The 57671-nt window shown below is 65.8% G+C and carries 39 protein-coding genes and 3 riboswitches (1 of these 42 running past the window's edge); of the genes, 25 read left to right on the forward strand and 14 right to left on the reverse strand.

All coding sequences use genetic code 11. From position 1 onward, the window contains the following. Positions 1-171: 171 nt before the first annotated feature. Together ABIB99_RS21025 and ABIB99_RS21030 are read right to left on the reverse strand one after the other, a co-directional pair. On the reverse strand, positions 172-492 hold the full coding sequence (locus ABIB99_RS21025; protein WP_354177414.1) for a hypothetical protein: 321 nt from the start codon (positions 490-492) through the stop codon (positions 172-174). Between the two features lie 19 nt (positions 493-511). Further along, complete coding sequence (locus ABIB99_RS21030; protein WP_354177415.1) at positions 512-1135, reverse strand: glycosyltransferase family 2 protein; 624 nt, start codon at positions 1133-1135, stop codon at positions 512-514. Positions 1136-1499: 364 nt separating this feature from the next. Here ABIB99_RS21030 and ABIB99_RS21035 point away from each other — a divergent pair, with 364 nt between their 5' ends. Continuing rightward, entirely contained in the window at positions 1500-2798 is a 1299-nt protein-coding gene (locus tag ABIB99_RS21035) for a glycosyltransferase (RefSeq protein WP_354177417.1), read from the forward strand. A gap of 54 nt (positions 2799-2852) precedes the next feature. Here the strand turns inward: ABIB99_RS21035 and ABIB99_RS21040 are convergent, their stop codons facing one another. Together ABIB99_RS21040 and ABIB99_RS21045 are read right to left on the reverse strand one after the other, a co-directional pair. Next, the gene (locus ABIB99_RS21040) at positions 2853-3479 is read right to left on the reverse strand and encodes an alpha/beta hydrolase (RefSeq protein WP_354177419.1); all 627 of its coding nucleotides are present in this window, start codon (positions 3477-3479) and stop codon (positions 2853-2855) included. After that, on the reverse strand, positions 3476-4414 hold the full coding sequence (locus ABIB99_RS21045) for a ring-cleaving dioxygenase (protein ID WP_354177421.1): 939 nt from the start codon (positions 4412-4414) through the stop codon (positions 3476-3478). Before ABIB99_RS21045 ends, ABIB99_RS21040 begins: the two co-directional genes overlap by 4 nt. A 129-nt stretch (positions 4415-4543) precedes the next feature. On the opposite strand from ABIB99_RS21045, the gene ABIB99_RS21050 reads away from it, so the two are divergent. Beyond that, positions 4544-5455 (forward strand): LysR family transcriptional regulator, encoded by a 912-nt coding sequence (locus tag ABIB99_RS21050; RefSeq protein WP_354177422.1) that lies wholly within the window; start codon positions 4544-4546, stop codon positions 5453-5455. 88 nt (positions 5456-5543) lie between these two features. Here ABIB99_RS21050 and ABIB99_RS21055 read toward each other — a convergent pair whose 3' ends face one another. From ABIB99_RS21055 to ABIB99_RS21065, 3 genes are all read right to left on the reverse strand, one after another. After that, complete coding sequence (locus tag ABIB99_RS21055; protein ID WP_354177424.1) at positions 5544-6092, reverse strand: DUF4760 domain-containing protein; 549 nt, start codon at positions 6090-6092, stop codon at positions 5544-5546. Between the two features lie 214 nt (positions 6093-6306). Continuing rightward, the gene (locus ABIB99_RS21060) at positions 6307-8997 is read right to left on the reverse strand and encodes a hybrid sensor histidine kinase/response regulator (RefSeq protein WP_354177426.1); all 2691 of its coding nucleotides are present in this window, start codon (positions 8995-8997) and stop codon (positions 6307-6309) included. After that, complete coding sequence (locus ABIB99_RS21065; protein WP_247308722.1) at positions 8994-10025, reverse strand: ABC transporter substrate-binding protein; 1032 nt, start codon at positions 10023-10025, stop codon at positions 8994-8996. The genes ABIB99_RS21060 and ABIB99_RS21065 overlap by 4 nt, the downstream gene beginning before the upstream one ends. Positions 10026-10320: 295 nt before the next feature. Between ABIB99_RS21065 and ABIB99_RS21070 the strand changes: the two genes are divergently transcribed. The 3 genes from ABIB99_RS21070 (at position 10321) to ABIB99_RS21080 (ending at position 29881) form a co-directional block, all read left to right on the forward strand. Further along, positions 10321-11076, forward strand: coding sequence for a hypothetical protein (locus ABIB99_RS21070; RefSeq protein ID WP_071915470.1), 756 nt, complete (start codon positions 10321-10323; stop codon positions 11074-11076). Positions 11077-11147: 71 nt separating this feature from the next. Beyond that, positions 11148-28175, forward strand: coding sequence for a leukotoxin LktA family filamentous adhesin (locus ABIB99_RS21075; protein ID WP_354177427.1), 17028 nt, complete (start codon positions 11148-11150; stop codon positions 28173-28175). 11 nt (positions 28176-28186) lie between these two features. Beyond that, positions 28187-29881 carry a ShlB/FhaC/HecB family hemolysin secretion/activation protein gene (locus tag ABIB99_RS21080; RefSeq protein ID WP_354177429.1) on the forward strand — a complete coding sequence of 565 codons (1695 nt, stop codon included), beginning with the start codon at positions 28187-28189 and terminating at the stop codon, positions 29879-29881. A gap of 160 nt (positions 29882-30041) precedes the next feature. Here the strand turns inward: ABIB99_RS21080 and bluB are convergent, their stop codons facing one another. The 3 genes from bluB to cobU are packed head-to-tail and all read right to left on the reverse strand — an operon-like array spanning position 30042 to position 31964. Next, the gene (bluB, locus tag ABIB99_RS21085; RefSeq protein WP_071915467.1) at positions 30042-30674 is read right to left on the reverse strand and encodes a 5,6-dimethylbenzimidazole synthase; all 633 of its coding nucleotides are present in this window, start codon (positions 30672-30674) and stop codon (positions 30042-30044) included. Positions 30675-30678: 4 nt separating this feature from the next. Beyond that, positions 30679-31461: an adenosylcobinamide-GDP ribazoletransferase gene (gene cobS / locus ABIB99_RS21090; RefSeq protein ID WP_354177431.1), complete on the reverse strand. Its 783-nt coding sequence runs from the start codon at positions 31459-31461 to the stop codon at positions 30679-30681. Continuing rightward, the gene (gene cobU / locus ABIB99_RS21095) at positions 31458-31964 is read right to left on the reverse strand and encodes a bifunctional adenosylcobinamide kinase/adenosylcobinamide-phosphate guanylyltransferase (RefSeq protein ID WP_166097946.1); all 507 of its coding nucleotides are present in this window, start codon (positions 31962-31964) and stop codon (positions 31458-31460) included. Before cobU ends, cobS begins: the two co-directional genes overlap by 4 nt. Positions 31965-32103: 139 nt before the next feature. Between cobU and cbiB the strand changes: the two genes are divergently transcribed. Continuing rightward, the gene (cbiB, locus tag ABIB99_RS21100; RefSeq protein ID WP_354177433.1) at positions 32104-33027 is read left to right on the forward strand and encodes an adenosylcobinamide-phosphate synthase CbiB; all 924 of its coding nucleotides are present in this window, start codon (positions 32104-32106) and stop codon (positions 33025-33027) included. 11 nt (positions 33028-33038) lie between these two features. Then, complete coding sequence (gene cobD, locus ABIB99_RS21105) at positions 33039-34004, forward strand: threonine-phosphate decarboxylase CobD (protein WP_354177434.1); 966 nt, start codon at positions 33039-33041, stop codon at positions 34002-34004. On the opposite strand, the gene ABIB99_RS21110 is transcribed toward cobD, so the two are convergent. Together ABIB99_RS21110 and cobO are read right to left on the reverse strand one after the other, a co-directional pair. Continuing rightward, a complete protein-coding gene (locus ABIB99_RS21110) occupies positions 33993-35441 on the reverse strand; it encodes a cobyric acid synthase (RefSeq protein ID WP_354177435.1) in 1449 nt (482 codons plus the stop codon). The genes cobD and ABIB99_RS21110 overlap by 12 nt on opposite strands. A 26-nt stretch (positions 35442-35467) precedes the next feature. Further along, positions 35468-36103 carry a cob(I)yrinic acid a,c-diamide adenosyltransferase gene (gene cobO / locus ABIB99_RS21115; RefSeq protein ID WP_208072288.1) on the reverse strand — a complete coding sequence of 212 codons (636 nt, stop codon included), beginning with the start codon at positions 36101-36103 and terminating at the stop codon, positions 35468-35470. 40 nt (positions 36104-36143) lie between these two features. Further along, positions 36144-36365: riboswitch (cobalamin riboswitch) on the forward strand. 96 nt (positions 36366-36461) lie between these two features. Between cobO and ABIB99_RS21120 the strand changes: the two genes are divergently transcribed. The 7 genes from ABIB99_RS21120 to cobJ are packed head-to-tail and all read left to right on the forward strand — an operon-like array spanning position 36462 to position 44384. Beyond that, the gene (locus ABIB99_RS21120; RefSeq protein ID WP_028148471.1) at positions 36462-36836 is read left to right on the forward strand and encodes a DUF1636 family protein; all 375 of its coding nucleotides are present in this window, start codon (positions 36462-36464) and stop codon (positions 36834-36836) included. Next, positions 36833-37882: a cobalamin biosynthesis protein CobW gene (cobW, locus tag ABIB99_RS21125; protein ID WP_354177436.1), complete on the forward strand. Its 1050-nt coding sequence runs from the start codon at positions 36833-36835 to the stop codon at positions 37880-37882. Before ABIB99_RS21120 ends, cobW begins: the two co-directional genes overlap by 4 nt. Continuing rightward, on the forward strand, positions 37882-41130 hold the full coding sequence (gene cobN, locus ABIB99_RS21130; protein WP_354177437.1) for a cobaltochelatase subunit CobN: 3249 nt from the start codon (positions 37882-37884) through the stop codon (positions 41128-41130). Before cobW ends, cobN begins: the two co-directional genes overlap by 1 nt. Beyond that, positions 41127-42290, forward strand: coding sequence for a precorrin-3B synthase (gene cobG, locus ABIB99_RS21135; RefSeq protein ID WP_166097912.1), 1164 nt, complete (start codon positions 41127-41129; stop codon positions 42288-42290). Before cobN ends, cobG begins: the two co-directional genes overlap by 4 nt. Next, positions 42290-42919 carry a precorrin-8X methylmutase gene (locus tag ABIB99_RS21140; RefSeq protein WP_354177438.1) on the forward strand — a complete coding sequence of 210 codons (630 nt, stop codon included), beginning with the start codon at positions 42290-42292 and terminating at the stop codon, positions 42917-42919. Before cobG ends, ABIB99_RS21140 begins: the two co-directional genes overlap by 1 nt. 2 nt (positions 42920-42921) lie before the next feature. Next, complete coding sequence (locus ABIB99_RS21145; protein WP_354177439.1) at positions 42922-43653, forward strand: precorrin-2 C(20)-methyltransferase; 732 nt, start codon at positions 42922-42924, stop codon at positions 43651-43653. Next, entirely contained in the window at positions 43650-44384 is a 735-nt protein-coding gene (gene cobJ / locus ABIB99_RS21150; RefSeq protein WP_354177440.1) for a precorrin-3B C(17)-methyltransferase, read from the forward strand. Before ABIB99_RS21145 ends, cobJ begins: the two co-directional genes overlap by 4 nt. Here the strand turns inward: cobJ and ABIB99_RS21155 are convergent. Next, a complete protein-coding gene (locus tag ABIB99_RS21155) occupies positions 44360-45106 on the reverse strand; it encodes a cobalt-precorrin-6A reductase (RefSeq protein ID WP_354177441.1) in 747 nt (248 codons plus the stop codon). The genes cobJ and ABIB99_RS21155 overlap by 25 nt on opposite strands. On the opposite strand from ABIB99_RS21155, the gene cbiE reads away from it, so the two are divergent. From cbiE to cobT, 8 genes are all read left to right on the forward strand, one after another. Next, positions 45105-46286, forward strand: coding sequence for a precorrin-6y C5,15-methyltransferase (decarboxylating) subunit CbiE (gene cbiE / locus ABIB99_RS21160; protein ID WP_354177442.1), 1182 nt, complete (start codon positions 45105-45107; stop codon positions 46284-46286). The two genes, ABIB99_RS21155 and cbiE, sit on opposite strands and share 2 nt — an antisense overlap. Beyond that, the gene (locus ABIB99_RS21165; RefSeq protein ID WP_166097885.1) at positions 46283-46651 is read left to right on the forward strand and encodes a cobalamin biosynthesis protein; all 369 of its coding nucleotides are present in this window, start codon (positions 46283-46285) and stop codon (positions 46649-46651) included. Before cbiE ends, ABIB99_RS21165 begins: the two co-directional genes overlap by 4 nt. Then, positions 46648-47430 (forward strand): precorrin-4 C(11)-methyltransferase, encoded by a 783-nt coding sequence (gene cobM / locus ABIB99_RS21170; protein ID WP_354177443.1) that lies wholly within the window; start codon positions 46648-46650, stop codon positions 47428-47430. The genes ABIB99_RS21165 and cobM overlap by 4 nt, the downstream gene beginning before the upstream one ends. Beyond that, the gene (locus tag ABIB99_RS21175; protein WP_354177444.1) at positions 47430-48740 is read left to right on the forward strand and encodes a cobyrinic acid a,c-diamide synthase CobB; all 1311 of its coding nucleotides are present in this window, start codon (positions 47430-47432) and stop codon (positions 48738-48740) included. The genes cobM and ABIB99_RS21175 overlap by 1 nt, the downstream gene beginning before the upstream one ends. Then, positions 48737-49468 (forward strand): uroporphyrinogen-III C-methyltransferase, encoded by a 732-nt coding sequence (cobA, locus tag ABIB99_RS21180; RefSeq protein ID WP_354177445.1) that lies wholly within the window; start codon positions 48737-48739, stop codon positions 49466-49468. The genes ABIB99_RS21175 and cobA overlap by 4 nt, the downstream gene beginning before the upstream one ends. Before the next feature lie 45 nt (positions 49469-49513). Then, a riboswitch (cobalamin riboswitch) is annotated at positions 49514-49731 on the forward strand. Between the two features lie 37 nt (positions 49732-49768). After that, positions 49769-50446, forward strand: a complete 678-nt coding sequence (locus ABIB99_RS21185) for an energy-coupling factor ABC transporter permease (RefSeq protein WP_166351655.1) — start codon at positions 49769-49771, stop codon at positions 50444-50446. Between the two features lie 41 nt (positions 50447-50487). Next, complete coding sequence (cobF, locus tag ABIB99_RS21190; protein ID WP_354177561.1) at positions 50488-51237, forward strand: precorrin-6A synthase (deacetylating); 750 nt, start codon at positions 50488-50490, stop codon at positions 51235-51237. A 10-nt stretch (positions 51238-51247) separates the two neighbouring features. After that, positions 51248-52300: a nicotinate-nucleotide--dimethylbenzimidazole phosphoribosyltransferase gene (cobT, locus tag ABIB99_RS21195; protein ID WP_354177446.1), complete on the forward strand. Its 1053-nt coding sequence runs from the start codon at positions 51248-51250 to the stop codon at positions 52298-52300. A 6-nt stretch (positions 52301-52306) separates the two neighbouring features. Here the strand turns inward: cobT and ABIB99_RS21200 are convergent, their stop codons facing one another. After that, the gene (locus ABIB99_RS21200; protein WP_354177447.1) at positions 52307-52879 is read right to left on the reverse strand and encodes a histidine phosphatase family protein; all 573 of its coding nucleotides are present in this window, start codon (positions 52877-52879) and stop codon (positions 52307-52309) included. A 71-nt stretch (positions 52880-52950) separates the two neighbouring features. Beyond that, positions 52951-53152: riboswitch (cobalamin riboswitch) on the forward strand. Between the two features lie 115 nt (positions 53153-53267). Here ABIB99_RS21200 and ABIB99_RS21205 point away from each other — a divergent pair. The 3 genes from ABIB99_RS21205 to ABIB99_RS21215 form a co-directional block, all read left to right on the forward strand. After that, positions 53268-55640 carry a TonB-dependent receptor gene (locus ABIB99_RS21205; RefSeq protein WP_354177448.1) on the forward strand — a complete coding sequence of 791 codons (2373 nt, stop codon included), beginning with the start codon at positions 53268-53270 and terminating at the stop codon, positions 55638-55640. 12 nt (positions 55641-55652) lie between these two features. Continuing rightward, complete coding sequence (locus ABIB99_RS21210) at positions 55653-57074, forward strand: PepSY domain-containing protein (protein WP_354177449.1); 1422 nt, start codon at positions 55653-55655, stop codon at positions 57072-57074. Positions 57075-57196: 122 nt separating this feature from the next. After that, positions 57197-57671, forward strand: partial view of a maleate cis-trans isomerase family protein gene (locus ABIB99_RS21215; RefSeq protein WP_354177450.1) — the 5' portion only. 266 nt of this gene lie beyond the right edge of the window; only the first 475 of its 741 coding nucleotides appear in the window; it begins with the start codon at positions 57197-57199; its stop codon lies off the right edge, out of view.

Genomic DNA, 57671 nt, shown 5'->3' on the forward strand with positions numbered 1-57671 from the left:
CGGCTAATCGCTGCGATCGCGGCCTGAAACGTCCTCGGCACCTAACTCTCAGAACCGACCTCCCGTGAAACTGCTTTTTACACGGCCAAGACCCATAGCGGACCTTGCCATTTCGAGCGGCGGTCAGTTAGCTGCGCTATCAGATCAGAGCGTTCCCGCAGAAAGGATGAATTAAATTGCACCCGGCGCGCGCGCCCGAGCACGGATGATCTTGTTGAGAGCCATCAGGACCGAGGGGCGCAGGATTTGGATTGCGTCACGGATCGTTGCGCCGAGTGGCTGCCGGCCGATCCGTCCGCGTAGTCGAGCAACCCGCAACGCACGCACGACCGTTTCAGGATCGGGAAGTTCTCCTTTATCTTCCAAAAGGCTCCAAGTGAGGCGTTTGAGATCGACTGTCTCTTGGTCAATGTGAGTGAACGACCCGTCTGCCGTGATGCAGGGGTGGTTGGTCATGTCGTAAAAGATAAGACCATCGTCTATTGCTACCATGTCACCATGGCAGGCCAGATCAATGAAGAACAGTTGGTCGACCCCCCCAACTTATCGACTTGTAGTTTCGCATCAGGCAGCCGGCTTTGACGACGTTGCTATTGACCAACAGCGTCGATGGGACAATTCCGAGCGACCGCGTTTTGCCCACCAAATAGAGATCAGTCAGGCACTGTTGGCCCGAATACACGTAAATCTCACCCCCTTGCCGGTACTTTATGCCTTTGTCTTGCACCAGATGGCTTGTGGAGGTGATGACTGCCGCGGCGGGGTAGGCCAACGCAAGTCTCGCGAAAGACGTAAGCGCCCCTGGCGCGAGCCAGTCGTCGTCATGCAACAATTTGATCCAGGGACCGCGACACGCAAGCATCGCATTGTTCGTGTTCTCGACCTGACCACGGCCTCTGCGGTTCTCGACGACTCGGATGCGCGGTTCTGTGCTGACATATTCGGACAAGAGGCGACAACTCTCGCCCACTAACCCTTCGTCGTCGCTGATCACCATTTCCCAATCGGAGAAGTCCTGCTGCAGCACGCTTTCGATCGCGCGTTGCAGCCCAAAAGGACGTCGAAAGGTTGGGATCGCGACCGAAATGAACGACCGGAGTTCCGCCTCGCTGCTCGACAGTTCTGCTGGAGACACAATCATCATCCCCTAGACGCAAGACCGCTCAACAATAACAGTTCTCGGGGAGCGGCAACATCCTAGATGTCCGGATGTGGCCCTTAGCGGACAAATCCGCGTCCTGAACTGTTGGACCGCTTTTGCCGCTTAGCGAACCTGGCCATCAGCTCAAATGTCCGCTTGGCCCATAAGCGGCCTTCCTCTCCTTACAGCTGTAACCGTCTCCCTCTGGGGAGACATCGTCCGGTAGCGCGCGCGGCTTCATTCTTGGCGTGGCTCGCGCGGACACAAGCGCGGCCACGCGTCCGTCAGGAAGCCTGCATTGGGTTGCCCAGGATGGATTGCGACAGCGCATTCGCAACCGTGACGAAAGGGTTCTACGATGTCCTATAATTTTCTGCTGGCGTCATGGGGGACCCTCGGGAATTTGAGCCCGCTGCTGACTGCGGCGCGGAGGCTGCACCGGAATGGACATCATATCCGGGTGATGGCGGATCCGGCGATGCGCTCTGAAGTCGAGGCCTCCGGCTTTGCATTTGTAGCATGGCGCCGCGCCCCGACCGGAAGGGCTGCGGATCCGGTGGACGTCTCGGATGTGAAAGATTTTCTACGCCAGGCCGTCTTTGATCCTGCTGCGCTCTATGCGGCCGATGTCCGGGATGAGATCGGGCGTATGCCGACGGATGCCGTTCTCGTGCTTGACGTGCTGTTTGGTGCTGCGCTCGGGGCGGAGGCGTCAGGCGTGCCTTTCGCGCTTCTGTCCCCTCATGTCAGCATTCGGCCCCTGCCGGGAATGCCGCCGGCTGTCAGCGGGTTGAGCCAACCGAAAACGCCGGAAGAGCGCGCCGAGGTCGACGCCGCCAATGCCAAGCTTACCGAAACACTCAATGTGTTTCTGCCTGGTCTCAACCGCGCGCGTGCCGATCTGGGTCTTCCGCTTCTGGCAGATGTCTTCGATCTGTTCGATCGGGCCAACCGGCTTTTGCTCGCGACCAGTCGAGCGTTCGACTTTCAAGCTGACTCGCTGCCCGACAATTTCCGCTACGTCGGACCGCTGCTCGATGTGCCGAACTGGTCCAAATCTCGGCAGACTGAGGCATGGCGAGCGCCATGGTCGGCTCAGTCGGGTCGTCCTCGCGGGCTGATCGCATGCAGCACGGGCGCGCAAGGTCAGCGCGAACTGTTTCAGCGCATTATCACAGCGATGGAAGCGGTCGAGATCGATGCCCTTGCAACAGCCGGTCCCAATGTCGACGTCGCCGATCTCAGGGCTCCGAACAATGTGCATTTGGTCCGCGGCGCTCCCCATGACCTCGTCATGAAGGATGTTTCCGTGGTGATCTCGCAAGGCGGCCACGGAACGACCACGCGTTCACTCATCAACGGGCTGCCGCAGCTCATCCTGCCGATGGGGCGGGACCAGGCCGCCAACGCCGCGCGCGTCGAAGCAAAAGGGGCAGGGCTTCAATTGCCTCCAACCGCCTCCGAAGCGGAAATTGCCGCGGCGGTGAACCGATTGATTGCAGAGCCGCAATTCAGGATGGCGGCCCGTCTGCTCGGCGAGGCCATGAAAGTCGATATCGATCGGTCCGGCCTCGTCGACGAGATGGAGGCGATCGCCGCCATTGGCCGCGCGGCGAGACCGCAACCGAAGAAACAACCGCTTCGAAAATCTGCCTGACATTTCGCAAGACGGGTCGGCGCATCGTTCGTGAACGATGCGCCGCTCGTTGGTTCATGCCGCTTTGGCGTCGACGCTGCCGATCCAGTTGCGGGCCAGCGTGACGTCGGCCTGCGACAATTGATGGCCCGCCGGCAGGACCTTGTGGTCGACACGCGCGCCGGCTTCCGACAACAGCGCCGCAAGCTTTGCCGAGTTGCTCGCCGGCACGATCGGATCGGACTGCCCGGACAGCAGCAGAATCGGCTTGCCACCAAGCTCCGCCTTCGGCGGAGCCGACAGCGGCACCATGGCACGCAGCAGGACCGCGCCGGCCAGGACGTCCGGCTTCAGCAGCAACAGCGCGGCTGCGATGTTGGCGCCGTTGGAGAAGCCGACCGCAACAGGCGCGGCGATGCCGTGTTGCTGCCGCGCATCCGCGACGAAGTCGCCGAGCTCCAGCGCGCGCCGGCGCACGTCGTCCTCGTCGAACACGCCTTCGGCGAGGCGACGGAAGAAGCGCGGCATGCCGTGCTCGAGCACGCGGCCGCGCGGCGAGAGCAGCGCTGAGCCGGGCGAGATCATCTTGCCGAGCCCGAGCAGGTCGTTCTCGTCACCGCCCGTGCCGTGCAACAGCAGCAGCGGAGGGGAGCCCGCGCTTGTCCCGGGCTCGAAACGATGGATGAATGTGCTCTCGGTCATGACGCGCTTTCTTCCAGGCTCGGCAGAACATTTTCGATCTGCTTGCGCTGCGCTTCGAGGAAACTCGGCAGCTTCAGATCACGTCCCAGCGTTGCGACCGGTTCATCGACGGCGAAGCCGGGGATGTCGGTCGCGATCTCGAACAGCACGCCGCCGGGCTCGCGGAAGTAGATCGAGCGGAAGTAGTTGCGGTCCCTCTGCTCGGTCGGATGCAGGCCGTGATTGCTCACGAGCTTTTGCGCCATCCGGCCCTGCTCGGCGTCATCGGCCGCGCGGAAGGCGATGTGGTGGACGGAGCCGCCGCCCTGATGTCCGCGCAAGAAGCCCTTGGCTTCGTAGATGTCGACGACGCTGCCTTCGGCATCGCCCGGCGCCTTTAAGCGGATCACCGAGCCCTCGCGTCCGGTCTCCTTGAAGCCGAACACGTCGGTGAGCACGGAAGCTGTCTTCGCGGCGCTGTCGAGCAGCAAGGTTACGCCATGGAAGCCGCGGATCGCGTGCTCGGCCGGGACGTCGCCATTGCTCCAGCCGGGCTCGTTCTCGGCACCGGGGACACCCACAAGCGCGAGCGCCATGCCGTCAGGGTCGGTGAACGGCAGGACGGACTCGCCAAAACGCTTCTCCAGCGCCTCGTAGGCGATGCCCTTCTCGGTGAAGCGCTGCGTCCAGTAACCGAGCGAGCGCTGCGGCACGCGGAAGGCGGTCTGATGGGTCTCGCCGACGCCGCGACGCCCGGCCGGCACGCCGGCCCAGGGGAAGAAAGTCAGGATGGTGCCGGGGCGGCCGGTCTCGTCGCCGTAATAGAAGTGATAGGTGCCGGGATCGTCGAAATTGACCGTCTTCTTGACGAAGCGCAGGCCGAGATCCCGGGTGTAGAAGCCGAAATTGCGGATGGGGTCGCCGGCGATCGCGGTGACGTGGTGCAGTCCAGACATTGTCGTCCTCCAGAATTCGGGGAGCGGTCTTGCTCTGGCTCGAAATATCGTTCCGCTTTGGATTGGAGACAATCCATGCAAATATGACGTCTATGTCTACGATTTGGAAACAATCGCCGGGGCCGGCCCTTGGATAAGGTCGCCAGCCTCCGGGCCTTCGTGAAGGTGGTCGAAAGCGGCAGTTTTGCCGAGGCGGGCCGGCAGCTCCGGCTGTCGCGCTCGGCGATCAGCAAATACATCGCCGACCTCGAAGAGAGCCTCGGCGTCCAGCTTCTGAATCGGACGACGCGCCACGCCAGCCCGACCGAGAACGGCCAGCGCTACTTCGAGCGCGCGGTCGTGATCCTCTCGGAGATCGAGGCCGCCGACCAGGCGGTGGCGCAGGCCCAGTCGGCGCCGCGCGGCCTGTTGCGGGTCAACGCGCCGATGTCGTTCGGCACCATGCGGCTTGGACCGGTGCTCGCCGATTTCATGGCGCGCTATGGCGAGCTTCAGCTTCAGATCGTGCTCAGCGACGATCTGCTCGATCCCGTCCAGGACGGCTTTGACGTGACGCTGCGGATCGCGGAATTGGAATCGTCGAGTTTGATCGCGCGAAAAATCATGCCGGTGGCGCGCATGATCTGCGCTTCGCCCGATTATCTCGCGCGTCACGGCACGCCAAAGCATCCGCAGGATCTGCGCGAGCACGCCTCGCTGACCTACGGCTTCCTGCTGACCGGCAATCAGTGGAAGCTCACCGGCACGGATGGCGATCACTGGATCCAGCCAGCCTGGTCGCTCTGCGTCAACAACGCCGAAGTGCTGCGCGACGTCGCGATCAAGGGCAGGGGGCTCGCGCTGCTTCCGGAGTTCATTGCTGCCGATGCGTTGAAGAAGGGCGAGCTGCGGACGGTGCTGGACGACTATTCTGCACCGCCGCTCGCGCTCTATGCGGTCTATCCGCCGACGCGGCACCTCTCGGTGAAGGTGCGGCTGTTTATTGATTTTCTGGTTGAGCGGTTTGGGCGCGAGGAGGAGGCGGGCGCGCGGACGCGCTGAGGTAGGCGCGGGCTCATCAGGCGACCGATGTCTGCTTGGCCCCCAAGCAGCGACCCAGAAAGAGGCGCGTTCGGCGATCTTGCTTCGTTCAGGGCGAGAGGGGGGTGTGGGCTCTTTCAATCCTGCGTTGCTTTGCTCTTTTTTCGTATTTTGCTTTTACGACCGGGTCTTGCCATCGAGTACTCAGAGTCTCTAAGTCAAAATACATCAGAGGCTCCTTGTCATTTTCTCGACGCCATTTGATGAGCTCTGCACATTGATCGTGGCACCATGGCAGTAAGCCGGACCAGGAGTCGAACGCCAGGCGGTCGTCAAAAACTTTACGATTTATCCCGATCGCTATTAGCTCACAGATATTAAGCCATGTACGAACGGCGTTGTGTTCAGTTGTCGGAACGTAGGCGCCGAAGTCGAAATTCGACTGTTTGAACTTCTCGATCTCGACTTTGAAGGCTGCGTAGGTGGACAAGCATTCCTTGTCCATTGACGATTTCAAGAAGAAATCGATTGTCGCACGCTTACGAGCGATGTCTCGCTGAACGCCAATCGAATGGATTGCGATTGCAGAGGCTCCTAGGGCAATGCACGCCGTTGCCCATTGTGGAACGGAGCCCCAATCGGTCAAGTCATCACCCATTTAACTGCATGGTCGAGATATCTAAGCGCAAGGTCGAAAGACTGCATTGCAAATTGTTCCTGTCGCCGCAATGCGTGTAGTATTTCAAATGTTCCATCAAAGCGAAAGCCCCATAGAGTAGCAATCGTTGGCTTTGGATCAGTAGCGGAAGGCGCTAGCGATCAGATGGTCCGCCAGGGCCAAATCCGGGCTCGGCAAACCGGTCTGAGCATCCCTAACTGACAGAACGCTGCTCGGCGGGCCGGAGCAGATCGTCGAGCGCGCTCATCGAGGCATCACGAAGTGCGGCGAGATCGCGCGCGGCGCTTTGGCATTCGGGTGGCGACATCGAGGGCGCCGCCAGCTCAATCTCGCGGCTGCGCTCGAACAGGCGCACGAGGCCGAGCGCGCTGGCGGCGCTGCCGAGCTGGTGCGTGAGCCGCGCAAGCTGCTTGTGATCGCCAATCGCTGCCGCCTTGGCGATGTCTGCGATCAGCTTGCCGCTGGTCTCCCCCAACAAATGATGGAGCTTTTCGATTTGCGCGGGGCCGAGCAGCTCGCGCTGGTCGTCGAGGAAATGCCGGTCGATCAATGCGCCTGCAGCGAGTTGCGCCGCGGCCGGCTCGTCCGGGGCGTCCTCGATCGCCTCGCGCAGCGCGTTGATCAGGATCGGCTTGCTGACGACCTTGGCGATGCCGGCACCTGCGAGCCGCTCGCGGGCGCTGGAGGAGACGTCGGCGGTCACGGCGATGATGCGCGGCATCCGCGGCAGATTGAGCTTGCCGATCCGCGACGCCGCCTCGACGCCGTCCATGTCGGGCATGTGCAGGTCCATCAGGATGATGTCGAACGCCTGATCGCGGGCGAGCGCAATGGCCGAAGCGCCGTCTCTCGCGATCGTCGCGCGATGGCCGAGCCGGTTCAGAATGGCTTCGCCGACCTCGCAATTGACGGGATCGTCGTCGACCAGCAGCACGCGGAGCTGCCGCGACGGCGGCGGGACCGCGCCTTGCGCCACGCCGCTTGCGGCGCGGCCGAGCGGCACCTGAAGCGTGAACGTGCTGCCCGCGCCCGGCGTGCTCTCCACCGTCAGCTCGCCGTGCATCAGGCGCGTGAGCCGGCGCGCGATCGCAAGTCCGAGTCCGGTGCCGCCGAACCGCCGTGCAATGCTGTCGTCGGCCTGGACGAAATCGTCGAAGATGCGCTCGTGCATGTCGGGCGCAATGCCGATGCCGGTATCGCGAACGGTGATGCGCAGCAGGACATGATCGTCGCGTTGCTCGGCGGCCGCCGCGAGCGCAATTCCGCCGTGCGGGGTGAACTTGATGGCATTGCCGATCAGATTGAGCAGGATGCGGTTGAGCCTGACCGGATCGCCGTGCACCGATGTGTCGACCGTCGCATCGCAGGCGAGGTCGAAGGTCAGGCCCTTGCCGAAGGCTTGCGGACACATCAGCTCCGCGGCGGTCTCGATCAGCTGGTGAAGGCGGAAGTCGCGCGTCTCCAGCGTTTCGGTGCTGGCCTCCAGGCGGGCATATTCCAGGATGGCATCGACCAGCGCGATCAGCGTTTCGCCCGATGCCTCCGCAGTCGCGAGGTGGCGGCGCTGGGCCTCGCCGAGGCTGCCGTCGTCGAGCAGCTGCAGCACGCCCATGACGCCGTTCAGCGGCGTGCGCAGCTCGTGGCTGACGACGGCGAGGAAGCGCGACTTGGTCTCGTTGGCCAGCACGGCGGCCCTGCGCGCGCGCTCGGCCGCGTCATGCTCGGCCAGGGCGTGGTCGCGGGTCTTTTCGAGCTCCGAGGTGCGCTCGATCACCTTGCGCTCGAGCGTCGCGTAGGATTCGCGCAAGTGAGCGGCCATCCGGTTGAACTGGTCGCCGAGCGCTTCCAGCTCGTCGCCGGTCTTGATCGCGAGCCGCAGGCCGAGATCGCCGCTGCCGATCCGCCGCGCGCCCTGCGTCAGGATCTGGATCGGCACGGTCATACGCCGGCTCAGCCAGAGGGACACCAGGACCGCGCAGGCGAGCAGGACGACCAGGAGAAACGTCGCGCGTCCGATCGATGCATAGATCGGGGCGTAGGCCTCGCTGAGCGGAAGCTCGACGAACACCAGCCAGCCGAGCGAGGGGACCGTCGCATAGGTCGACAGCACGCGCTGGCCTGACAGATCCCCCTTGACCAGGCCGCCCGAAGGCGGCCCCACGCCGTCGAGTGCGGCGCGCACGTCGGCATGCCCGGAGAGATCGGTCCGTTGCAGCGCCGGCCACAGATCGGGATGCGCGATCAGGACTCCCATGCGGTCGACCACATAGGCCTTGCCGGTGTTGCCGACCCTGATCCCGGCGACGAGGTCCCAGATGAAGCGCAGATTGACGTCGGCCACGATCACATTGGGATTCCGCCCGGTCCCGCGCGTGGCGAGCGTCATGAACGGCTCGGTGTCGCCGAGGAAGTACACCGGCCCGTAATAGGCCCGGCTTTCATTGGCACCACGGAAGGCCGGCGAAGCCGAGAGATCGGCCTTGCTGCCGACCCTGTCCGCGACGCGGCGCGACACGCGCACCTGCTCGCGGCCCTGCGAATCGAGCTCGGCAATTTCCGCGATCGCAGGCGAGAGGCGCAGGAGCCGGATCGCGTTCAGGCGGTCGTCTTCGTTGCTCGACAGCTCCGGAGGCAGCCGCGAGAGCCATCTGATCTGGCTTTCGATCTGGCCGATGAACTGGCCGATCTGGATGGCCGCGCTTGCTGCCTGCTCGCGCTGGGTCGCCGCGAGAAGCTGCTTCTGCTCGCGATAGGAGAACCAGACGTCGAAGCCGGTGTTGATGGCGAGTGCGGCAAAGGCGAGGGCGACGATCGAGTAGAGATATTTTCGGAACAACCGGCCCGGGGGCGTCCGCAAATGCCCCTGGTCGATCGCCTCGTTCACTCGCGGATCTCGTCAGCGCGCGCCAGCAGCGTGAATGGAATGTTCAATCCGAGCGAGCGGGCGACTGTGCGGTTGATCAGGAGTTCGTATTTCCGCGGCGATTGCACCGGAAGATCCCCGGCCTTGGTGCCGCGCAGGATGAGATCGACGTAATCGGCCGAGCGCACCTCCAGCGTCGGCCCGTAGCTCATCAGTCCGCCCGCATCCATGAAATAATGGAACGGATAGATCGTGGGGACGCGATGCTTGGCCGCCGCCGCCACGACCGCCTGACGGTGGACCACGAGGAAGCTGTCGACCAGCGCAACCAGCGCCGCCTTGGGCGGTTCGGAAAAGCGCCTGATGGTTTCGTCGATGTCTGTTGGCGCGTTGACGGGCGCGGGGGCCACGGACACCCCTGATGTCGCAGCCTCCTGCTCGATCGATTCGAGGAAGAAGCGCCCGGCGCGGGGCGTGGTCGCCGGGTTGAAAAGGACGCCGACGCGCGCGAGACCCGGCACCGCCTCCCGGATGAGCTGAAGCCATTTGCCGCCCATTTCGGCGGTGCTGTTGGTGAAGCCGGTGACGTTGCCGCCGGGATGCGCGAGGCTTTCGACGAAGCCGTTGCCGACGGGATCGTTGGCGGTCGCGAAAACGATCGGGATGGTTTTGGTGGCGGCAAAGACTGCGGCGGTTTCGATGGTCGAGCCGGTCAGGATCACGTCCGGCTTGAGCTCGAGCAACTCCTGGACCGCGGTCTTGAGCTTGTCCGGTCCGCCGAAGGTCGAACGAAGTTCGAGGCGGAAGTTGACGCCTTCGACCCAGCCTCGCTGCCTCAAGCCGACGATGAGACCACCCAGGCGGGAGGTCGGGCTGTCGGTCATGCTCCGTCTGGTCAGTTCGTCGTCGAGCGGCAATCCCGTCAGCGAGGCAACGATCCGCATGCGATCTGACGTTGCGCCGAGCGCAATCCAGCCTGCGGCGGTTGTGCCTGCGAGGCGAATGAAGCCGCGGCGATCGAGCGCGAACGCGGAAGGCCGTTCGGTCATGGAATTCTTTGCACGATGGTCTGTCCCAGCCGGATGCTTAACGCGAAAGGGCGGTGTCCACAATTGATGAAAAAATGCGCTTATGAATGTTCATTCGCAGCATTCGGCAGTCCGATACCGTATTCCTACCCCGCCAAAGAGTCGCTGTTTCGAGCTTTGTCTGCTCCGTGACGATCTGCAACGCATTGTGGCGTTGCAACATTTTCCGTCTCGTTGAGACGACGGTTCGGAGAAGTCGATTTCTGAGCGGCTGATTTTTTGAAGCGTTGTTTCAGGTTTGTTTCGAAGGTTTTCGATGCGCAAAATCTATCTTCTTCCGGCCCTCGTGGGCCTGCTGACCTCAGTTGCAGCTGGGCCGCTCGCGGCTCAGGGAGTAGTGCCGAAGCAGAAGGCTGCGCCGGCACCCAGAGCCGCCGCTGCCGGTGCGGCGCCGGCTGCCGCCGCCGGTGCGCCGGTCGCTGCTGCGACCGAGACGCCGACCGCCGGTGCGGACGACAAGACGGCCAAGGCGATCGACGGCTTCCGCTCCGCCAAATTCGGCATGAACGAATCCGACGTGCGCGCGGCGATGACCAAGGACTTCAGCGCCAAGCCCGACGCGATCAGGGCGCAGGACAACGCGTCCGAGCTGACGCACAGTCTGCTGCTCTCCGTTCCCGAGCTGCTGCCGAACGGCGGGACTGCCGAGCTCTCTTATGTGTTCGGCTACAAGTCCAAGTCGCTGATCCAGATCGGCGCGGTCTGGTCGAAGGGGACCGACACGGCGATGACGCCGGAGAAGCTGTTCTCCAACGCCAACATCCTGCGCGCCCATTTCATGGGCGAAGGCTTCAAGCCCGATTCGATCGCGATGAACATGCCCGTCGCCGGCGGCATCGTGATGTTCCGTGGCAGCGACGCCAAGGATCGCTCGGTGATCCTGCTTCTGCAGGGCACGTTCGAGAACAAGGAGAACAACCAGCGTGTGCTGACCCCGACCAGCCTGCTGCTGTTCTACGTGGCCGACGCCAAGAGCCCCGACATCTTCAAGCTGCCGCCCGGCCAGTTCTGATGCCGGACGACCTCACGACATTCTCCCACCCGGTTGTGGATCGGCGCGAATGCCGATGAAGAGGATATGAAATGCGCGGACCATCTGCGACGCGACGCAATGACGAGCTGACGACGCTGCGGAGGCTGGCACGCTTCCGCTCGATGTCGCTGCTCTGCGCGATGCAGATGGTCTTCCTGCCGGTGTTCAGCGTCCGCCTGCAGGCGCAGACGGCGAACGTGATCACCCCGGACGGCCGCACCGGGACGAGCCTTCAGACATCAGGCAGCGTGACCAACGTCACGACGTCGACGATTTCGGGCAACAACGCCTTCAACTCGTTCTCGCAGTTCAGCGTCGGGCAGGGCAACACCGTCAATCTGCAGCTGCCGACCGGCACGCAGAACCTCGTCAACATCGTTCGCGACGCCCCGGTCTACGTCAACGGCACGCTGAACTCCTACATGAACGGCGCGATCGGCGGTAACGTCTATTTCGCCGACCCCAAGGGGTTCGTGGTCGGCCGCAGCGGCACGGTGAATGTCGGCAGCCTCAACGTCTCGACGCCGACACGCGAGTTCACCGACAGCCTGATCGGCGCAGGCGGGCAGATCAACCAGTCGGCGGTCGGCAATCTGATGGCGGGCTCGTTCCCTGTCTCGCCCGACGGCAACATCCGTATCTATGGCCGCATCAACGCGATCGACGGTGTGCGCCTGACCGGGCAGAACGTCTTTGTCGGCGGCGCCAGCCAGCGCGACATCGCCAATCTCGACCACGCCGCGAAGTTCGCAGCCTCCGTCAACTCCAAGGGTCTGCGCAGCGCCAGCGCGATCACCGTGAGCAACGGCTCGATCCATATCGGCGCCGTCAACAACGCCAGGATCAACGGACGCCTCACTGCGCAGAGCAAGAGCGCGACGCCGAGCAACATCACGGTTCAGGCCGGCAACAACATCGATGTCGGCAAGAAGGCCAATCTCAACATCGCAAGCGCAAACGGCAATGCCGGAGAGATCCGCCTGAAGGCGGCGCAGAACCTGACCGTCGCGGGCGGCGCCAGGTTCGATGCCAGCGCGAAGACGGGCAATGCCGGTCTCGTCGACTTCAGCGCGAACGGGATCATCGACATTGGGAAAGGCATCAAGGTCGATCTCAGTGCGGACAACGGCAAGGCCGGCACGCTGCTGATCGACCCGACCGACGTGGTCGTGGGTGATGCCGCCCAGGGCGACACCGGCGTGACGCTGTCGAACAGCTCCATCGTGAATGCGCTCGCCGGGCTCAGCGCCGGTGCCGACTACCTCATCCAGGCCGATCATTCCATCACGCTGGCCGCGCATGCGATGATCGATGCCCGCCGTCTCGATGGCTCCGGCCATTCGACCGGCAACGCCAACAACGTCATCATCGACGCGCCGAACATCGAGATCATGAATGGCGCGCAGATCCTGGCCCAGTCGGTCAACTTCGGCGGGACCACCTACGCCGACGGCAACGTGACGCTGAGGGCAACGGCGAGCGACATCAAGCTGTCCGGCCAGGCCACCGCCGCGACGGCGATCACGGTCGACGGCAAGATTACCGGCGGCATCGTCTCGATCACCGCAACCTCGACGGCCGTGTCGAGCTTCCTGAACGGTTCTGTGGCCGGTGATTTTGCGCTCGTCGGCTCGACGCTTGCCGCCTCGGTGCTCGGGCTCAATGGCGGCTATCTCGCCGCAAGCGCCACGGCGACCATCAACATCAACAGCCATGCCGACATCAACGGGCGCGGCGATGTCACAATTTCCGCACACGCAACGGAGACCGTGTCGGATCCGGCGGTCGCCACCACCTTGCTCGGCAGCCTCACGCCTGTCGCGGCCGGCGTGGTCGTCGGCAAGATCGACGGCACTGCCACGACCAACGTGGCCTCGGGTGCGACGGTCAACGCCGGTGGCAACCTCGAGATCAAGGCGCTCAATGATGCGACCATCGCCGTCTCCGCCGTCGCAGCGTCGACTAGCGCGCAGATCGTCCCGACGGTGGCCTATTCCACGGGATCGGTGACGACGACCGCCAATGTCGCGACCGGTGCGCATATTGCCGCGGGCACGGTGAACACGAGCGGCAGCACCCTGAAGGTCCGCGCGATCAACAATAATTCGTTCTCGACCAGCGCAACGTCGGTTGCGGCGAGCGGGCCGAATGCGAGCGGCGCTGTCGGCGCCGCGGTCGCCATCAGCGACGTCACGACGTCTGCGACCGCGACGCTCGGCGCATCGCTCGGAACCAGTGCCGGCGACCGGATGAACGGTTCCGTTCTGGTCGAGGCGACGTCCGACACCACGAGCAATTCCACGATGGCCTCGGCCATCGCCGGCCTGCCGGCGCTGGTCGCGGCGATCCAGGAATTCGCGGTCTCGAACGTCGCTTCGCCGACGCACTTCGTCATGGACCACATGACCTCGCTGGTGCCGCTGAGCTTCGATTTCAAGGTCGCAGGCGCGCTCTCGCTGGCCAACAGCACGCAGAGCGCGACCGCTGCGATCGCGCAGAATCCGAGCGGCGGCGCGCCGAGCATCTATGCCAGCGGCAACGTCGCTGTCGCCAGCAACGTCATCGATCGCGGCGTTCGCAGCAATGCGACGTCCAGCGCGATCACGAAGGACGTGTCGACAGGCGAGGGGACGGCGATCAGTGCAGCCGTTGCCTGGGGCAATTTCACCCACAATTCGAACGCCTACGTCGGCAACGGGACCCTGATCAACGCGGCCAATATCGCCGTCGATGCCACCACCGAATTGCCGATTACCAACACCTGGCTGAAGTGGGACGGGCTGGGTGCGGTCCTGAGCCATCTCAACGGCAATCTCGGCGTCGGCGGCAACATCCTGACCAGCTACGCCAACGCCACGGCTGATGCGGGAGACACGATCGGCATCGCAGGTTCGCTGAACCATTTCGTGGTGAACAACAACACGACGGCGTGGGTGGCCGGTTCCGCCAGCCTGACTGCGACCTGCACGACCGCGACCTGCGGCAGCAGCTGGTCGGCCGGCATGGACAATGGCGACGTCCACACCTACAACGCCAGCATTCAGATCGCGGCGACCACGACCACGGCGTCGATCGATGCCGCCGGCAACGTCGGCACGCTCGGCTTCCTGTTCGGCAACACCTCGGGCGGCTCCTCCGTCGGCGGCGCGCTCAATCTCGTCCAGTTCAACACCAATACCATCGCCGGCGTTTCGGACCGTGCGACGCTGCGTGCGGCGGACGACATCGCCGTCAACGCGATCACTTCCGACCGGTTCGTCGCTGTCGCACCGTCGTCCGGCAAGGCTGCCGGCACGCTGGCGCTGAACGGCATCACTTCGCTCGGTTTCCTGAACAACACGACGCACGCGTCGATCTCGAGCCAGGCCACCGTCTATGCCCCGACCGTCGGCATCCTGGCGCAGCAGGATCTGTCGGTCGTGACGCTGTCCGGCGCGATGAGCTATAACGGGAGCGGCGGTTCGGCGGTCGGCTTGTCGGTCGCCTATCTCGGCGCAAATACCGACACCTCCGCCTATATCGGCGACAACCATTCCGACATCCGGCCCGGCGTGTTCAGCGCCAACGATCCGTTCGCCGGCACCAGCGGCGGAAGCGGGGCGGTCAATGTCGACAATCTGACACTCAGCGCGACCACTTCGGGACGCATCACGGCGGCCGCCGTCGCGGCAGCCGTCTCCGATCCGGCGTCGTCGAGTTTCTCCGACAAGGCAGGCGCTGCCGGCGCCGCCTCGACCGGAGGCACCGCCGGCGTGACGACGGCGGCGGGCAAGATTGGTTCGACCTCGGGATCGAGCACGAGCGGCTTCAGCCTCGATCTCGCCGGCAGCTCGTCGGTGAGCGACGTCTCGCTCGGCACCAGCGCCTATATCAGGAACACGACGGTCAACAAGTACACCACGACCGGCGCCGTGCTGACCAACACGATCGTTCAGGCGCTGAACGACACTATGCTCAACAATGGTTCCGGCTCCGCGGCGCTCAATCTGGCCGGAGGGTCTGCCACGGGGGCTGCGATCGGCGGCGCGATCGCGGCGGCGATGTCGAACAATGCGACGCTCGCCTATATCTACGGCACCACCATGAACAACCAGAGTTCGGTGACGGTGCAGGCGCTCAATGGCGGCTCGGAGACCGTCGTTGCCATCGGCGTGGCGGGATCGAAATCCAATTCAGCGTCGCTGTCGGCCTCCGTCGGCATCATCACTGACAGCGCCAACGCCTATATCGAGAGCTCGACGATCACGGGGCAGGCGTCCGGCGTCAACCGGGCGCTCGAGGTCGATGCCTACCAGACCACGAACATCGCGATCGGCGGCGGCTCTCTCTATATATCGGGCGGCCAGGCCGGAGTCGGCATCGGGCTGACCTATGCCTCGATCGCCGATCCCACCGGCGGAAACGCGACCGACGCGCATATCCGCAGCACGGCGATCTCGAATTACGACACCCTGTTGGTGATGGCCGACAGCGCCAGCGTGATTGCGGCCGGTGCGGCCTCAGGCGGGGGCGGGGCCAGCGCCAACGGACTTGCCGGCGCGATCGTCGTCAGCGAGATCACGCCGACCACGACAGCCTATATCAACAGCGGCTCGACGGTGAGCATCAATGTCGGCCGCGTGACGGTGCTGGCGGACAGCGGCGCGGTGTCGGCGCTCGACACTGCGCTCGGCAACCTCGTCAAGAAGTCGAACAACAATCTTCTCGCGTCGGATACCTGCACGGTCGCCGGTGGCACGGGCGGGCAGAACTGCATCGACTTCAGCGCGGCCGCGCTCAACGACGGCACGGGGAATGGTCCGGGCGCCAGCATCGTTTCCGTCGCGGGCCTCATCCAGGCCGGCAAGAACAATGTCGACGCCTCGATCGTCTACAACACGATCGCGACCACGCATTCGGCCTATATCGCCAACGTCCTGATGACGGCCGGCAGCAACGGCAATGTCAGCGTGAGCGCGGTCGATTCCTCGAAGATCCAGGCGGTCACGATCGGCTTCGGTCTTGCCACCGGACAGTTCGCCGGCGTCGGCGGCACCACGATCAGCAGCATCTCCAACACCGTTTCGGCGGCGATCGGCAACAACCAGTCCAGCACGACGCAATCGTCCGTCACGGCCCGCAACATTTCAGTCAACGCGACCGACAATTCCAGCATTACCGGAACTGCCGCCGTCGCGGGCGCCTCGACGCAAGGCAGCGCCGCGGGCCTGGCGCTCGTCTACAGCAGCATCGCCAACAATGTCAGCGCCGGCGTCACCGGGTCCAAGCTGACCGCCTCGGGCAGCGTCGCCGTCGGTGCGAACTCGAACGCCAACATCTCGACCGTCGCCGTCGGTATCGCGATGTCCTCGCAGGTCGGGCTGGCCGGTTCGGTCGCCACCAATCTGATGGGCACCAACGTCACCGCCAGCATCACCGCCGCCGGCACCAATGGGATCAACGGCGCCGACGTCACCGCCACCAACAACGTCGTCGTGATCGCCGGCAACAACGACAAGGCGGCCGTGTTTGCCGGTGCCGTGTCGATCAGCAAAGGCGGAGCCGGCGGCGCAGGCTCGCTGGTGACCAACCAGATCACCGGGACGACGGCGGCCTATATCAGCGGGGCGAACACCAAGGTCGACGCGCTCGGGACCAGCACCACCGATACGCTGTCGGTCAACAACGGCACGCTGGTGCATGCCTTCGATCTCGGAGCCGCCCACGCGCCGACCGACTCGACGCCCGATCTCTCCGAGAACCAGGACATCCTGCGCGGCCTGGCCGTGGTCGCGAGTTCGCACCAGGCGGTCGTGACCAACGTCGCGTCGGTCGCCGCGAGCAGCGGCATCGCCATCATGATCAACCCGATCACCAATGTGATGAGTGGGGAGACCAGGGCCTATATCGACAGTGCCGCGATTGACACGCGGTTGACGTCGTCGACGCTGGCGCCACAGATCGAGGTCGCGGCGTCGAGCTTCTCCTATTCCGGCGCGTTCGGTGCCGGCATGGTGGCTCCCACCGGCAACGGCGGCGGCGGTGCCACCATCATCAGCACCACGATGCAGCGCGGTACGTTTGCCTACATCACCAATTCGACTGTCGGCGGCGTGCAGTCGTCGAGCGCGACGGTCGGCGCCGTCACCGTGAAGGCCAATGCCGAGCAGGACGCGTCCTCGATCGCGATCGGCTTCAACACCGGCTCGGTCGGGTTGAACGTCTTCCAGGCGACGACGGAAGCCTACGTCGATGGTGGCGCGCTGACGGCCGCATCGCTGACGGTGAACGCCACCAACAACACCGGCATCTTCTCCGCGAACGGCTCCGGCGCCTATGGCAGCCAGGCCGCGATCGGCGCGGCGTTCCTGGTCCAGGTCTCCTCGAACCGGACCGAGGCCTATGTCGGCGACGAATTCCACTATCAGGGCAATGGCGCTGCACACACGACCGCGCTCAATCTGAGCGGCGCGCTCGACGTCGAGGCCACCACCAAGAACCGCTTCGAGGCCTATGCGATCGGCGGTGCGCTCTCGACCGGCACGGCGGCGATCGCCGGCATGGCGAACATCGAGATCGCCAACAACACCACCATCGCCGGCGTCTACGACACCACATTGCAATCGGTGACGGGTGGTGCGGCTGGCGCGGTCACCATCAACGCGACCGAGGACGTGGCGATCAAGGAGATCGCGGGGGCGCTCGCGGTTGGCGCCAGCGGGGCAGGGGTCGGCATCGGCGCCGCCGCCAACGTCATCAGCTTCAAGAGCCAGACCATTGCGGAAAGCCGCAACAGCAATCTGAACTCGGCTGGCGCGATCAACGTCAATGCGCTCAGCACCAAGGAGGTGCTGTCCTACGCGGTCACCGCGGGCATCGGCGGCAGCGTCGGTATCGGCGCGACGGTCGGCGTCATCATCATCGGCACCAACACCGCCGATGCCGACACCCAGGGCCAGCAGACCGGCCAGCTCAATCAGGGCAACAACGGCACCATCGCGTCCGTGAACAACGGCACCAACCATACGCAAGGCAGCAACGCGGTCGCCAGCGGCACGGCCGGCAATCCGAACAGCGCCAACGTCAGTTCGACCTACGACGTCAGCAGCGTGCTGAGCGGCGGCAACGACGCCGTCGTCGCGCAGATCGCGGGCGGCAACGTCACAGGTACGCAGGTCAATGTCACTGCCACCAGCGCCAATGCGGCCAAGATGTATCTGCTCGGCGCCGGCTTTGCGAAAAACGTCGGCATCGGGGCCGGCATTGGCTACACCAGCGTCAACAGCACCGTGCTCGCCAATCTGAGTGACTACGGACGCAACGGCTCCGGCGTGCTGGTGGCTGCAGATACGCCTTTGGCCGTCTCGGCACCGATTGTCACCGTTGCGGCGGTCGTCAAGGACGCGACGACTGGACCTTATGCCGGCAAGACCATCGACACCGAGGCGATCGCCGGCGGTGCGGCGCTTTACTTCGGCGCCGATGCGGCTGTCGCGGTCGGCAATGTCAGCAACTCCGTGGTGGCGATGCTTGGCGGCCAGATCACCGGCACGGGCGGCGCCGGCACTGGCGCCGCGGTCATGGCGCAGGATTCGACGACCCAGGTGGTCTTCACCGGCGGCGTCACCGGCGGCGCCGTGGCTGTCGGCGCTTCGGTCGCGTCGGCAAGCCGAACGAGCTCGGTCGCTGCGAGGGTTCTGAACGGCTCCGCCGTCAACGTCACGACTCTGGCAGTTGGAGCAAGCGGCGCCGGCACCTTGACCACGACGTCCACAGCACTTGGTGGCGGCATCGTCGCGGGCGTCGGTGCGGATGCGGAGGCCCACGAGAACTCGTCCGTGTTGGCGGAGATCGGCAGCAGTGCCTCGATCACGACGTCGGCGGCCGGCGTCGGCACGCTGGTGTCGGCGTCGATCGCGCCCAACCTGTCGAGCGAGGCAATCGGCGTTTCGGTCGGTGGCGGTGCCGTCGGCGTCGCCATCGCCAAGTCCACGGTCGGCGCCACGGTGACGGCCGATGTCGGCGACAACGTCAGCTTCTCGGGCGGTGCGCTCGCGGTAACCGCCATGGCGCTGGTTCCGACCGTCGGCACCACGACGTGGGCCAAGGCGCTCGCCGGCGGCGGCGGCTCGCTGATCGGCGCACAGGGTAGCCTTGCCGTGGCGTCCGAGAACGCGACGGTGAGCGCCTATGGCGGGACGGGGATCAGGCTTCCCAACGCCGACGTCACCATCGCGGCCGAGAACGACAGCGCCCAATACGCCGAGGGGACGGGCCTTTCGAGCGGCTTCCTGGCGCTCGGTGCTACCGTCGCGCAGACGTCGTCGAACGCGCACACCTACGCCTATTTGGGTGCGCCGGCGGACATGGATAATCTCAATCACGGAAGTTACACGGGCATCCTCCGGATCACGGCCACCGGTACGGATACCAACGTCTCCAACGCGACGGTCGGCGCGGGTGGCACCTATGCCGGCGCGGCGGCGGTCGCGACGACCAGCTCGACCGCCGTGACCAACGCACGGTTCGACGGCGGCACGACGGATGACACGCTCTATTTCGGCGGCCTCCGCATCAATGCCAAGCACACCACGAATTACGCCGCCAGCGGCGACGCCTATCAGGCCTCGACGGCCGGTGTCTCCGCCGGCAAGGCGCAGAACGACGTCGACTCCACCACCACTGCCGAGATCGGAACGCACCTGATCATCAATTCGGCGGGCGGCAACATGGTCGTCATCGCCAACGACATCGTCAACCAGGGCGGCGGCGGCGCGCGGTCGGGCTCCGGCGGCTCGTTCTCGGGTGCAGCCGCACTCAGCACCTCGACCGTCACCCAGCACGTCAACACAAATATCGGGGCCGGCACGGTCCTGAGCCTCAACGGCGATCCGCGGACGTCGGCGGCGTTCATCAATATCGAGGCCTACAACACGCTGAACACCAACGATACGGCGAGCCTGGCCACGGCCAGCTTCTTCGCCGGCGGCGGCGCCGAATCCAACATGACGGCGAACGCCACGCTCGCGGTCAACATCAATGCGCGCGAGCTGTTCAGCGTGGGCAAGATCTATATCGGCACGGCGGCGAAGATGGCGGCGGCGAACAACGCCAATGCCAGCCTCTACGGCGCGATCGCGGGCGTCGGCGCCAGCACCAACAGCTGGGTCCACGCCAACCAGTCCGTCAATGTCGGCGACAACGCGAAGATCGCGGCCTGGCGCGACATCACCATCTACGCGGGCCTCGCCGGCGACGGCACCGTCTTCAGCAGCGTGCAGGCGACGGCGACGACGGTCGTCTACAACAACACCGCCGTTCCGATCTCCACGCTTTATCGCGGCACGGCCAATGCCGACGACACCACGAGCCTGACGCTGGCCCCCACGTCGAGCATCCTCGGCGCGCGTGACATCTATCTCGGCGCAACGCAAGGGCAGGTCACGGCGGCCGGCAACGGCAGCAACTACAATCCGTATCTGGACATCTTCAGCGCCAAGAATAGCGACAACCACAGCCACACCAGCGGAACCGGCGATGTCGCGCTCAATGGCCTGGTGGTGGCCGGCGTCAACAACGATTTGACGATCACGATCGAGCTCGGTGCGGCCGCGCCGACACTGAGCACGACCAGTCCGTATACCCTGCTGACAAACGGCTCTTCGTCGGTCCTCGAGCTCGTCCCCGACGTCAATCACTTGAGCCCAGTGATGAGCTGGAACCACCAGACGGTCCAGTACGCCGTCGTCGGCAACTTCAATCCCTACCAGCTGGTGGTCAACCAGCTGGCGTCGCTGACCGGACTGACCGAGTCGCAGGTCCGCTCCCAGCTCGCGGCGGCGACGCCCACGGCGCCTGCCAGCATGTTGCCGTCCGGCACCGATCCGACCGGCGACAAACAGCGCCAGATCGACACGTTGATCAAGCAGGCGCCGTTTACCTCCGACGCGCCCGGCAACGCCTTCGCGTTCGGCGACATCATGGTGTCCGCCGGCAACGTCTCGATCCTGGCCCAGAAGCTCACCGGCAACAGCGGGACGAATCCCGCAGCGCCCGCGGTCATGGCGCGCAGCTCGCCCTTGATCAAGATCGAGAACAAGGGCCTCGACTTCATGAGCCTGGGCAATCTCACGGTCACCGATGTGACCGGAGGCAACATCACTTACCGTCAGATCGACCATGTCGACCCGGATTCTCACTCCAACGTGACCTTCACCGCGATGCCGAGCGCGACGCCGGTCATCGACGTCTCGGCCACCTACAACCGCCTGGATCCCGACAGTGGTCAGGGCATCGACCAGAACGGCAACGTGCTGACCCGCACGCCCGACATCTATTTCAACGGCGCCGTCAACAACGCGAACGGCCTGCTCAAGATCATCAACAATCTCGGCAGCGTCGTCGCATCGCAGTCGCTCAGTGCCGCGACCGTCCAGATCGTGGTGCCCAAAGGCACCTTCACCTTCCTCGGCGGTATCGGGAGCTTCTACGACAGCGGCAGCGCGGTCACCTCGCAATGGGCCACCACTGAAAACAGGCCGGAAGACACGCTGACCGCGGTGATGACGGCGGCGACCTATCTCGGCGCCTACGGCGACTACTATACCGCTCCGCATATCGCTTCGGGAACCGATCACCCCTATTTCTATTACTGCTGCACCGACGGCAGCCACGGCGTGTATCAACCCGTCGGCAACGCCGACGCCAGCACGATCTTCACCGCGCGCATGCTGATGACGTATTACGACGGCACCTCGCTCTATTCATCGATCTTCCTGCCGGTGGGCAGGGGTACGCCTGGGAACACCAGCACTCCCGATGCCGGCAGCGTGCCTGACATCGCGACCCTCAAGATCATCGAGGGGCAGTCGCAGGACTCGTCCAATGTCGTGCTCGCGCAGTGGAAGAAAACGACTTATGACGGCCGCAACGTCTACACCGATAGCGGTCCGTACAAGACGCCGTTCAACTGTGCGTCAGCCTGCGACAGCTCGGGCTTCTTCCAGGTGATCAACATCCAGCCGGATGCGATCACGCCGAAGACCGCGGACGCGCCGGCCACCGCGACTGCCACCCGGACCATCAGCGGCCAGGCGGTCATCATCTCGGCGTCGGTGATCAACATCAACGGCACCATCCAGGCCGGCTCGAGCAGCAATTACTCGGTCGCCATCGGCGCCGCGGCGTACGATGCCATCTACGGCAGCAACGGCCTCAAGAACCGCAACGGCGGCGCGGATTTTGCCGCGGCCCAGGCCAATGCGCGGAACGGCGTCTATTACGACATCTCGGGCTCCGTGACGGCGTCGGCCAGCGGCGACGCCAAGATCGGGGTCAGGTACAACGCTCTCACCGACCAGCTCATCCTGAATGGCGTGGCGCAGGGCGCCGGCGGCTACGTCTACCTCAACGGCAAGATCATCTCGACCTCGACCGACAGCACCCAGACCCAGGGTAACATCGAGATCAAAGGCGGCGCCGGCACGGTCACCGTCAACAACACCAGCGGGCTCCAGCTGGTCACCAACACCATCAATACCAGCGTCACTGCCCAGAGCGTGGTCGAGATCGTCGACCAGCTCAAGGGGAAGACGACGTGGTGGGTTTACGATCCCAAGGCTGCAAGCAGTCAGCAGGTGTCGCGGTACGAGACCAACAGTGTCACTGCGGCCGCGATCGACCCGTCGATGCTTACGGCCAGGACCGGTACGGCGGGCGTCCAGTACCGGACGCAGGAGAACATGCTCTATCAATGGGTCGACACCGCGACGCTGGATCGTCTACCCACCAGCACGCAGTTCGACTACGGCTGGAGCTTCACGCCCAATCAGGTCACCGGCGAGAACTGGACCCGCTCGACCAACCTGGTTTCAGGCACGCAGAGCAGCAACTATCAGAAAGTCACCACCGCCACAGGCAGCTATCACTGGGCGGGAGGCGTGAACCCGGATGGGAGCCCCGTTGGACTCAACACCCATTCCAACGCGTGCTGCGGCGCGGACGCCCAGTACAACTGGTACCAGGCGATCTATGATCACCTGACGCTCACGCTGACCAACACGGTCAAGGCGTCGAACCCGATCAACATCAAGTTCATCGGCGGCAGTAGCAGCGACGTCGTGGTCAATTCGACCTCGGGCATCGTCATCAACGGGTCGATCAACAACCAGCAGGGCACGACGACGCTTGCCGCCACCGGCGCCAACTCGTCCATCACGGTCGCCGCCAATGCCAACAACCCGGTGATCTCGGGGACGAGCGTGACGCTTCGGGGTGACGGCGGTATCGGCACGCTCGGCACCACCAAGGCGCCCGTCCAGGTGCAGCTCTATGGCGGCAGCCTGACCGCGAGCTCGATCGACCGCGACATCGCGATCTCGGCCATCGGCGCGCTGTCGATCAACCAGGTGAAGGTGAATTCGGCGGGCGCTACGCCGCAAGGCAGCGTCTTCCTCTCGGCGACGGGCGACATCAACTCGGCGTCCGCCTACAACGTCGGCACCCCCGTCGTGATCGGCAAGAACATCGAGATCAACTCCACCTCCGGTGCGATCGGCGCGAAGAGCGCCGTCGTCAATGGCGCATCCACCCTGACCAACATCAATCCGCTGGTGATCCAGGCGACGGGGACGATTCAGGCCAACGGCAGCGTCGATGGTGGTGTTCTCGACAGCGCCTCGGCCACCGGCACCTACATCATCCAGTCCAAGGGCGATTTGCGCCTCGGCACGGTCCAGTCGACCGGTGGCCCGGTCTTCCTTGAGGCGGCGGGCTCCGACAACAACCCGGCCAACATCCTGAACGGCCGGGCGGCGGTTGGTCTGACCCAGGCGCAGAGCCAGCATCTTCAGGACGTTCAGGCGAGCCTCGACCTGCTCAGCGGCAATGCCGCCACCAACGCCGTCAACAGCTACCAGTCGATGGTGACGTCGGCCTACAACGACTACTTCCAGCTCAAGAACATCGCCTTCCCGAACGGCAGCACCTACAACCCGACCTCGGTGGGGCAGACGGTGCTGCGGGCGCAGGTGGCTGCCAAGCTCGGCATCGATCCCGCGAACGTCACGACGACGCAGATGAAGACCGAGGCCACGACGCGGTTCCTGAGGGACCAGTTCCTGCTCGGCAAGATCACCACCGACGAGCTCAAGACCTCGCTGACGACGTTGCTGGGCAGCGCGCCCACAGATCCGCTGGGGACCGTGTTCGGCAGCTCGCTGTCGTCGACCCTGTTCACCAAGCTGTTTGACGGCGTGGCGACAGCCAATCAGCGCATGCCGAGCAACACGGCGCTGCAGACGGCGCTTGGCGCCTATAACGCGAATTACAGCTACACGCTCGCATCGACCGAGCGGGTCTACAGCATCATCACCGCGGGCTCGCAGTGGACGCAGAGCCAGCTCGCCTACACGGTGTCGTCGTCGGCCGTCGGCGCGGCGCCGCCGCCGATCGACGAGAACGTCGTCGCCAATGTCAGCGCCAACCAGATCATGCTCTACGCGCCGCGCGGCTCGGTCGGCAATTCGGCAGCGCCCCAGACGTTCACCTTCACCAGCGTCGATTCCTCGTCGCTGACGCCGGAGCAGAGGGGATTGCTCGCCACCGCCGGTCCCGGCCAGCTCACCGTCGGCGCGGTCACGGACCCGACGACCCATGTCACGACCTATACGGTCAGCCTGTCGCAGCAGAACCTCGTCGTCGTCGACAACCCGATCGCGATCTCGGCCAAGGCGCTGACGAACATCTATCTCGGCAGCAAGAACAGCCTCGCGCTCGGCGGCGTCACTGCGAACTACGGCCCGATCGCGGCCGCGCAGGCCAACGGCATCGAGGTGACCGGCCGCGGCGACGTCAAGCTCGACGCCGTCAACAGCATCTCCGCCAACGCAAGCGGGGCCGTGATCTCAGGTGATATCGGCAACCTGACCCTGATCGCCGAGCACGGTAATGTCGGTGCCCCCTCGGGGGCCGCCGGAAGCAACCCCGCGAACAATACGAACGCGCTCCAGATCGCGTTCGCGGATCCGTCCAACGATCAGCTCGACCAGGTCTCGTCGGCGCAGGGCATCTACCTGAAGCAGACCACCGGCGATCTCATTCTCGGCAACATCGCCGCCGGCAATGCGATCCAGCTCGCCGCGACCGGCAGCATCTATGCCGAGGCCGGCTTCACCGATCGTACGGCGATCCACATCCTGGGCGCCGACCTCGATCTGCGCGCCGGCGGCAACATCGGCTTCAACGGCTCGACCTTCCAGCCGCTCCAGGTGAATATCTCCGGCGCGGTGACCGGCTCGGCGGTCGGCGACCTCAGCATCCTCGCCGTCACTGGCGATCTCATGGTCGGCACGAGCGGCACCTATGGGATGCTGACGGCCGGCGGCGCGCTGACGCTCAACGCTGCGCGCGGCGGGCTCACCGTCAATGCCGACATCACCAGCGGCGGCCTGATGCAGCTGCTCGCCAACCGCGGCATGAATTTCGTCGCCGGCACCAGCGCTGCGCCGGTGGTTGCGACCAGCGGCTCGGACGGCGTGACCCTGGTCGCCGCTACGCTGACGATGGGCGCCTATTCGGCCATCAACGCGGCCGGATTGATTTCGGTGACCACCACGGGCGATGCGACGATCGGCCAGCTGAACTCGTCGCTGTCCTATGCGGCGGCCTCGAACGCGCCCTCGATCATCGTCACTGCCGGTGGCGTCGCCTCGCTTGGCGCGATCCTCGACAATGGCGACGGCCAGACCAGGTTCGTCGCATCCGGCGCGGGCGCCGAGCTGTCGCTGAGTGCATCGAACGGTATCGGAAGTGCCACGAGCCGGCTCGCCTTCAACGCCGTACAATTGTCGGCGAGCGCGAGCGCCGGGGGCATCTACCTGAAGGCGCTGACCGACACCGAGGCGAGCCTGCTCTCCGCGGTGAAGGGCAACGTGGACATCGTCGGCACCGGCGCGCTGACGCTCGACCAGGTGCTGGCGGGCACGGCGACCGGCGCGAGCGGCAGCTTCAGTGCCGTCGCGAACAACGGCAGCATCGTGATCGGGACCGCCGACAGCAGCGGCTCGCAGACGGTCCACGCGACCCAGAACGTGACGTTCAAGTCGCTGACGACGACCGGAAATGCCGGCGACGCCGGCAACATCGGCGTCACCGCCGACAACGGCTTCATCCTGGCGCAGACCGTGGTGTCGGGCGGCGTGACCACGCTGGGCTCGGTCTCGGCCCACGGCTCGGCGACGCTGCTCGCGGCGACGACCGTCACCGGCAACACGCTCGCCACCACGACCGGCTCGGCCGTGCTGACCGCGACCGGCCCGATCGACTGGAACACGCTCAACGCCGGGACGACGCTGGGCGCGACGGCAAGCCAGGGCAGCATCACCTTCAAGACCGCGCAGAGCGGCGGCACGCAGACCATCCGCGCCCATGACAATGTGACGTTCAATGCGCTGACGACGACCGGCATCACCGGCGATGCCGGCAGCATCAACGTCACCGCCGACAACGGCTTCATCCTGGCGCAGACGGTGACGTCTGGCGGCGTGACGAGCCAGGGCTCGGTCTCGGCCAACGGCTCGGCGACGCTGCTTGCGGCCACGACCATCACCGGTAACACGCTCGCCGCCACGACCGGCTCGGGCCTGCTGACCGCGAGCGGTCCGGTCAACTGGAATGTCCTCAATGTCGGCACGACGCTGGGCGTGACGTCAAGCCAGGGCAGCATCACGTTCCAGACCGCGCAGAGCGGCGGCACGCAGACCATCCACGCCCATGACAACGTGACGTTCAACGCGCTGACGACGACGGGCATCAACGGCGACGCCGGCAGCATCAACGTCAACGCGGACAACGGCTTCATCCTCGCGCAGACGGTGATGTCAGGCGGCGTGCCGACGCTCGGCTCGGTCTCTGCCAATGGCTCGGCGAGGCTGATCGCGGCGGGGACCAACACCGGTCATAACCTCACGGCCACGACCGGCAACGCAGTCCTGAGCGGCACCGTCGTTCGTTGGGATAATCTTAGCGCGGGCGGCACGCTCGACGTCACCGCGACGGCCGGAGGGATCACCGTTGGCACCGCCATCAGCGGCGGCACGCAGACCCTGCATGCCGTCAACGATATCGTCTTCAGCCAGCTTACCACGACCGGTATCCCGGGCGATGCCGGCGACCTCTACGTCAAGTCCGACACGGGCTCGCTCCGCGGCGGATCGATCACCGCCAACGGCGAGACGCGTTTCGATGTGGCCGGATCGGTCTCGTTCGACCGGATCAGTGGCGACATCGTCAAGATGACGTCGTCGGGTGACCTGACGATCAACTGGGTCAGCGTCGTCCGGGAGCTCGACCTGGCGGCAGACACGATCAACGTCAGGGGCGAGCAGATCCGTTCGAATCCGGCGATCCCGCTGATCATGAACATCACCGGCTATAACGGCGGCGTCGCGAAGTCCGCCAACATCTCGATCGACCCGGACAGCATCATCGTCAATCAGTTCAGGGTGGTGGACGCGAACTTCTGGACCGACGCGCATGCGGTCACGATCCTGAACGGCTATGTCCCGGGCCAGCTCATGCTCACCACCGCCACCCAGCAGGTGTTCCTGAACAACCGGACGCTGGTGCCGACCAACGGGCCGACGCTCCAGCTCTACCAGCCGGGCGGCGTGTTCACGATGAGCCAGATCGGCAACGCCAATGTCAGCAACGCCTACGTGGTGTTCTACACCGGCGACGTCTCGGCGAGCGTCACCAATTACGGGCCGACGCACACCTGCTGCTACGACTTCACCGGCGCCAGCATGGTGCGCAACATCCCGGTCGACGGCGAGGGCAAGGAGAGCATCGAGACCTGGCTCGCGAAGAAGGATGGCGGGACGTTCTATTTGCTCGGTCTCTCCGGCCAGGCGCGGCTCGATGCGCTGCTGACGCCGCGTCCGGTCGAGACCATCGGCTCCGGTCCCGCCGTCAACATCGAGGGACTGAGCGACCTGCGCAAGCTGCGCCGTCAGGGGCAGCGCGTGGGTCGCCCGGGCTGGAAGGATGCGGCGGTCGAGACGGCGAAGCCGTCCGTTGGCCGTCTCGCACAGGCATGGTAACGAGATTCGGGATGCGGATTTGGGGGGCAGCGTTGGGGGTGGGGCTTGCAGCTTGCTGCATCGCCCCTTCGCGCGCGCAAGTGCCCTCGATCAATCCCGGCGTGATCCAGAACGACGTCGACCGGCAGCGCCGCCAGCTCGAACGGCAGAGCGCGCCGCCCAAGCTCACCGGTCCCGCGGTGATCGGCGGTGCGCGGGAAAAGTCCCAGCTGCTGAAGCCGGGGGGGCCGAAATTCCGCCTGCGCAAGGTCGAGTTCGACGCATCCAAGTTCATCACGCCGGCAGAGCTGGACGAGATCGCGAAGAAATATGTCGGCAAGAACGTCGACATCGCTGCGCTATTGCAGCTCGTTGCCGACATCAACGCCATCTACACCGAGCGCGGCATCGTCACGGGCATCGCGACGCTGCCCGATCAAGACGCCAAAGGTGGTGTGGTCAAGATCAAGCTGACCGAGGGCCGGCTCCAGAAGACGACCATCGAGGGCAACAAGCAGACCCGCACCGATTACATCCTTCAGCGCGTGAAGGAGCCCGAAGGCGAGGTCCTCGACGTTCCAAAACTCAATCGCGACGTGATCTGGTTCAACCGGACCAACGACGTGCAGATCAAGGCGCTGCTCCAGCCTGGCACGAGTTTTGGCCTGACCGATCTCCAGTTCGCCGTGATCGAGCCGCCGGTCGACACCTTGCAACTCTTCACCGACAACCAGGGCGCGGAGAACACCGGGCGCTGGGAGGGCGGAGCCTTCTACAAGCGCCACGGCCTGTTCGGCGTCGACGACCGCCTGACCTTCTACGGCGTCCGCGCCGACGGCAATCTCAACGGCAACGCCGCCTACAGCATTCCGGTCAATCCCTGGGGTGGCCGCGTCGGCGTCAGCTATACCGAAGGCAAGATCAAGATCATCCAGGGACCGTTCGTCGCGCTCGACGTCACAGGACGCTCGAGCCAGGCCGCGGTCAATTTCAGCCAGCCGGTCTGGGTGACGCAGAACTGGCTGATATTGCTCAACGCCGCCGAGACCGAGGGCAAGACGGTCAGCCGCTTCGCCACGGTCTCCGTGACCGACGACCACTACGACAAGGCCACCGCCGGGCTCTCGGTGACCAATTCAGGCAACACCTATTCGATCACGGTCTCGCCGGCGGTGAACTACATCACCTGGCATGATTATGTGCTCGGCAACAACCGCGCGTTCAACACCTATACCGGCTCGCTGATCGCGACCAGCGCGGCGGGGCCGCAGAATTTCAGCGCCAATGTGCTGGCGAGCTGGCAGTACACGCAGGAAAAGCTGCTGCCGGGCGACCAGATATTCTCGATCGGCGGTCCCACCACCGTGCGCGGCTATCCCTCCAACTCCGCATCCGGCGACAGCGGCTATTATTTCAACGCCGAGCTGCACTACAATTGGTCGTCGTGGCTCAAGGGGTTCGACACCTACATCTTCACCGACTGGGGCGCAGTCTATTCGACATTCCCGGGGGTTACCGAGCTCGCTTCGGTCGGCGTCGGCTTCTCATGGACCTATGCGTCGTTCATGACGTTCGAGGCGAATTACGCGACGCCGTTGAAGATGGCCGTCTCGACCCAGAACCATTACGAGGCCTATGGCCGCGTCATCTTCCGACCGTTGTTGATGTTCCAGAAGCAGGAGAGCCCTGCGCCGGTGGCGGCTGCCGCCGGCAAGAGCAGGTCGTAGCGACAAGCCGCCTCTCTCTCCGTCGTCATTGCGAGGAGCCCGCGACAAAATTGCAAAGCAATTTTGCGCTGGTACGACGAAGCAATCCAGAATCCCTCCGCGGAGACAGCCTGGATTGCTTCGCTACGCTCGCAATGACGGAGGATGGAGCGGGGGCGCCTCAACGCCGCAGCGTGAATTCCTCCGCGCCGCGCCGGTGTTCCCATTTCGCCTGCTCGAGCTCCGGCTGGTCGCATTCGACTTCCGGATAGCCGATGCAGAGATAGGCGATGAATTTCCAGGTCTCAGGCACGTCGAGAGTGGTGTGAACGCGCTCCGGATTGAGGATCGACACCCAGCCGATGCCGATGCCGTCGGCGCGCGCGGCGAGCCACATCGCGGTGATCGCGGCGACCACGGAATATTCCGTCGTCTCCGGCATGGTCGCGCGGCCGAGGCCGTGGCCGATGTCGCTCGCCTTGTCCGCGAACACGGCGAGGTGACCGGGCGCCTGTTCGAGACCGGACAGTTTTAGTGTGGCATAGCGCGCGGCGCGTTCGCCGGAGTAACAGTTCAGCGCATCGGCGTTGCATGCCCTGAAGTCGTCGATCACGTCGCGGCGTCGTGCGGCATCTTCAACGACAACGAAGCGCCAGGGCTGGCTCAGGCCGACCGAGGGTGAGAGACAGGCGGTCTCGATCAGGCGATCGATGGCGCCGGCCGGCAGCGGATCGGCGCGGAAGCGGCGCACGTCGCGGCGCCACACGAACAGCTCGCGCAAGTGCTGACGGAAGGTGTCGTCGAACTCGACCATGAGATCAGCCTCCCATCCGGAAGGATGCCGCCACCAGCAGAATGAGGATCTCGCCGGTCTGCTCGAATGCGCCGAGGATGTCGCCGGTCTGCCCGCCGATCTGGCGGATCGCAAGCCGCGCCAGCATCAAGCCGGCGAGGGACAGCAGGATCAGGCTGACCAGCGCCTTGCCAGGCCCGAGCGCGAGTGCGAGGGCGAGCGTTCCAACAGCGAAGGCGATGGCGACGCTGCGGCCCGGCGGCGATCCCGCGCTTGCCGACAGTCCATCAGGCCGTGCCGGCGGGACCAGCGACATGAAAGCCGGCACGCCCGCGCGGGCAGCAGTGTGCGCGGCGCACAGCGCGAGCGCGACGGCCCAGGGATTGGCGATCGCCGCGAGCGCGCTCCAGCGCAGACCGAACGACAGGATCAGCGCGCAGACGCCATAGGTTCCGATCCGGCTGTCGCGCATGATCTCGAGCTTGCGTTCGCGCGTCCGGCCGCCGCCGAGCCCGTCGGCGGTATCGGCAAGGCCGTCCTCATGCAGCGCGCCGGTGATGAGCGCGGTCGCGGCCAGCGTGAGCAGGGCGGCGAGGTTCGGTGTCAGTCCGAACCGGCTGGAGACCTTGTAGACCAAGGCGCCCGCGAGGCCGACCATCAGTCCCGCGACGGGGAGTGCCCAGGTCGATCGCGCGATGGCGCCGTCAGCCGCGGACTTCGACGATGCGACGGGGAGGATCGTCACGAACGATGCCGCCATCCTGAGGTCGGCGATAATCTCTTTGAAAAGCTCGGCGCGCGGCATCATTTCAGTTTCATCGGCAGGCCGGCCACGACGAACTCGACCTCGTCGGAAACCGCCGCGATGACCTGGTTCATGATTCCGGCGGCGTCGCGATAGCTGCGCGCCAGCGCGTTGTCGGGCACGATACCGAGGCCGACCTCGTTGGTGACGAAAATGACGGGGCTCTTCTGGCCGCCCATGAAAGCGGCGAGCTTCATGAGTTCGTGTTCCCAGTCACGCCCCGCATGCATGATGTTGGAGAGCCACAAGGTCAGGCAATCCACCAGCCTTGGGCCGGCGCCATCGGTCTCGATCAGAGCTTGCAGGAGATCGAGTGGTACCTCTCGCTCGATCCAGTCGACGGCCGCGCGCTTGGCCCGATGCTTGGCGATGCGCACCTCCATTTCGGCATCGAGCGCCTCGGCCGTCGCGATGTAGATGGGCTGGCCCGGAAAGCTGCGCGCGCGCTTTTCTGCGTGGGTGCTCTTGCCCGATCGTGCTCCGCCCGTGATCAAGATGACGGCCATGAAAGTCTCCTGTGGGCCTGACTAATCACCAATCGTGGCCAAAGACAAAGCCGAAATCAGGCAGCCGGGGGCTTGCGCTCGGGCCGTGCTTTGCGCAACAGGGGCGGGACAGGAGGCAGGTGTGGGCTTTGCGGGGGCGATGGCAGTAGCGATGGCGGTGGATGCCCTGCTGGGCTGGCCGTCGTGGCTGTTCGCGCGGATCGGCCATCCCGTGACCTGGCTGGGCCGGCTGATCTCTGCCATCGACGCCGCCTGGAATCGCGCGTCCGATCCGCCGGCATTTCGCCGCGCCGCCGGTGTTGCCGGCGCGCTCGTGGTGATCGTGCTCTCGGCTGCGCTCGGCTGGGCGCTTCAGTCCTTGCTTCCCTGGGGCTGGATCGAGATCGTGCTGGTCGGCATCCTGGCCTGGCCGCTGGTCGCCTTGCGCTCGCTCCATGATCATGTCGCTGCCGTCGCGAAGCCGTTGCTGGCCGGCGACATCGCCGCTGCGCGCGAAGCGGTGTCGCGCATCGTCGGACGCGATCCCGCGACCCTCGACGAAGCCGGCATCGCGCGCGCGGCGATCGAGAGCCTCGCCGAGAACGCCTCCGACGGCATCGTGGCGCCGGTGTTCTGGGGCGCGCTGTTCGGACTGCCCGGCATTTTGGGCTACAAGGCGATCAACACGCTGGACTCCATGATCGGTCATCGCAGCGAACGCCACGAAACTTTTGGCTGGGCCGCCGCGCGCATCGACGATGTCGCCAACTTCATTCCGGCGCGCCTGACCGGCTTTCTGTTCGTCCTGTTGGCGTCGCGGCGATCGGAAGCGCTGTCCTGCATGACGCGCGATGCGCGCCGTCACCGCTCGCCCAACGCCGGCTGGCCGGAGGCGGCCATGGCCGGGGCGCTTGGTGTGCGGCTCAGCGGCCCCCGCATCTATCACGGCAGCATTACCAACGAGCCCTGGCTCAACGAAGGCGCGCGCGATCCGCTCGCCGCGGACATCAGCCGGGGATTGACGATCTACCGCCGCGCCATGCTGCTGCTCGCCGGCATCCTTGCGATCCTGGCCTTCGCGTGAAAGAACGGGGCATGCGCGAGCACGGTGGAAATCTCGATCTGGCCCAGCAGCGTTTTGGCGGGCGCGCGGAAGACTGGATCGATCTGTCGACCGGGATCAACCGGCTGCCTTATCCCGTGGGCGAGGTGAGCGCGCGCGCATGGAACGCGCTGCCGTCGCGCGCCGAGATCGAGAGCCTGCATCAGGCGGCGCAGCACGCCTACGGCACAAGCGCGCCGCTCGTCGCGATGGGCGGTGCGCAGGCCGCCATTCAATTGCTTCCGCAACTCGCGCCAGCCGGCCGCGCGCGCATCCTCGCGCCGACCTACAATGAATATGCCGGGGTCTTGTCGATTGCGGGTTGGGATGTCCAGGAGGTCGGCGAGCTCGACGCGCTGGCGGGCGCGGATCTCGCCGTCGTCGTCAATCCCAACAATCCCGATGGCCGGCGTTTTGCGCCAAAGGATTTGCTGGCGTTGCTGCCGCGCGTCGGCCGTCTCGTCATTGACGAGAGTTTTGCCGATGCTGCCCCGCAGCTGTCGCTCGCAGCCGGGGCGGATCGGCCTGGACTGCTGGTCCTGCGCTCCTTCGGCAAGTTCTATGGTCTTGCCGGCCTGCGGCTTGGGTTTGCGCTCGGCCATGCGGCCGACATCGCCAAGCTCGCGGCGATGTCGGGGCCATGGCCGGTGTCGGGAGCTGCGATCGCGATCGGCTGCCGCGCCTTGCGCGACGACGCCTGGGCCGAGGCCACGTCCGCGCGGCTCGCACGCGACTGTGCCCGCCTCGACGACATCGTGCAGTCGCAAGGCTGGCGGCTCGTCGGTGGTGCGCCGCTGTTTCGTCTCTACGAGACGCCTGATGCGCTTGCTGCGCAGGAGAAACTGGCGCGTAGCCAAATCTGGTCGCGCGTATTCGCGAAAGAGCCGGCATGGCTGCGCCTCGGGCTTCCCGGCAGCGAAGCCGAATGGACGCGCCTTGCCGAGGCGCTAGCGCGCTAGCGCGAGCAGGCCGCCGACGTCGAGATGCTGTTCGATGTGATCGGCGAGGGCGTCGAGCGCGCTCTCGACCCTGCTGTGATAAGGCTCGTCGCCTGCCGGAATGTCGAGCTTTGCGAGATACGCCTTGCGGAAATCATCCGACGTGAACAGGCCGTGCAGATAGCTGCCTTGCACGCGGCCATCGCTGGAGATCGCACCCTCCGGCTCCCCATCCAGTCTTGCAAACGGGCGCGCGCGATCCGGTCCGTCGGTGCGGCCGATGTGGATTTCGTAGGCGTCGATCGGCTGGTCCGTGGCGGCATGCACGGCCGCGACGCGCGTCAGCGTCTTCTGCGGGCTCATCATTGTGGCGACGTCGAGAAGTCCAAGACCCGGCGTGTCGCCGGCAGGACCTTCGATGCCATCGGGGTCTGCGACGCTGCGCCCGAGCATCTGATAGCCGCCGCAGAGGCCAAGCACATGGCCGCCGCGGCGATGATGCGCCAGGAGATCGATGTCCCAGCCCTGCGCGCGCAGGAAGGCGAGATCGCCGCGGGTGGACTTCGAGCCGGGGATGATGACGAGGCGGACGTCACCGGGGATAACTTCGCCCGGCCGCACCATCACGAGATCGACGCCAGGCTCGAGCTTGAGCGGATCGAGATCATCGAAATTGGCGATCCGGGATAGCGCGAGGCAGGCGATCTTGCATTGGCCCGGCTTGCGCGCATCGCTCAGGCCCAGCGCATCCTCGGCCGGCAGCTCGCCGGCGCGCGCGAACCAGGGCAGCACGCCAAGGCCGCGCCACGCGGTCTTCTGCTCGATCAGTCTATAGCCGTCGTCGAACAGCGAGGGATCGCCGCGGAACTTGTTGATGACGAAACCCTGGATCATCGCGGCATCGTCGGGGTCGATCACCGTCTTGATGCCGACGAGCTGGGCGATGACGCCGCCGCGGTCGATGTCGCCGACCAGCACGACCGGCACGTAGGCCTTGCGTGCAAAGCCCATATTGGCGATGTCGGCCTTGCGCAGGTTGACCTCGGCCGGGCTGCCGGCGCCTTCGACCAGCACCAGATCGGCGCGCGCCTTCAGCCGCTCAAAACTCTCCAGCACCGCGCCCATCAGCGACGGCTTCATCGCTGCATATTCACGCGCCCGCGCGGTCGCGATCCGCTTTCCCTGGACGATGATTTGTGCGCCGACATCGGTCTCGGGCTTCAGCAGCACCGGGTTCATGTCGGTGTGCGGCTCGACGCCGGCGGCCAGCGCCTGAAGCGCCTGGGCGCGACCGATCTCGCCGCCGTCGACAGTGACGGCCGCGTTGTTCGACATGTTCTGCGGCTTGAAGGGCAGCACGCGCAGGCCGCGCCGCGTGAAGGCGCGGGCGAGGCCGGCGACGATGAGCGACTTGCCCACGTCCGAGCCGGCACCCTGGATCATCAATGCGCGCGCCATGGTGTTTTCAGAACCTGGGGCCGTGCTCAGAACTCGACGCCGGCTTGCGCCTTGATGCCGGAGCGGAAGGGGTGCTTGACCAGCGTCATCTCGGTGACGAGATCGGCGATCTCGATCAACTCGTCCTTGGCGTTGCGCCCGGTGAGCACGACATGCGTCATCGGTGGCTTGTGCGTTTTCAGGAATTCGACGACCTCGGCGATGTCGAGATAGTCATAGCGCAGCGCGATGTTGATCTCGTCGAGCACGACCATGCGCAGATTGGAATCTGAGATCAGCTCCTTGGCCTTCGCCCAGCCGGCCTGTGCTGCGGCGATGTCGCGGGCGCGGTCCTGCGTCTCCCAGGTGAAACCTTCGCCCATCGCATGGAACTGGCAAAGCTCGCCGAAATGGCCGGTGAGCAGGCGCCGTTCGCCGGTGTCCCAGGCGCCCTTGATGAACTGCACGACCGCGCAGGGGAAGCCATGGGCGACACAGCGGACGATCATGCCGAAGGCGGAGGAGGACTTGCCCTTGCCGGCGCCGGTGTGGACGATGATGAGGCCCTTCTCGCCGCTCTTGGTCGCCATGATCTTGTCGCGGGCGACCTTGATTTTCGCCATTTTCGCGGCGTGGCGGGCGTCGGTTTCCTCGGCCGTTTGGGTATCCGGTTCAGGCGTCATCTGACAGGGTCCTTCGGCTTGACAAGAGGCGGCCGGGGGCAAATGGTGGCCCGGCGTTGGTTCCTGTCCTATGACAGGCGAAGAGGGAATGCGATAGGGTCCGAATCGACAAGATTCGGCTCCAAACTGCAGCCGCCCCCGCGACCGTGACCGGAGAGATGCCCGAAGCCACTGATCCCCCAGGGGATCGGGAAGGCGGGGATCGAAGGGCCAAAAGCCCTGCTCCGCAAGCCGGGAGACCTGCCAGCGCGGACGAGTTTTGGACCGGCGGACGGGGTGTTCCGCGACGGGGAAACGGACCTTCGGGGGAATGGTCCGTGTGCCTCTTCGCCTCCCGCTGTTTATCCTGGAAGAGGCGATGACCGTCACACTTCACGTCTGTATTACCTGCCGTGCCGGCCAGACGCTCGACGAGGGTGAGACGACGCCCGGCAAGCGCCTGCATGGTGCGATCCTCGACGCCGGCGTGCCCGAGGGCGTCAATGTGGTTCCCGTTGAATGCCTGTCGGCATGCAGCCAGGGCTGCTCGGTTGCGCTCAGCGCGCCCGGCCGCTGGTCCTATGTCTATGGTCGTCTGTCAGAGGCCCATGCGAGCGACGTGGTCGCGGGTGCTGCGGCCTATGCCGCCGCGCCCGACGGCCTCGTGCCCTGGCGCAGCCGTCCCGAAATCTTCCGCAAGCAATCGCTTGCCCGCATTCCCCCCATTGCCGTGTTGCCGGAGGCCGCCGAATGAACTCGCTCGCAAAAGTCCCTGTCACGGTGGTCACCGGTTTTCTCGGCTCAGGCAAGACGACGCTGATCCAGCATCTGCTCGCAAACCCTGGCGGCAAGAAGCTCGCAGTGCTCGTCAACGAGTTCGGCAGCGAGGGCGTCGATGGCGAGATCCTGAAATCCTGCGCCGATGCCAATTGTCCGGAAGAGAACATCGTCGAGCTCGCCAATGGCTGCATTTGCTGCACCGTTGCGGACGATTTCATCCCGACCATGGAAAAGCTCTTGGCGCGGCCGGTGAGGCCCGATCACATCCTGATCGAGACCTCGGGGCTTGCGTTGCCGAAGCCACTGCTGAAGGCGTTCGACTGGCCTGAGATCCGTTCGCGCATCACGGTCGATGGCGTGATTGCGCTGGCCGATGCCGAGGCTGTCGCCGCCGGCCGTTTTGCGCCGGACCCGGCTGCCGTGGAAGCGCAGCGCGCGGCGGATGGAAATCTCGATCACGAGACGCCGCTGTCGGAAGTGTTCGAGGACCAGATCGCCTGCGCCGATATCGTGCTGCTGACCAAGGCCGATCTTGCGGGCGCTGCAGGGATCGAAGCGGCCAAAGCCGCCATCACCGCCGAGATGCCGCGCCGCGTGCCGATGCTCTCCGTCACCGATGGCGCGATCGATGCGCGTGTCATCCTCGGCCTTGGCGCTGCCGCAGAGAACGATCTCGCCGCGCGCCCCTCGCATCACGACGGCGAGGAGGATCACGAGCACGACGATTTCGCCTCCGTCGTGATCGATCTTCCTGAAATCAGCGACATCGACGCACTGGTCGCGTCGGTGCAGCGTCTTTCGCGCGAGCAGAACGTGCTGCGCGTCAAGGGCTATATCGCGGTCGCGGGCAAGCCGATGCGCCTGTTGCTGCAAGCGGTCGGCGAGCGCGTGCGCCACCAGTTCGACAAGCCCTGGGGCGTAGCTCTCAGGCAGTCGAAGCTCGTCGTGATCGGCGAGCACGGCGATATCGACGAGGCCGCGATCAAGGTCGGACTTGGGCTTTCAGGATCTGGTATCTGATGCACGTCGTCTTCCGCGAGAGCCGCGGTCTCGAGGAGACCGCGACGCCAAGGGACATCGGCCAGGACCCGGCCGATCTCGTGGTGCTCTCGTACTCGGATTCCGACCTTGCCGCGTTCGCGGCCGGCTGGCGGCGCGGCCGTAACAGCCTGCCGTCGCTGCGGCTCGCCAATCTCGCGGAGCTGCGTCATCCGTTGTCGGTCGACACCTATATCGAGCGTACGCTGTCGCAGGCACGCGGCATCCTGGTGCGCCTGATCGGCGGTGAGTCCTATTGGCCGTACGGGCTCGCGGCCCTGCAGCAGCTGGCGAAGGACCGCGACATCGTGCTTGCCGTGCTGCCGGCCGACGGCCGCGACGACATGCGGCTCGATGCCTACTCGACCCTGCCGGTTTCGACGCTGCGCCGGCTCAAGGTGCTCTGCGACACCGGCGGTCCCGTTGCAGCCCAGGCCGCGATCGCGCAGCTCGCGCTGGCCTCGGGCCTTTACGCGGGCCCGGTCGTCGGCGAGATGAACCTGCCTGAGATGGGCTTTTACGATCCCGCGCGTGGCGTCATTGCTGCGCCGACGGCAGGCGAGGGAAAGCCGCTCGCGCTCGTGACCTTCTATCGTTCCTATCTCACCGCCGCGGATACCGGGCCGGTCGACGCTCTGATCGCGGCGCTGCTCGAGCGCGGCTTTGACGCGTACGGCGTGTTCGTCACCTCGCTGAAGGCTCCGGGCGTTGCGGATTGGCTGCGGACGTATTTTGCGACGAATCCTCCGGCCGCGATCGTCAACGCGACGGCGTTCTCGGCGATGGGCGACGACGGCACGACACCGTTCGATGCCGCATCGTGTCCCGTCTTCCAGGTCGCGCTCTCATCGGCACGGCGCGAAGACTGGGCGGAGTCGCTGCGCGGCCTGTCGCCCGGCGATCTCGCGATGCATGTGGTGCTGCCGGAGGTCGACGGCCGCCTGTTCGCGGGCGTGGTGAGCTTCAAATCGGCCGCGGAGCGTGATCCCGATCTGCAATTTTCGCATCTGGCCCACCGGCCCGATGAGGAGCGCGTCAAGGCCGTCGCCGCGCGCGTTGTGGCCTGGCGGCGCCTCGCGGAGACGCCAGTCGCCGAGAAGCGGGTGGCGCTCGTGCTCTCGAACTACCCGGGCCGTCCGCATCAGATCGCGCATGCGGTTGGTCTCGATGCGCTGGCGTCGGTCGAGGCATTGCTGTCTGACCTGACCGAGGCCGGCTTCGATGTTGCGCCGGTCCAGGCGCTCGGCGAGACGCTGCTCAATCAGAACTTGACCTGGAGCGTGGCCGACTACCGCGCGGCGCTCTCGCGCTTGCCGCAAGCCTTGCAGGATGATCTCGCGCAGGCCTGGGGCGCGCCGGAGGATGACCCGAGCTGTCGCGACGGTGCATTTCAGTTCGCGGCCATCGCAAGTGGCCAATCGATCATCGCGGTTCAGCCCGAGCGCGGCGATGCGACCACGCGCGATGCCGACTATCACGATCTCGCCCGCACGCCGCGCCATGCCTATGTCGCGTTCTATCTCTGGCTCCGCGGGCAGGCCATCGATGCCGTTGTGCACATGGGCGCGCATGGCACGCTGGAATGGCTGCCCGGAAAATCCGTGGCGCTGTCGTCCGCGTGCTGGCCCGAAGCGCTGATCGGCGATCTGCCGGTCATCTATCCCTTCATCGTCAACGATCCCGGCGAGGCCGCGCAGGCCAAGCGGCGCTTGGGTGCCGTCACTATCGGCCATCTGCCGCCGCCACTGGAACAATCCGCGGTGCCGGACGGCCTGCGCCGGCTCGAACGGCTGCTGGACGAATATTCGACCGCCGATGGGCTCGATCCCGCGCGCCGTCAGCGCCTGATTTCTGCGATCCGCGACGAAGCGCGTGCGGCGGGTCTTGAGGACGATCTTGGTCTGGATGCCTCGGCAGCACCGGCGGAAGCGATCCCGCGGATCGATCGCTTCGTCTGCGATCTCAAGGAGAGCCAGTTCGGCGACGGCTTGCACGTGTTCGGCCGCGGCGCCTGCGCCGACGCGGAGCGCGATGCGTTGCGTTCCGCGCTCGCGGGGCAGCGCGTCGCGCCGGGGCCGTCGGGCTCGCCCTATCGCGGCCGCCAGGACGTTCTGCCTACCGGGCGCAATCTCTTTGCCGTCGATCCGCGCGCGGTGCCGACGCCGTCGGCGCATGCGCAAGGCATCAAGCTCGCGGAAGAGCTGCTGCGTCGCCATTTGCAGGATCACGGTGACTGGCCGAAAGGCCTCGTGGTCGATCTCTGGGGCTCCGCGACGATGCGGACCGCCGGCGAGGAGTTTGCCATGGCGCTGCATCTCGCCGGCCTTGCGCCGCGCTGGGATCACGCCTCCGGCCGCGTCACCGGCTACGACATCATCGCGCCGGCCGAGCTCGGGCGCCCCCGCATCGACGTCACGCTGCGCGTGTCGGGCCTGTTCCGCGATGTCTTCTCCGGCCTTGCGCAATTGTTCGAGGCCGCCGCCGAGGCGCTCGCAACGCGCGAGGAGGAGGGTGACGAGAATCCCTATCGCCACCGCGCCTCGCGCGTGTTCGCGCCGCGTCCCGGACAATACGGCGTCGGCCTCTCGGCGATCCCGGATGCCTTCACGGCCGAGACGCGTGATGCCGCCGGCGAAGCCTGGCTGTCGGCATCGTCCTGGGCGTTCTCCGCGGACGGTGCGATGCAGCCGGATCGGGCCGGCATCGAGACCCGGCTCGCATCCGCCGATGCTTTCGTGCACGTCCAGGATCTGCCGGAGACCGATCTTCTGCTCGCCGCGGATTACGCCGCGCATGAGGCCGGCATCGCGGCCGCCGCAGCGCATCTCGGTGCGGCAGGACCATCGCTCTATCACCTCGATACGACGCGGCCCGAGCAGCCGCACGCGCGGACGCTGACCGAGGAAATCTCCCGTGTCGTCCGTGCGCGCGCGGCCAATCCGGCCTGGATCGCCGGCATGATGCGGCACGGTTTTCGCGGCGCCGCCGAGATCACTGCGACGCTGGAGCACATGGCCGCCTTCGCGCATCTGGCCGGCGCCGTGCCGCCGCATCTGTTCGATCTCTACTACGACGCGACGCTCGGCGACGCCGACGTCCTCACCTTCATGGCCCGCGAAAATCCGGCGGCGCTCGCCGCGATGGAGACCTGCTTCACGCGCCTGCACGAAGCCTCGCTCTGGCGAACGCGCCGCAATTCGATCGCGGCTGCGCTGAAGGAGGCTTCATGAGCGCGGCCGCGATCAAGGGCTGGTGTCCCGGCGCGTTGCGCCCGATGCAATCGGGCGACGGGCTCGTCGTCCGCGTGCGTCCGTTCGGTGGAAGGCTTGAAGCCGCGCAAGTCGCCGGGCTTGCCGAGCTCGCCGAACGCTACGGCAATGGTCTCATCGATGTGACGAGCCGGGCCAACCTCCAGATCAGGGGCGTCAGTGAGCAGGGCCATCGCCGGCTGCTCGATGGACTCGCGTTGCTGCGGCTGCTCGACCCCGATTCCGACATCGAAGCCCGGCGCAACATTTTGGTGACGCCGTTCTGGAACAGCGGTGATGAGACACAGGCGCTCGCCGCGGAGCTTGAGGAAGCGCTCGCCGACAGCGCGCTCGATCTTCCCACAAAGTTCGGCTTCGCCATCGATGATGGAAAGTCGCGCGTACTCGCCGGCGATTCCGCCGACGTGCGCATCGAACGCGATCGCGACGGCCGGCTCGTGGTGCGGGCCGATGGCGCAAGGCTCGGCCGCTCGGTCGCACGCGGGGAGGCCGTGAGCACGGCGCTCGCGCTCGCGAACTGGTTCATCTCGTCCGGCGGTGCGAAGGGCGGGCGAGGGCGCATGGCAGCCCATATCGCGGCCAGCGCGGAATTGCCTCAGTCGTTGAGCGGCGAAACCGAGCCTGCTCCGGTCATGGCCGCGTCACGACCCGGGCATTATCCGCATGGCGCCCTGGTCGGCGTCGCGTTCGGGCAGATGCTGCACACGACGCTCCATCAATTTTCCGGCTGCGGACATGCGCTGCGCATGACGCCATGGCGGATGGTGCTGAGCGAGGGCAAGCGCGAGATGCCGAGCGGGGCAGGCCTCATCACCGAGCCTTACGATCCGGCGTTGCGTGTGATTGCTTGTAGCGGCGCCCCGCGTTGTCGCGAGGCGCATGCCGACACCCGCGCACTCGCTTCCGCCCTTGCGCCGCGCATCGCCCTCGATACGCGCCTTCACGTCTCCGGCTGCGCCAAGGGCTGCGCGCGTTCCGGCGCGTCCGCGGTGACGCTGGTTGCGACCAGCGCCGGATTCGATCTCGTCCGCGACGGCTCGACCCGCGACGAGCCGGTTCTGCGCGGCCTGAATGGTGCCGACATCGTCAGCGATCCCTCCATCCTGGTCGGAGGGCACTGATGCCGCACACTTACGAGACCGACGGCGCGGCGATTTACCGGCAATCCTTCGCGACCATCCGGGCAGAGGCCGATCTTGCGCGCTTTTCGCCTGACGAAGAGCAGGTGGTGGTGCGGATGATCCACGCCGCCGGCATGGTGGGCCTTGAAGCCCACATCCGCTTCACATCAGGCATGGCGACTGCTGCGCGCGCGGCCTTGCAGAGAGGCGCCCCGATCCTGTGCGACGCGCGCATGGTCTTGGAAGGAATTACGCGGGCGCGATTGCCTGCGGCCAACGCCGTGATCTGCACGCTCGGCGACGAGGCCGTTCCCGCGCTCGCGCAGTCCATGCGCAACACGCGCTCGGCTGCGGCGCTCGAGTTGTGGCGACCGCATCTCGACGGCGCAATCGTTGCGATCGGCAACGCGCCGACCGCGCTGTTTCATCTCCTCAACATGCTTGAGGAGCCGGGCTGCCCGCGGCCCGCGGCGATCATCGGCTGTCCCGTCGGCTTCGTCGGCGCGGCCGAATCCAAGGCCGCGCTGATGGCGGATCCGCCGGTGCCGGCGCTGACGGTCGAGGGCCGCCTCGGCGGCTCCGCGATCACGGTCGCCGCCGTGAATGCGCTCGCGAGCCGGAGCGAATAGCCATGGGACGCATCATCTGCTGCGGTCTCGGCCCTGGCGATCCTGATCTGATGAGCGTGCGCGCCGACCGCACGGTGCGGGCTGCGAAGCACGTCGCCTATTTTCGCAAGAAGGGCCGGCCCGGCCAGGCACGACGGATCGTCGAAGGCATGCTGGCCTCCGACGTCACCGAATACGCAATGGAATATCCTGTTACGACGGAGCTCGCTTTCGATAGCCCGGAATATGTGCAACTGCTCGCCGGCTTCTACGACGAATGGGCGGAACGGCTGGCGCGGCTTTCGCGTGCGGTCGATGTCGTCGTGCTCTGCGAGGGCGATCCTTACTTCTACGGCTCCTTCATGCATCTGCACACGCGCCTGCAAGGCCGTGTCGAGATCGAGGTGATCGCGGGCATTCCCGGCATGGTCGGTTGCTGGAACGGCGTCGGACAGCCGATCGCGCTTGGTGACGACGTGACGACGGTGCTGATGGGCACGCTCGCCGAAGACGAGCTCGAACGGCGCATGCGCGATTCCGATGCGCTCGTCATCATGAAGACGGGCCGCAATCTCGCAAAGGTGCGCCGCGCGCTCACGGCTGCCGGCCGGCTGGACGATGCCTGGCTGGTTGAGCGCGGCACCATGCCGGGCGAGCGCGTGGTGCGGCTCGCCGAGATCGATGCCGCCGACTGTCCTTATTTTGCGATCGTGCTCGTGCACGGCAAAGGCCGGCATCTGGACGCCGCCGAATGACGGGCACGCTGACCATCGCGGGCCTTGGGCCGGGTAGCGATGCGCTGGTGACGCCCGAGGTCTCCGCCGCGCTTGCCGCCGCGACCGACATTCTGGGCTATGCGCCCTATGTTGCGCGCGTGCCGCCGCGGGCAGGGCTCACCTTGCACCCCTCCGACAATCGCGAAGAGCTGCAGCGCGCGGGCGAGGCCCTGCGGCTCGCGGCCGAAGGCGGGCAGGTCGTCGTCGTCTCCTCCGGCGACCCCGGCGTCTTCGCGATGGCGTCGGCCGTGTTCGAGGCGCTCGAACAGGCGCCGCAATGGCGCGAGCTTCCCATTCGCGTTTTGCCTGGTATCACAGCGATGCTGGCGGCAGCCGCGCGCGCTGGTGCGCCGCTCGGCCATGATTTCTGCGCGATCAATCTCTCCGACAATCTCAAGCCGTGGGCGGTGATCGAGAAGCGCCTGCGGCTGGCCGCGGAAGCCGATTTTGCCATTGCGATGTACAATCCGCGCTCGGCAAGCCGGCCGGAGGGTTTTGGCCGCGCGCTTGCGGTGTTGAAGGACGCCGGCTGCGGCGAGCGCCTCGTGATTTTCGCCCGCGCGATCAGCACGTCGGACGAGCGGATCGAAACTGTCGCGCTGAACGACGCGCGGCCTGAGATGGCCGACATGCGCACGTTGGTCATCGTCGGAAATTCGCAGACGCGCCGCGTCGGCCGCTGGGTCTATGCCCCGAGGCAGGCGCGATGACCGAGCCACTGCATGATCTCTGCCACGCTCTCAACCGGCAGCCGTTCGGGCAGTTTTGGCCGCGCGATCATGATCACGGGCAGGCCGAGCATGCGGGCCGCGTCGATCTTGGCGCGTGCGCCGTCGCCGCCGGAATTGCGGGCGACGATCCACGCGATGCCGCGCGCGCGCATCGTTTCGAGCTCGCCGTCGAACGTGAACGGCCCGCGCGACACGATCACGTCCGCAGCGAAGGGCAGCGGTGCCTCGGGCGGATCGACGAACCGCAGCGTGTAGGTGTGCTGTGGCTTGCTCGCGAATGGCGCGATGTGCTGCCGGCCGATGGCGAGGAACACGTTTGCGGGCGACTCGGGCAGCGCGGCGGCTGCGGCGGTGACGTCGGCGACTTCGATCCAGTTGTCGCCGGGCGCCCTCGTCCAAGGCGCGCGCTCGAGCGCGATCAGCGGCGTGCCCGTTTGCGCGCACGCCTGGACCGCGTGGCGGCTCATCTCGGCAGCGAAGGGATGCGTGGCGTCGATCACATGCGTGATGCGCTCACGGCGAATATAGTCGGCAAGCCCGCTCACGCCGCCGAAGCCACCGATGCGGGTCGGCAGCGGCTGATCGGCGGGCGCGCGGGTTCGGCCGCCATAGGAATACACGGCGTCGATGTGCGCGCGTGCGACTTCCGCGGCGAGCAAGCTCGCATCGGCGGTTCCGCCCAGAATGAGGGCGCGATTCATGGCTGATCCCTGGCTGACCATCATCGGTATCGGCGAAGATGGCCTTGCCGGGCTGTCCGAAGCAAGCCGAAAGGCGCTCGCCAAGGCAGAAACTGTTTTTGGTGGCGAGCGTCATCTCGCGCTTGCTGATGTGGGGGGGCGCGGTCGCCCGTGGCCGGTGCCGTTCGACGCAGACATCGTGCTGAGCTGCCGCGGCCGGCCGACGGTGATGCTCGCCTCCGGCGATCCGTTCTGGCACGGCGCGGGTGCAAGTCTCGCCGAGAAGCTCGATGCCAACGAGTGGATCGCGCATTCGGCGCCATCGACCTTCTCGCTCGCCGCCGCGCGGCTCGGCTGGCGCCTCGAAGCCATTGCCTGTCTCGGGCTTCATGCCGCGCCGTTCGAGCGTCTCGTACCGCATCTCGTGCGAGGTGCGCGCATCATTTGCCTCGTGCGCGACGGCAAGGCAGCCGGTGAGCTCGCCAAATGGCTGAGCGAGCGCGGGTGGGGCGCCTCGGCGTTCTGGACTCTCGCCGCGCTCGGCGGGCCGCGCGAAAGCATCGCTGAGCATCGTGCCGACAGCTTTGCGGGCGATCTGGGCGAAAACCTGGTCGCAGTAGCGGTCGAGGCGAGGGGCGGGCAAGGCATTCCCAGCAGCTCCGGCCTGTCCGACGATCTCTTCATTCACGACGGCCAGATCACCAAGCGGCCGGTGCGCGCGCTCGCGCTCTCGGCGCTGGCGCCGCGACCCGGCGAGCGGCTGTGGGATATCGGCGCGGGTTCTGGCTCGATCTCTGTGGAATGGGCGCTGTGCGGCGGGACGGCGACCGCCATCGAGGCGCGCGACGATCGCGCCGCGAATATCCGCAGCAATGCTGCAGCGTTCGGATTGGCGCATCGGATCACCGTCATCACGGGGAGCGCGCCGAAAGCCTTTGCTGCGTTGGAAGCGCCGGATGCCGTCTTCATCGGTGGCGGTCTCGATATCGCGATGTTCGATGCCATCTGGCCACGGCTTGTGCCGGGTGCGCGGCTCGTCGCGCATGCGGTAACGCTGGAAACGGAAGCGCTGCTCGGCGAGCTGCACCAGCGTCACGGCGGCGAGCTGATGCGGGTCGAGATCGCACATGCTGGCCCGCTCGGCCGCTACAGGTCCTGGGAAGCGTCGCGACCCGTGGTGCAGTGGAGTGCGGTTCGATGAAAGTCGCCGGACTCGGATTCAAGAAGGATGTGACGTTGGCTTCGTTGCGCGAGGCGCTGCTGGCTGCCGGTGGTTTCGAAGGCCTTGCGGCGGTCGCGACTGTTAGCGACAAGGCCGACGCGGAAGCGCTAAAGCAGCTCGCGCGCGAATGCGGTGTGCCGATCAAGGCGGTCTCGGCTGAAGCGTTGGCCAACATCCATACGCCGACGCAGTCAAAACTCGTCGCCGAAAAGTTCGGCACGGGCTCGGTCGCTGAAGCCGCGGCGCTCGTTGCGGCTGGCCCCCGCGCGCGATTGATTGCGACGCGGGCGGTCTCGCGGGATCGCACCGCGACCGCCGCGATCGCGGAAGGAGACGGCGCATGACGGTGCACTTCATTGGTGCAGGACCGGGCGCTCCGGATTTGCTGACGTTGCGTGGACGCGACCTGATTGCGGCCTGTCCGGTCTGCCTCTATGCGGGCTCGCTGGTGCCCGAGGGCGTGCTGGCGCATTGCCCGCCCGGGGCGCGCATCGTCAACACTGCGCCGCTGTCGCTCGACGAGATCATTGCGGAGATCGCCGCCGCGCATGCCGACGGCAAGGATGTCGCCCGCTTGCATTCCGGCGATCTCGCGATCTGGTCGGCGATGGGCGAGCAGCTTCGCCGTCTGCGCGCGCTCGGTATTCCCTACACGGTCACGCCGGGTGTTCCGTCGTTTTCGGCTGCAGCAGCTGCACTGGAGGCTGAGCTGACGCTGCCCGGTCTTGCCCAGTCAGTCGTGCTGACGCGCACGCCGGGCCGCGCCAGCGCAATGCCTGAGGGCGAAAAGCTCGCAGCGTTTGCCGCCACCGGTGCGGTGCTCGCGATCCATCTGTCGATCCATCTGCTCGACAATGTCGTCGCCGAGCTGACGCCGCATTACGGCGCGGATTGCCCCGTCGCGATCGTCTGGCGCGCGAGCTGGCCGGACCAGCGCATCGTCCGCGCCACGCTGGCGACGCTCGATGCCGCCGTCGGCACCGAGATGGAGCGCACCGCACTCATTTTGGTTGGCAAGACGCTTGGAGCGGCGGATTTTGACGAGAGCCGCCTCTATGCCGTCGACTACGACCGCCGCTATCGGCCGGTCGGTGCCGAACCGCGCTTTCCGGAGGCATCGTGATGCCGGCAGGGCTCGTCATCTCCGCGCCGGCCTCCGGCGTCGGCAAAACCACGCTGACGCTGGCGCTGGCGCGCGCCTGGCGCAATCGCGGATTGAACGTGCAGTGCTTCAAGAGCGGGCCCGACTATATCGATCCCGCCTTCCACGCCGCTGCGACGGGGCGCGCTTCCGTCAACGTCGATAGCTGGGCGATGGATCGCACCACAATCAGCCATCTCGTCAGCCGCGGCACGGACGCGGACGTTGTTCTCGCCGAAGGCTCGATGGGCTTGTTCGACGGCGTTGCCGCGCGCGGCGTCTCGGGCACGGGCGCCACCGCCGACATCGCGGAGATGCTGGGCTGGCCGGTGGTTCTGGTGATCGATCCGTCGGGTCAGGCGCAGACGGCAGCCGCCATCGCCGCAGGTCTCCGCGATTATCGCCCTGGCGTGCGCCTTGCGGGCGTCGTGCTCAACCGCGTCGCCAGCCCGCGCCATGAAGACCTCGTGCGGCGTGCACTGAACGACGCCGGCATCGCCGTGTTCGGCGCGCTGCCGCGTCATGCCGAGATCAGCCTGCCGAAACGGCATCTCGGCCTGGTGCAGGCCGAGGAGCAAGCCGAGATCGGCAAGCTGATCGACGAAGCCGCGCGCTTCGTCGCCGAGCATGTCGATCTCGATGCGGTGCTGCGATCGGCAGCAAGCTGGTCGCCGCAACCGGCGGCAAGCGGCATCAATGTGACGCCGCCCGGACAGCGCATTGCGTTGGCCCGCGATGCCGCGTTCTCCTTCATCTATCCGCACATGCTGGAGGCCTGGCGCGCGGCCGGCGCCGAGATCTCGACATTCTCGCCGCTTGCCGATGAAGCGCCCGATGCCAGCGCCGATGTCTGCTGGCTGCCCGGCGGCTATCCCGAGCTGCACGCGGGGAAGATCGCGGCCAATGCCCGCTTTCGCAGCGGCTTGCGCACCTTCGCTGACACACGGCCGGTGCACGGCGAATGCGGAGGCTATATGGTGCTGGGAACCGCACTGACCGATGCCGACGGCATCCGTCACGAGATGACGGGCCTGCTCGGACTGGAGACGAGCTTTGCCAAGCGCCGCATGCATCTCGGCTATCGTCTCGCTGCGCTCGCCGCGCCGATGCCGGGCCATCAGGTCGGCGCCCGCCTGCGCGGCCACGAGTTCCACTATTCGACGATTGTCGCGCAGCCGGATACGCCGCTGGCGGTCGTGCACGATGCAACAGGCGCGGTCATTGCTGAGACCGGCTCGCGCCGGGGACAAGCCACCGGCACGTTCTTCCACCTGATCGCGGAGGATCGGTGAGCGGTTTTGTCACTTTCATCTCGGCCGGCCCCGGAGACCCCGAGCTCCTCACGCTCAAAGGCGCCACGCGGCTGCGCGATGCCGACGTCGTGCTCTATGACGACCTCGCCTCCGGCGCGATCCTCGATCTGGCCCGGCCCGGCGCCAATCTCGTCGCGGTGGGGAAGCGTGCAGGGCGGCCCTCGACCAAGCAGCACCACGTCAACCGCCTGCTGGTCGACTATGCCGCGGCCGGCGTCCGTGTGGTGCGGCTGAAATCGGGCGATGCCGGTATCTTTGGCCGGCTCGAGGAGGAGCTGGAGGCGCTGCGCGAAGCCGGCATCGGCTACGAGATCATTCCCGGAATCACCTCGGCCTGTGTCGCTGCCGCGCAAGCCGGCATTCCCCTGACCCGGCGCCACACCTCGCGCCGGGTGCAGTTCGTGACCGGGGCCGATGTCACCGGCGAGCTGCCGCAGAATTTGAACTGGGCGGCGCTGGCGGATCCCGAAGCGACCACCGTGGTCTATATGGGCCGGCGCACCTTTCCGGCGCTTGTCGCAAAATTGATCGAGCACGGCCTCGCCCCGAGCACTCCGGCCCTGTTCGCCGAATCCCTCGGGCGTCCCGACGAGCGGCTGGTCCGCACCACCATTGCCGAGCTGGCCGAGCAGCTTGCGCGGGGCGGCGCGGCCTCGACGGCCGCCGTGATCCTGTTCGGCGCGCTGGCGGGCGATTATCCGTCATGACCGTCCCGGCCGCCCTTCGCCCCTTGACGCCCGGCTGGCGAAAGGGGCACACAGGAGATGCATGGTGCTCGAGGCGGCGCAAACCGCCGGAGCATAATCGGGAATGGGGGTGGGCGGACAGTTACGCCGCCCAAAACCCCAGCCGCCCCCGCGACTGTAAGCGGTGAGGGGCTCCGATCAGCCACTGGGCCGCAAGGCTCGGGAAGGCCGGAGAACCCCAGTGAACCGCGAGCCAGGAGACCGGCCGTGCATGTTTTGTGGCCAAGGCCGTCGGGTGTGACGGCAGGAAGGAACTGAACCATGCATATCGAACCCGGAGTCGTATCGGGCGCCAAGCTCGTGTTGAGTTACGCAACCGGCATCGCCGTCGGCGGCGTTGCGCTGAAGCTCGCGGTCGAGACCGTGCGCGAGCAGGGCATCACGTCGTTCGCGGCGCGGACGCTCGCCACCACGGGCCTCGTGTTCGTCTTCTTCGAGATCCTGCCGCACTTCCCGGTCGGCGTCTCCGAGGTGCACTTCATCCTCGGCTCGACCCTGTTCCTGCTGTTTGGGGCGGCGCCCGCGGCCTTCGGCCTTGCGTTCGGACTGTTGTTCCAGGGCATCTTCTTCGAGCCGCCCGATCTGCCGCAATTCGGCATGAACGTCACCACGCTGCTGGTGCCGCTGTTCGGGATCCAGGCGATCGCCGCGCGGATCATTGCCCGCAACACCGCCTATGTCGATCTCAGGTATCGCCAGGCGCTGGCGCTATCGACCACGTATCAGGCCGGCGTCATCGCCTGGGTTGCGTTCTGGGCGCTCTATGGCTCGGGCTTCGGTGCGACCAACCTCGTCAACATCGCGACCTTCGCGGCCTCCTACGCGCTCGTCATCGTGATCGAGCCGCTGGCCGATCTCGCCGTGCTGGCACTGGCAAAATCGCTGCGTGGCGTCACCGCGCCCGGTCTCGTCACGCCGCGCCTGCACAACGCGGCTTAAGAGACAAAGGGGCGGCCGTCATGGCCGCCCCTGCACGCGCGATGCTGACACTCTCCCTGATAGGCATCGGTTGCGGCGATCCCGGGCAGCTTACGCGCGCCGCCGTTCAAGCCATCAACGCGGCCGATCTCATCCTGATCCCGCGCAAGGGGACGGCGAAGTCCGATCTCGCAGATCTCAGGCGGACGATCTGCGCGGATGTGCTCACCAATCAAACGACGCGCATTGCCGAGTTCGATCTTCCCGTGCGCGATGCCGGCGAAGCGGATTATCACAAGGGCGTCGACGATTGGCACGATGCCGTGGCCGCGGCCTGGTCGCAGACGATCGCCAGCCATCTCGAAGGTGAAGGCAAGGTCGCGCTGCTGATCTGGGGCGATCCCTCGCTCTACGATTCCTCGCTGCGCATCGCGCGGCGGCTCGATCCGTTGCCTGATATTGAGGTCGTGCCCGGCATCACTTCGATCCAGGCACTGTGCGCGGCGCATGCGCTGCCGCTCAACGACATCGGCGAGCCCTTCCTGGTCACGACGGGGCGCCGCTTGCGCGAAGGCGGCTGGCCGCAGGGCGTCGACACCGTGGTGGTGATGCTCGACGGCGGCACGGCGTTCCAGTCGCTCGATCCAGCGGGGCTGCACATCTGGTGGGGCGCTTATCTCGGCATGCCCGATCAGATCGTCATGTCGGGCGTTCTGGCCGAGATCGGCCCGCACATCGTCGCCGCGCGACAGGATGCGCGCGAGCGGCATGGCTGGATCATGGACAGCTACATTCTCAAGCGCAGGCCGTAAGCGAGGCAGCATGCTCCCTGAATGGGTCTATCGAAAATGTCCTGAGGTCTCCGCCGCCCACCGCGAGGCGGCGCTCGCGCGTCAGGCGCAACTCACAAAACCGGCCGGCGCGCTCGGCCGGCTGGAGCAGCTTGCGGTCGAGCTTGCGGGCCTGCAGGCGACCGAGCAGCCGCGCGCCGCGCGAGTGCCGATCATCGTCTTCGCCGGCGATCACGGCATCGTCGCGCAGGGCGTGTCGGCCTATCCGCAAGGAGTGACCATCGCGATGATGGCGAATTTTGCCTCGGGCGGTGCTGCGATCTCGGTGCTGGCGCGTGAGCTTGGCTCAAACCTTGAGGTCGTCGACGCCGGCACGTTGGCGCAGGAGGCGATCGCGGGCGTCGTCGCCGACAAGCCGCGCCAGGGCACGCGCGACTTCAGCGTGGAAGCCGCGCTCACCCCGACGGAGCTGGCATTCGCCTTCGAGGCCGGTCAGCGCGCAGTCGCGCGCGCAGACGCCGGCAGGCCCGATCTCCTGATCTTCGGCGAGATGGGCATCGGCAATACCACGACGTCGGCCGCGATTGCGGCGAGCCTGCTCGGCATCAGTGCCGAGGAGATCGCGGGCAGCGGTACCGGCGTCGACGCGGCCGGCCGCGCGCACAAGGCGCGCGTGATCGACGCTGCGATCGCGCGGCATGGCGTTGCAGGTGCTTCGCCGGAAAAAATCCTGTGCGCCGTCGGCGGCCTCGAAATCGCGGCGATTTGCGGCGCCATCATTGCGGCTGCACAAGCCCGCATTCCCGTGTTGATCGATGGCTTCATCGTATCGGTGGCAGCGCTGGCGGCGGTGCGGCTGAACCCGTCGTGCCAGCCATTCCTGCTGCCGTCGCATCAATCGGCGGAGCAGGGACATCGGCTGGTGCTGCGTGCGCTGAACGTCCAGCCGTTGATCAGCCTCGATCTCAGGCTCGGCGAAGGATCGGGTGCGGCCATCGCGCTGCCGCTGGTGCGGCTCGCATGCAGCCTTCACAACGGCATGGCGACCTTCGCGCAGGCTAACGTTCCGGATCGCCCGGCCTGATCGGGCTCAAGCCGCGCGCTGATTGACCGCGACGACGCGCCAGCCGCTGGCGAGCCGGTCGATCCGGGTCAGTGACAACGGATCGATCACGAAGCGCAGGGCCGCTTGTGGCGTCAGATCCAGCGCAATGCAGAGCGCGGCGCGGATCGTGCCGGAATGCACGACGAGCGTTGCTGAGCCAGGGCCGATCCGTGACAGACCGAGCCGCACACGCGCGACCTGATCCTCAAAGCTTTCGCCGCCCGGCGGCCGCCCGCGTGCCGGATCGCTCCAGAACTGCGCGTAGGCTTCGCCGCCGCTCGCGGCGAGCTCGTCATGCCGACGGCCGGTCCAGTCGCCAAAGTTTTGCTCGCTGAAGTCGGGCACCAACGCGGGTTCGAGTCCCAGCGCGCGCGCCGTCTCAACCGTACGTCGCGCCGGGCTCGCAAAGCTCGCAGCATCTGGCGGGAGCCTCTGCCGCAACGCCTCCAGTTGCACGCGATCGCCGAGATCGGCGGGCGCGTCGGCTGCGTGGATCGTCCCTTTGGCGCCGTCGACGGGCGCATGCCGTATCAGCCAGAGGAAGGTCTCGCCTTCCATGCCTATCTCCAAGGAAGTTGGTCGCTGTGGTAATAACGTCGTATCGGCACATTGACTCTGTCTTGTTGGTAATCCTAGATGGCTTTGACGGTTTCCCCGAGTGGGGATGAAAAGGGAATGCGGTGCGGGGATTTTGTCCCCAATGCCGCGGCTGCCCCCGCAACTGTAAGCGGCGAATCTTGCGTCACGAGCCACTGGGTATCTCGGTCCCGGGAAGGCGATGCAAGGTACTGACCCGCGAGCCAGGAGACCTGCCGTCAGCCGTGGTCACACGCGAAGATGTCGGTCGGGGAGTACAGACATTCGGCTTCATCGGAAGGCTCAAAGGCCGGAGGTGGGACCTGGTTCGCTGTGACGTGCCACTGACGTCATACCGAGGTCCCGAACTGTGTCTTCCATTCGTCTTGTACGACCGCGTTGCTTCCTGCTCGCTTCCGCCGCGCTTACTTCATTTGCAGTCGCCGATCTGCCCGCAGCGCTGGCGCAGCAGGCCCGCGAGCCGCTGCCGCCGGTCGAGGTGTCGCCCGCCCAATCCCGCAAACCGGCAAAGCCGGCGGCCCGGGACGCGCAGAGCCCACGCCGCGCAGCATCGCGCAGGCCAGCGGCCGCATCGGCCGCGGCCAAGCCCGTCGTGCCGACCGCGGCGGCGCAGACGCCGCTCAACACCAATGTGGTTGCCGAGAGCGCCTCGCGCCTCGGCCTGACCGTGCAGGAGACACCCGCGACCGTCGAGGTCATCTCGGCCGAGACCATGCGGGAGCAGGGCTATCGCACCGTGTCGGAGGTTGCGCAGGGCGCGGTCGGTGTCACCTCCGGCGACAATCCGGCCGAGCCCGCGGCTTTCTCCATGCGTGGCTTCACCAACAGCCAGATCAACATGCTCTACAACGGCATCAAGATCGGTCCGCAGAACATGACCTCGCGGATCACGGATACGGCCAATCTCGCAGCCGTGGAATTTTTGAAAGGTCCGGCCTCGCTAATGTCGGGCGAAGGTGCCGCCGGTGGCGCAATCAACTTGATCACGAAGCAGCCACACACCGGGCCGATCCGGAATGACGCTGACTTCTCCTGGGATTCGCTCAACTCGTTCGGCGTCCATTACGGCTCGGGCGGCAGCACCAATTTGCAGGGGCTCGACTACCGCTTCGACATCAGCCGCGCCTCGCTCAATGGCTTTGCCGACGACACCAATACCGAGACGCTGGATGTGTCTGGCCAGCTCAATTACCGCATCTCCGACAGCCTCAAGATCTGGGGCGCGATCGAGTACCGGGAAGATCGCTCGAAGGCCTATTGGGGCGCACCGCTGGTACCGATCGCCTTCAGCGGTTCGCATGCGACGAGCGGCATTGTTTCGGGCAATTACGTCTCGAACTTCAACAAAACGAATCTCGGTGCGATCACGATCGACGATCGTACCTTCAACACCAATTACAACGTTCTCGACAACCGCAACGTGGCACAAGAGGTGTGGCTGCGCGGCGGCTTCGAACTGAAGCTGGCGCCTGACCTGACGCTGAAGAGCCAAGCCTATGCCTATGGCGCGGAGCGTACCTGGTTCAACAACGAGATCGAGGCTTTCAATGCCAGTACGGGCCTGCCCAACTCGAACATGGTCGATCGCGAGCGTTTCTATGTTGCACATAGCCAACGCCTTGTCGGCAACATTACCGACCTGATTTGGGACGCTAATATCGCCGGCTTCGACAACCGCCTGGTCACGACACTTTCGTCCAGCTATCTCGATTTCGTCAGGCCAGGCGCGGCCAATTTCCCGGACGATTACGTCTCGCTCGTCAATCCCGACCGTGGCCTTTACGGCCTGCTCACGACGCAGCAGCAGACCGCGCGCATCGACAACGAGGCGCTGTCGTTCGAGGACCGGGTGAAGCTCACGCGAACCTTCGCGCTGGTCGGCGGCCTGCGCGTCGAGCATATCGGGCTTGACCGCAACTCGACCGACTCCGCCGGGCTGGAAAAGGCGAACTTCCCGTTCTCGAAGTCCTGGGCACCAGTGACGGGGCGCATCGGCTACACCTGGGACGCCGTTCCCGGCGTGACCTTCTTCAGCCAGTACGCCACCGGCGCCGACGTCTCCGCCAACAACATCTTCCTGCTTGGGCCTGCCCAGCCGCTCGACCTGACGACCTCGCGCACCTATGAGACGGGCGTCAAGCATCTGTTGTGGAACAACAGGGCGGAATGGTCGTTCTCGGCCTACGATATCGAGCGCAAGAACGTCTATGCGGCGGCTGGCGGCATGCAGCTCAACATCGCAGGACGGCAGGAGTCGAAGGGCGTCGAGCTCGCCGCGGCCGTACGCCCGATCGATCCCCTGCGGCTCTGGGGCAACATCGCCTATGTCGATGCACGCTATGCCGACTACAATTTTGCCGGTGGTTCGTTCTCCGGCAACACGCCGCCGAACGTGCCGCGTGTCGTGGCCAATGCCGGTGCGTCGTACCGGTTCTTCACGCCCTGGCCGGTGGAGCTCGGCATCACGGGCCGCTATGTCGGCGACCGCTACAACACCGATGCCAACGTCGTGACGATGAAGGCCTACACCGTCGCCGATGTCTACGCCTTCGTTGACATCCCGAAGACGGTGTTCAACGCGGTCGACCAGGCCCGTCTGGGCTTCCGCGTGCGCAACATCACCGACAAGCGCTACGCGATCTGGGGCGATCCGTTCTATCCCGACCAGATCCTGCTCGGTGCGCCCAGGACCTATGAGCTCTCGGCCGCGTTCAAATGGTAGGGCGCTGACCACATGATGAACGCGATCGTGCTGCTGCATCGCTGGCTCGGGATCGCGTTCTGCCTGCTGTTCGCGATGTGGTTCGCGAGCGGAATCGTGATGCACTTCGTCCCGTTTCCGTCATTGACGGAAGCGGAACGTTTTTCCGGGCTCGCGCCGGTGGCTGGCGGAGAGGTGAGGATTGCGGTCGCGGATGCCGTCGCTGCGAGCGGGATCGCGGACGCCACGCGCGTTCGCCTGGTCCAGCGGAGCGACGGGCGGGTCTATGTCGTGTCGGACCCGTCGCGTGTGCGCGCGGTCCATGCCTCCGACGGACGGGATGCATCGGTGACGTCCGCCGACGTCGCGGTCGGTATCGCGCGGGATCATGCCCGGCAACGCGGGCTCGATGCCGCGCGGGCGGCGATGATTTCGGGCGCGGATTATGATCAATGGAGCGTACCCAACGGCTTTGATCGACACCGGCCTCTGTTGCGCGTCGCTCTTGGCGATGCGGCCGGAACCGAGGTCTATGTCTCCTCGCGCACCGGCGAAGTCGTGCTGGATACGACCCGCAGCGAACGCGGCTGGAATTGGGCCGGCAGCGTCCTGCACTGGATCTATCCGACGGTCCTGAGGAGCAACTGGTCCCTTTGGGATCAGGTGGTCTCGACATTGTCGCTGGTGGCTTTTATCGCCGCGACGCTCGGCGCGGTGCTTGGAACTATCAGGATCAGGATTCGAGGGCGCGGGGTTTCGTCGCCTTATCGCGGCTGGCACGCCCTGCATCACATCATTGGTCTCGTCGCGACCGTTTTCGTGCTGACCTGGAGTTTCAGTGGCTGGCTCTCGATGGATCACGGCCGGCTGTTCTCGCGCGGGGAACTGACCCCGACCGAAGCGGGCGTGGTGTATGCCGCGCCTGACTGGACGACGGCCCCACCGGTCGGTCAGCCGTCGGCTCGCGAAGTCGAATGGTTCGCCGTCAACGGTGTTGTCTACCGGCGCGACCGTACCGGCCTCGCCAGTCAGGCCTTGACCAAAACGGGGGAGGCGATCCGCAGCCGCCAGGTGGCATTCCTCGGCGAGAGGGATGTCCATAACCTGACGACGCGCCTTGCGCCGGGCTGTGGCGCCCCGTCCGTTCTAGCCGACAATGACGATTATCCCGCGCACTCCGTTGTCCCCGGAGCGCCCGTCTATCGCTCCCGATGCGGCGACCTCTGGTTCGACATCGACGGTGCCGACGGCCGCGTGCTGCAAAGACTGGATGCCTCGCGGCGGGCCTATCGCTGGTTCTACGGTGCGCTTCACACGCTCGATTTTCCCGTTCTCATGGCGCACCCGCGTCTGCGCGATATCCTGGTCGTCGGGCTCTGCTTGCTCGGGCTGGTATTTTCCGTCACCGGCATCGTCATCGGCTGGCGGCGCTTGCGGTCGACCTTCGCGGCTTGAGCTGCGTACCGAACAAATCATATGCGCCATGCAAATTGCGGGTTGCGCGGGCAATGGCAGGCGCGGATGATTGTCCGAGGGGGGCGCAGCGGTGCGCTCTCTCAATGGGGCGATCGTGATCGATGTCAATTCAGCGCAAGCGCCTCGGCATGATGACCCCGTCGTCCAACTCGGTGCTGGAGCCCGTCACCAATTCCATGCTGCATGGCGTGGCCGGCGTCACCGCTCATTTCTCGCGCTTCCGCGTTACCGAGATCGCGCTCGATGCCGCGGCGCTGAACCAGTTCGATGCCTCGGTGATGCTGCCGGCGGCGGATCTGCTGGCGGACGCCAAGGTCGATTCCATTGCCTGGAACGGCACGTCGGCAAGCTGGCTTGGTATCGGCCGCGACCGGAGCCTGTGCGAAGCGATCGCGGCGCGGACCGATATCCCGGCGACGACCTCCACGCTCGCCTGCATCGACGCCGTCCGCGCGCTCGGCGCCGGACGCGTCGGCCTGGTTTCACCCTATACGGACGACGTGCAACGGCGGATCGGCGATGTCTGGGTCGAGGAGGGGATCGCCCCTCACGCCGAGCGGCATCTCGGCCTGCGCG

The sequence above is a fragment of the Bradyrhizobium sp. LA6.1 genome (assembly GCF_040547805.1).
In the GTDB taxonomy this organism is placed as follows: domain Bacteria; phylum Pseudomonadota; class Alphaproteobacteria; order Rhizobiales; family Xanthobacteraceae; genus Bradyrhizobium; species Bradyrhizobium barranii.

Excerpts from the sequence above, each read along its gene's own strand:
- ABIB99_RS21185 (WP_166351655.1), top strand. The coding sequence starts at position 49,769 with ATGCATATCGAACCCGGAGTCGTATCGGGCGCCAAGCTCGTGTTGAGT.
- ABIB99_RS21200 (WP_354177447.1), bottom strand. The coding sequence starts at position 52,879 with ATGGAAGGCGAGACCTTCCTCTGGCTGATACGGCATGCGCCCGTCGAC.
- ABIB99_RS21175 (WP_354177444.1), top strand. The coding sequence starts at position 47,430 with ATGCCGGCAGGGCTCGTCATCTCCGCGCCGGCCTCCGGCGTCGGCAAA.
- ABIB99_RS21110 (WP_354177435.1), bottom strand. The coding sequence starts at position 35,441 with ATGGCGCGCGCATTGATGATCCAGGGTGCCGGCTCGGACGTGGGCAAG.
- ABIB99_RS21120 (WP_028148471.1), top strand. The coding sequence starts at position 36,462 with ATGACCGTCACACTTCACGTCTGTATTACCTGCCGTGCCGGCCAGACG.
- ABIB99_RS21025 (WP_354177414.1), bottom strand. The coding sequence starts at position 492 with ATGGTAGCAATAGACGATGGTCTTATCTTTTACGACATGACCAACCAC.
- cobS (WP_354177431.1), bottom strand. The coding sequence starts at position 31,461 with ATGATGCCGCGCGCCGAGCTTTTCAAAGAGATTATCGCCGACCTCAGG.
- ABIB99_RS21080 (WP_354177429.1), top strand. The coding sequence starts at position 28,187 with ATGCGGATTTGGGGGGCAGCGTTGGGGGTGGGGCTTGCAGCTTGCTGC.
- cobD (WP_354177434.1), top strand. The coding sequence starts at position 33,039 with ATGCGCGAGCACGGTGGAAATCTCGATCTGGCCCAGCAGCGTTTTGGC.
- ABIB99_RS21155 (WP_354177441.1), bottom strand. The coding sequence starts at position 45,106 with ATGAATCGCGCCCTCATTCTGGGCGGAACCGCCGATGCGAGCTTGCTC.
- cobJ (WP_354177440.1), top strand. The coding sequence starts at position 43,650 with ATGACGGGCACGCTGACCATCGCGGGCCTTGGGCCGGGTAGCGATGCG.
- bluB (WP_071915467.1), bottom strand. The coding sequence starts at position 30,674 with ATGGTCGAGTTCGACGACACCTTCCGTCAGCACTTGCGCGAGCTGTTC.
- cobN (WP_354177437.1), top strand. The coding sequence starts at position 37,882 with ATGCACGTCGTCTTCCGCGAGAGCCGCGGTCTCGAGGAGACCGCGACG.
- ABIB99_RS21210 (WP_354177449.1), top strand. The coding sequence starts at position 55,653 with ATGATGAACGCGATCGTGCTGCTGCATCGCTGGCTCGGGATCGCGTTC.
- ABIB99_RS21070 (WP_071915470.1), top strand. The coding sequence starts at position 10,321 with ATGCGCAAAATCTATCTTCTTCCGGCCCTCGTGGGCCTGCTGACCTCA.
- ABIB99_RS21145 (WP_354177439.1), top strand. The coding sequence starts at position 42,922 with ATGGGACGCATCATCTGCTGCGGTCTCGGCCCTGGCGATCCTGATCTG.
- ABIB99_RS21165 (WP_166097885.1), top strand. The coding sequence starts at position 46,283 with ATGAAAGTCGCCGGACTCGGATTCAAGAAGGATGTGACGTTGGCTTCG.
- cbiB (WP_354177433.1), top strand. The coding sequence starts at position 32,104 with ATGGCAGTAGCGATGGCGGTGGATGCCCTGCTGGGCTGGCCGTCGTGG.
- ABIB99_RS21045 (WP_354177421.1), bottom strand. The coding sequence starts at position 4,414 with ATGTCTGGACTGCACCACGTCACCGCGATCGCCGGCGACCCCATCCGC.
- cobW (WP_354177436.1), top strand. The coding sequence starts at position 36,833 with ATGAACTCGCTCGCAAAAGTCCCTGTCACGGTGGTCACCGGTTTTCTC.
- cobT (WP_354177446.1), top strand. The coding sequence starts at position 51,248 with ATGCTCCCTGAATGGGTCTATCGAAAATGTCCTGAGGTCTCCGCCGCC.
- cobF (WP_354177561.1), top strand. The coding sequence starts at position 50,488 with ATGCTGACACTCTCCCTGATAGGCATCGGTTGCGGCGATCCCGGGCAG.
- ABIB99_RS21035 (WP_354177417.1), top strand. The coding sequence starts at position 1,500 with ATGTCCTATAATTTTCTGCTGGCGTCATGGGGGACCCTCGGGAATTTG.
- ABIB99_RS21075 (WP_354177427.1), top strand. The coding sequence starts at position 11,148 with ATGCGCGGACCATCTGCGACGCGACGCAATGACGAGCTGACGACGCTG.
- ABIB99_RS21040 (WP_354177419.1), bottom strand. The coding sequence starts at position 3,479 with ATGACCGAGAGCACATTCATCCATCGTTTCGAGCCCGGGACAAGCGCG.
- cobO (WP_208072288.1), bottom strand. The coding sequence starts at position 36,103 with ATGACGCCTGAACCGGATACCCAAACGGCCGAGGAAACCGACGCCCGC.
- cbiE (WP_354177442.1), top strand. The coding sequence starts at position 45,105 with ATGGCTGATCCCTGGCTGACCATCATCGGTATCGGCGAAGATGGCCTT.
- cobU (WP_166097946.1), bottom strand. The coding sequence starts at position 31,964 with ATGGCCGTCATCTTGATCACGGGCGGAGCACGATCGGGCAAGAGCACC.
- cobG (WP_166097912.1), top strand. The coding sequence starts at position 41,127 with ATGAGCGCGGCCGCGATCAAGGGCTGGTGTCCCGGCGCGTTGCGCCCG.
- ABIB99_RS21055 (WP_354177424.1), bottom strand. The coding sequence starts at position 6,092 with ATGGGTGATGACTTGACCGATTGGGGCTCCGTTCCACAATGGGCAACG.
- ABIB99_RS21065 (WP_247308722.1), bottom strand. The coding sequence starts at position 10,025 with ATGACCGAACGGCCTTCCGCGTTCGCGCTCGATCGCCGCGGCTTCATT.
- cobM (WP_354177443.1), top strand. The coding sequence starts at position 46,648 with ATGACGGTGCACTTCATTGGTGCAGGACCGGGCGCTCCGGATTTGCTG.
- ABIB99_RS21140 (WP_354177438.1), top strand. The coding sequence starts at position 42,290 with ATGCCGCACACTTACGAGACCGACGGCGCGGCGATTTACCGGCAATCC.